The organism is Halomonas heilongjiangensis (genome assembly GCF_002879645.1).
Taxonomy (GTDB): Bacteria; Pseudomonadota; Gammaproteobacteria; order Pseudomonadales; family Halomonadaceae; genus Halomonas; species Halomonas heilongjiangensis.
On record NZ_PNRE01000100.1, the window covers coordinates 56,844 to 110,862 of the forward strand.

At 63.8% G+C, this 54,019-nt stretch carries 57 protein-coding genes and 1 pseudogene (2 of these 58 only partly in view); 37 read left to right on the forward strand and 21 right to left on the reverse strand.

Translation table 11 applies throughout. From position 1 onward, the window contains the following. Positions 1 to 640, reverse strand: partial view of a protein-L-isoaspartate(D-aspartate) O-methyltransferase gene (locus C1H66_RS20745; RefSeq protein WP_102629772.1) — the 5' portion only. The gene continues 146 nt to the left of window position 1, outside the view; 640 of the gene's 786 nt are visible here — the first part of the coding sequence; the start codon lies at positions 638 to 640; its stop codon lies off the left edge, out of view. Between the two features lie 206 nt (positions 641 to 846). Between C1H66_RS20745 and C1H66_RS20750 the strand changes: the two genes are divergently transcribed. From C1H66_RS20750 to C1H66_RS20780, 7 genes and pseudogenes are all read left to right on the forward strand, one after another. After that, positions 847 to 1,104, forward strand: coding sequence for a hypothetical protein (locus C1H66_RS20750; protein WP_102629773.1), 258 nt, complete (start codon positions 847 to 849; stop codon positions 1,102 to 1,104). Between the two features lie 513 nt (positions 1,105 to 1,617). Further along, positions 1,618 to 1,764: pseudogene (locus C1H66_RS23570) on the forward strand (DUF6194 family protein); the annotation flags it as partial. A 46-nt stretch (positions 1,765 to 1,810) separates the two neighbouring features. Next, positions 1,811 to 1,924 (forward strand): DUF6194 family protein, encoded by a 114-nt coding sequence (locus tag C1H66_RS23575; RefSeq protein WP_370741305.1) that lies wholly within the window; start codon positions 1,811 to 1,813, stop codon positions 1,922 to 1,924. Between the two features lie 202 nt (positions 1,925 to 2,126). Beyond that, a complete protein-coding gene (locus tag C1H66_RS20760; RefSeq protein WP_102629774.1) occupies positions 2,127 to 2,789 on the forward strand; it encodes a dihydrofolate reductase family protein in 663 nt (220 codons plus the stop codon). Between the two features lie 443 nt (positions 2,790 to 3,232). Beyond that, positions 3,233 to 3,817, forward strand: a complete 585-nt coding sequence (locus tag C1H66_RS20765) for an ion transporter (RefSeq protein WP_102629775.1) — start codon at positions 3,233 to 3,235, stop codon at positions 3,815 to 3,817. A gap of 656 nt (positions 3,818 to 4,473) precedes the next feature. Next, on the forward strand, positions 4,474 to 4,635 hold the full coding sequence (locus C1H66_RS20775; protein ID WP_102629777.1) for a DUF3309 family protein: 162 nt from the start codon (positions 4,474 to 4,476) through the stop codon (positions 4,633 to 4,635). Positions 4,636 to 4,775: 140 nt separating this feature from the next. Continuing rightward, positions 4,776 to 5,141: a GFA family protein gene (locus tag C1H66_RS20780; protein WP_442345976.1), complete on the forward strand. Its 366-nt coding sequence runs from the start codon at positions 4,776 to 4,778 to the stop codon at positions 5,139 to 5,141. Positions 5,142 to 5,345: 204 nt separating this feature from the next. On the opposite strand, the gene C1H66_RS20785 is transcribed toward C1H66_RS20780, so the two are convergent. Continuing rightward, complete coding sequence (locus tag C1H66_RS20785) at positions 5,346 to 5,795, reverse strand: YHS domain-containing (seleno)protein (RefSeq protein ID WP_102629778.1); 450 nt, start codon at positions 5,793 to 5,795, stop codon at positions 5,346 to 5,348. 236 nt (positions 5,796 to 6,031) lie between these two features. Between C1H66_RS20785 and C1H66_RS20790 the strand changes: the two genes are divergently transcribed. The 4 genes from C1H66_RS20790 to C1H66_RS20805 all read left to right on the forward strand — a co-directional run bounded on the left by C1H66_RS20790 (position 6,032) and on the right by C1H66_RS20805 (position 10,678). After that, the gene (locus tag C1H66_RS20790; protein ID WP_102629779.1) at positions 6,032 to 6,253 is read left to right on the forward strand and encodes an amphi-Trp domain-containing protein; all 222 of its coding nucleotides are present in this window, start codon (positions 6,032 to 6,034) and stop codon (positions 6,251 to 6,253) included. Positions 6,254 to 6,311: 58 nt separating this feature from the next. Beyond that, positions 6,312 to 7,604 carry a cation:proton antiporter gene (locus C1H66_RS20795; RefSeq protein ID WP_102629780.1) on the forward strand — a complete coding sequence of 431 codons (1,293 nt, stop codon included), beginning with the start codon at positions 6,312 to 6,314 and terminating at the stop codon, positions 7,602 to 7,604. Between the two features lie 160 nt (positions 7,605 to 7,764). Next, a complete protein-coding gene (locus C1H66_RS20800) occupies positions 7,765 to 9,141 on the forward strand; it encodes a dihydrolipoyl dehydrogenase family protein (protein WP_102629781.1) in 1,377 nt (458 codons plus the stop codon). Positions 9,142 to 9,262: 121 nt separating this feature from the next. Beyond that, entirely contained in the window at positions 9,263 to 10,678 is a 1,416-nt protein-coding gene (locus C1H66_RS20805) for an FAD-binding oxidoreductase (RefSeq protein ID WP_102629782.1), read from the forward strand. A 238-nt stretch (positions 10,679 to 10,916) separates the two neighbouring features. On the opposite strand, the gene C1H66_RS20810 is transcribed toward C1H66_RS20805, so the two are convergent. Next, a complete protein-coding gene (locus C1H66_RS20810) occupies positions 10,917 to 11,252 on the reverse strand; it encodes a hypothetical protein (RefSeq protein WP_102629783.1) in 336 nt (111 codons plus the stop codon). A gap of 88 nt (positions 11,253 to 11,340) precedes the next feature. On the opposite strand from C1H66_RS20810, the gene C1H66_RS22715 reads away from it, so the two are divergent. Then, a complete protein-coding gene (locus C1H66_RS22715; RefSeq protein ID WP_146010759.1) occupies positions 11,341 to 11,682 on the forward strand; it encodes a hypothetical protein in 342 nt (113 codons plus the stop codon). Positions 11,683 to 11,687: 5 nt separating this feature from the next. After that, positions 11,688 to 11,897, forward strand: a complete 210-nt coding sequence (locus C1H66_RS20815; RefSeq protein ID WP_146010760.1) for a hypothetical protein — start codon at positions 11,688 to 11,690, stop codon at positions 11,895 to 11,897. A 38-nt stretch (positions 11,898 to 11,935) separates the two neighbouring features. Here C1H66_RS20815 and C1H66_RS20820 read toward each other — a convergent pair whose 3' ends face one another. Continuing rightward, on the reverse strand, positions 11,936 to 13,126 hold the full coding sequence (locus C1H66_RS20820; protein WP_102629785.1) for a cystathionine gamma-synthase: 1,191 nt from the start codon (positions 13,124 to 13,126) through the stop codon (positions 11,936 to 11,938). Between the two features lie 23 nt (positions 13,127 to 13,149). Further along, the gene (locus C1H66_RS20825; protein WP_102629786.1) at positions 13,150 to 14,520 is read right to left on the reverse strand and encodes a pyridoxal-phosphate dependent enzyme; all 1,371 of its coding nucleotides are present in this window, start codon (positions 14,518 to 14,520) and stop codon (positions 13,150 to 13,152) included. Between the two features lie 181 nt (positions 14,521 to 14,701). Between C1H66_RS20825 and C1H66_RS20830 the strand changes: the two genes are divergently transcribed. After that, the gene (locus C1H66_RS20830) at positions 14,702 to 15,184 is read left to right on the forward strand and encodes a GNAT family N-acetyltransferase (protein ID WP_102629787.1); all 483 of its coding nucleotides are present in this window, start codon (positions 14,702 to 14,704) and stop codon (positions 15,182 to 15,184) included. 36 nt (positions 15,185 to 15,220) lie between these two features. Here C1H66_RS20830 and C1H66_RS20835 read toward each other — a convergent pair whose 3' ends face one another. Beyond that, the gene (locus C1H66_RS20835) at positions 15,221 to 15,613 is read right to left on the reverse strand and encodes a DoxX family protein (RefSeq protein WP_102629788.1); all 393 of its coding nucleotides are present in this window, start codon (positions 15,611 to 15,613) and stop codon (positions 15,221 to 15,223) included. A gap of 557 nt (positions 15,614 to 16,170) precedes the next feature. On the opposite strand from C1H66_RS20835, the gene C1H66_RS20840 reads away from it, so the two are divergent. After that, positions 16,171 to 16,800, forward strand: coding sequence for a hypothetical protein (locus tag C1H66_RS20840; RefSeq protein WP_146010761.1), 630 nt, complete (start codon positions 16,171 to 16,173; stop codon positions 16,798 to 16,800). A 55-nt stretch (positions 16,801 to 16,855) separates the two neighbouring features. Here C1H66_RS20840 and C1H66_RS20845 read toward each other — a convergent pair whose 3' ends face one another. Beyond that, a complete protein-coding gene (locus C1H66_RS20845) occupies positions 16,856 to 17,275 on the reverse strand; it encodes a VOC family protein (RefSeq protein WP_102629790.1) in 420 nt (139 codons plus the stop codon). Positions 17,276 to 17,538: 263 nt separating this feature from the next. Here C1H66_RS20845 and C1H66_RS20850 point away from each other — a divergent pair, with 263 nt between their 5' ends. Continuing rightward, on the forward strand, positions 17,539 to 18,351 hold the full coding sequence (locus C1H66_RS20850) for a class I SAM-dependent methyltransferase (protein ID WP_102629791.1): 813 nt from the start codon (positions 17,539 to 17,541) through the stop codon (positions 18,349 to 18,351). Between the two features lie 21 nt (positions 18,352 to 18,372). Here C1H66_RS20850 and C1H66_RS20855 read toward each other — a convergent pair whose 3' ends face one another. Both C1H66_RS20855 and C1H66_RS20860 read right to left on the reverse strand, forming a co-directional pair. Beyond that, entirely contained in the window at positions 18,373 to 19,266 is an 894-nt protein-coding gene (locus tag C1H66_RS20855) for an alpha/beta fold hydrolase (RefSeq protein ID WP_102629792.1), read from the reverse strand. Continuing rightward, positions 19,263 to 21,269, reverse strand: a complete 2,007-nt coding sequence (locus C1H66_RS20860) for a pyrroloquinoline quinone-dependent dehydrogenase (RefSeq protein ID WP_102629793.1) — start codon at positions 21,267 to 21,269, stop codon at positions 19,263 to 19,265. Before C1H66_RS20860 ends, C1H66_RS20855 begins: the two co-directional genes overlap by 4 nt. A 206-nt stretch (positions 21,270 to 21,475) precedes the next feature. On the opposite strand from C1H66_RS20860, the gene C1H66_RS20865 reads away from it, so the two are divergent. From C1H66_RS20865 to C1H66_RS20895, 7 genes are all read left to right on the forward strand, one after another. Continuing rightward, entirely contained in the window at positions 21,476 to 22,945 is a 1,470-nt protein-coding gene (locus C1H66_RS20865; protein WP_102629794.1) for an esterase/lipase family protein, read from the forward strand. 319 nt (positions 22,946 to 23,264) lie between these two features. Beyond that, positions 23,265 to 26,063, forward strand: coding sequence for a monovalent cation/H+ antiporter subunit A (locus C1H66_RS20870; protein WP_102629795.1), 2,799 nt, complete (start codon positions 23,265 to 23,267; stop codon positions 26,061 to 26,063). Next, positions 26,063 to 26,404: a Na+/H+ antiporter subunit C gene (locus tag C1H66_RS20875; protein ID WP_102629796.1), complete on the forward strand. Its 342-nt coding sequence runs from the start codon at positions 26,063 to 26,065 to the stop codon at positions 26,402 to 26,404. The genes C1H66_RS20870 and C1H66_RS20875 overlap by 1 nt, the downstream gene beginning before the upstream one ends. After that, positions 26,401 to 27,921 (forward strand): monovalent cation/H+ antiporter subunit D, encoded by a 1,521-nt coding sequence (locus tag C1H66_RS20880; protein WP_102629797.1) that lies wholly within the window; start codon positions 26,401 to 26,403, stop codon positions 27,919 to 27,921. Before C1H66_RS20875 ends, C1H66_RS20880 begins: the two co-directional genes overlap by 4 nt. Position 27,922: 1 nt before the next feature. Beyond that, positions 27,923 to 28,426 carry a Na+/H+ antiporter subunit E gene (locus tag C1H66_RS20885; RefSeq protein WP_102629798.1) on the forward strand — a complete coding sequence of 168 codons (504 nt, stop codon included), beginning with the start codon at positions 27,923 to 27,925 and terminating at the stop codon, positions 28,424 to 28,426. After that, positions 28,423 to 28,692: a K+/H+ antiporter subunit F gene (locus tag C1H66_RS20890; protein WP_102629799.1), complete on the forward strand. Its 270-nt coding sequence runs from the start codon at positions 28,423 to 28,425 to the stop codon at positions 28,690 to 28,692. Before C1H66_RS20885 ends, C1H66_RS20890 begins: the two co-directional genes overlap by 4 nt. A 16-nt stretch (positions 28,693 to 28,708) precedes the next feature. Further along, on the forward strand, positions 28,709 to 29,152 hold the full coding sequence (locus tag C1H66_RS20895; protein ID WP_181423461.1) for a Na+/H+ antiporter subunit G: 444 nt from the start codon (positions 28,709 to 28,711) through the stop codon (positions 29,150 to 29,152). 96 nt (positions 29,153 to 29,248) lie between these two features. On the opposite strand, the gene C1H66_RS23000 is transcribed toward C1H66_RS20895, so the two are convergent. The 6 genes from C1H66_RS23000 to aptA form a co-directional block, all read right to left on the reverse strand. Continuing rightward, complete coding sequence (locus C1H66_RS23000; protein ID WP_170064204.1) at positions 29,249 to 29,419, reverse strand: hypothetical protein; 171 nt, start codon at positions 29,417 to 29,419, stop codon at positions 29,249 to 29,251. After that, complete coding sequence (locus C1H66_RS23005) at positions 29,416 to 29,565, reverse strand: hypothetical protein (RefSeq protein WP_170064208.1); 150 nt, start codon at positions 29,563 to 29,565, stop codon at positions 29,416 to 29,418. Before C1H66_RS23005 ends, C1H66_RS23000 begins: the two co-directional genes overlap by 4 nt. Positions 29,566 to 29,579: 14 nt before the next feature. Beyond that, positions 29,580 to 30,704 (reverse strand): YncE family protein, encoded by a 1,125-nt coding sequence (locus tag C1H66_RS20900; RefSeq protein ID WP_205738715.1) that lies wholly within the window; start codon positions 30,702 to 30,704, stop codon positions 29,580 to 29,582. Positions 30,705 to 30,780: 76 nt separating this feature from the next. Continuing rightward, entirely contained in the window at positions 30,781 to 31,104 is a 324-nt protein-coding gene (locus C1H66_RS20905) for a hypothetical protein (protein WP_102629800.1), read from the reverse strand. A gap of 224 nt (positions 31,105 to 31,328) precedes the next feature. Next, a complete protein-coding gene (locus tag C1H66_RS20910) occupies positions 31,329 to 32,819 on the reverse strand; it encodes a CoA-acylating methylmalonate-semialdehyde dehydrogenase (RefSeq protein WP_102629801.1) in 1,491 nt (496 codons plus the stop codon). Positions 32,820 to 32,855: 36 nt separating this feature from the next. Further along, positions 32,856 to 34,199, reverse strand: coding sequence for an omega-aminotransferase AptA (gene aptA, locus C1H66_RS20915; protein WP_102629802.1), 1,344 nt, complete (start codon positions 34,197 to 34,199; stop codon positions 32,856 to 32,858). A 173-nt stretch (positions 34,200 to 34,372) separates the two neighbouring features. On the opposite strand from aptA, the gene C1H66_RS20920 reads away from it, so the two are divergent. Continuing rightward, positions 34,373 to 35,293, forward strand: coding sequence for a LysR family transcriptional regulator (locus C1H66_RS20920; RefSeq protein ID WP_102629803.1), 921 nt, complete (start codon positions 34,373 to 34,375; stop codon positions 35,291 to 35,293). Between the two features lie 98 nt (positions 35,294 to 35,391). Here the strand turns inward: C1H66_RS20920 and C1H66_RS20925 are convergent, their stop codons facing one another. The 3 genes from C1H66_RS20925 to C1H66_RS20935 all read right to left on the reverse strand — a co-directional run bounded on the left by C1H66_RS20925 (position 35,392) and on the right by C1H66_RS20935 (position 38,467). Further along, positions 35,392 to 36,900, reverse strand: coding sequence for an alanine/glycine:cation symporter family protein (locus tag C1H66_RS20925; RefSeq protein ID WP_205738716.1), 1,509 nt, complete (start codon positions 36,898 to 36,900; stop codon positions 35,392 to 35,394). Next, the gene (locus tag C1H66_RS20930) at positions 36,897 to 37,340 is read right to left on the reverse strand and encodes a universal stress protein (protein WP_102629804.1); all 444 of its coding nucleotides are present in this window, start codon (positions 37,338 to 37,340) and stop codon (positions 36,897 to 36,899) included. Before C1H66_RS20930 ends, C1H66_RS20925 begins: the two co-directional genes overlap by 4 nt. 299 nt (positions 37,341 to 37,639) lie before the next feature. Further along, positions 37,640 to 38,467, reverse strand: coding sequence for a substrate-binding periplasmic protein (locus tag C1H66_RS20935; protein WP_102629805.1), 828 nt, complete (start codon positions 38,465 to 38,467; stop codon positions 37,640 to 37,642). A 611-nt stretch (positions 38,468 to 39,078) separates the two neighbouring features. Here C1H66_RS20935 and C1H66_RS20940 point away from each other — a divergent pair. The 11 genes from C1H66_RS20940 (at position 39,079) to C1H66_RS20990 (ending at position 49,049) form a co-directional block, all read left to right on the forward strand. Next, entirely contained in the window at positions 39,079 to 39,903 is an 825-nt protein-coding gene (locus C1H66_RS20940) for an amino acid ABC transporter ATP-binding protein (RefSeq protein WP_240618420.1), read from the forward strand. An 11-nt stretch (positions 39,904 to 39,914) separates the two neighbouring features. Then, a complete protein-coding gene (locus C1H66_RS20945) occupies positions 39,915 to 40,586 on the forward strand; it encodes an amino acid ABC transporter permease (protein ID WP_102629806.1) in 672 nt (223 codons plus the stop codon). A 10-nt stretch (positions 40,587 to 40,596) separates the two neighbouring features. Then, positions 40,597 to 41,259, forward strand: a complete 663-nt coding sequence (locus tag C1H66_RS20950; RefSeq protein ID WP_102629807.1) for an amino acid ABC transporter permease — start codon at positions 40,597 to 40,599, stop codon at positions 41,257 to 41,259. Positions 41,260 to 41,300: 41 nt separating this feature from the next. Further along, the gene (gene dapA / locus C1H66_RS20955) at positions 41,301 to 42,173 is read left to right on the forward strand and encodes a 4-hydroxy-tetrahydrodipicolinate synthase (RefSeq protein ID WP_102629808.1); all 873 of its coding nucleotides are present in this window, start codon (positions 41,301 to 41,303) and stop codon (positions 42,171 to 42,173) included. A 66-nt stretch (positions 42,174 to 42,239) separates the two neighbouring features. Further along, positions 42,240 to 43,487 carry an NAD(P)/FAD-dependent oxidoreductase gene (locus C1H66_RS20960; RefSeq protein ID WP_102629809.1) on the forward strand — a complete coding sequence of 416 codons (1,248 nt, stop codon included), beginning with the start codon at positions 42,240 to 42,242 and terminating at the stop codon, positions 43,485 to 43,487. 23 nt (positions 43,488 to 43,510) lie between these two features. Then, a complete protein-coding gene (locus tag C1H66_RS20965; protein ID WP_102629810.1) occupies positions 43,511 to 44,992 on the forward strand; it encodes an aldehyde dehydrogenase family protein in 1,482 nt (493 codons plus the stop codon). Between the two features lie 38 nt (positions 44,993 to 45,030). Beyond that, the gene (locus tag C1H66_RS20970; RefSeq protein WP_102629811.1) at positions 45,031 to 46,050 is read left to right on the forward strand and encodes a proline racemase family protein; all 1,020 of its coding nucleotides are present in this window, start codon (positions 45,031 to 45,033) and stop codon (positions 46,048 to 46,050) included. Positions 46,051 to 46,103: 53 nt separating this feature from the next. After that, positions 46,104 to 46,817: a GntR family transcriptional regulator gene (locus C1H66_RS20975; RefSeq protein ID WP_102629812.1), complete on the forward strand. Its 714-nt coding sequence runs from the start codon at positions 46,104 to 46,106 to the stop codon at positions 46,815 to 46,817. Beyond that, positions 46,814 to 47,443, forward strand: coding sequence for a short chain dehydrogenase (locus C1H66_RS20980; protein WP_220018886.1), 630 nt, complete (start codon positions 46,814 to 46,816; stop codon positions 47,441 to 47,443). The genes C1H66_RS20975 and C1H66_RS20980 overlap by 4 nt, the downstream gene beginning before the upstream one ends. Before the next feature lie 60 nt (positions 47,444 to 47,503). Continuing rightward, the gene (locus C1H66_RS20985) at positions 47,504 to 48,262 is read left to right on the forward strand and encodes an SDR family NAD(P)-dependent oxidoreductase (RefSeq protein WP_102629813.1); all 759 of its coding nucleotides are present in this window, start codon (positions 47,504 to 47,506) and stop codon (positions 48,260 to 48,262) included. Positions 48,263 to 48,293: 31 nt separating this feature from the next. Next, entirely contained in the window at positions 48,294 to 49,049 is a 756-nt protein-coding gene (locus C1H66_RS20990) for an SDR family NAD(P)-dependent oxidoreductase (protein WP_102629814.1), read from the forward strand. A gap of 15 nt (positions 49,050 to 49,064) precedes the next feature. On the opposite strand, the gene C1H66_RS20995 is transcribed toward C1H66_RS20990, so the two are convergent. From C1H66_RS20995 to C1H66_RS21005, 3 genes are all read right to left on the reverse strand, one after another. Further along, entirely contained in the window at positions 49,065 to 51,347 is a 2,283-nt protein-coding gene (locus C1H66_RS20995; RefSeq protein ID WP_102629815.1) for a heavy metal translocating P-type ATPase, read from the reverse strand. 68 nt (positions 51,348 to 51,415) lie between these two features. After that, positions 51,416 to 52,063, reverse strand: coding sequence for a Spy/CpxP family protein refolding chaperone (locus C1H66_RS21000; RefSeq protein ID WP_102629816.1), 648 nt, complete (start codon positions 52,061 to 52,063; stop codon positions 51,416 to 51,418). A 137-nt stretch (positions 52,064 to 52,200) separates the two neighbouring features. Then, positions 52,201 to 52,599, reverse strand: a complete 399-nt coding sequence (locus C1H66_RS21005) for a hypothetical protein (RefSeq protein WP_102629817.1) — start codon at positions 52,597 to 52,599, stop codon at positions 52,201 to 52,203. 253 nt (positions 52,600 to 52,852) lie between these two features. Here C1H66_RS21005 and C1H66_RS21010 point away from each other — a divergent pair, with 253 nt between their 5' ends. Together C1H66_RS21010 and C1H66_RS21015 are read left to right on the forward strand one after the other, a co-directional pair. Then, complete coding sequence (locus tag C1H66_RS21010; RefSeq protein ID WP_102629818.1) at positions 52,853 to 53,188, forward strand: hypothetical protein; 336 nt, start codon at positions 52,853 to 52,855, stop codon at positions 53,186 to 53,188. Positions 53,189 to 53,260: 72 nt separating this feature from the next. After that, positions 53,261 to 54,019: the 5' portion of a multicopper oxidase family protein gene (locus C1H66_RS21015; RefSeq protein ID WP_170064209.1), read on the forward strand. 864 nt of this gene lie beyond the right edge of the window; 759 of the gene's 1,623 nt are visible here — the first part of the coding sequence; it begins with the start codon at positions 53,261 to 53,263; its stop codon lies beyond the right edge, outside the window.

The following is a 54,019-nucleotide window of genomic DNA, read 5'->3' on the forward strand; positions in this document are numbered from 1 at the left end:
GCTGGGCCACCAGCGGCGGAGGGGTGTGGGAGGCCGCGGCCGTGACGACGACGGCATCGAAGGGCGCACGTGCCGCGTGGCCGTGGTAACCGTCGCCGTGCAGCACGGTGATATTGCGATAGCCCATGCCCTGGAGACGTTCGGCGGCGCTGTCGGCCAACTCACGGATGATCTCGATCGTGACCACCTCACCGACGATCTCGGCAAGGATCGCCGCCTGGTAGCCGGAGCCCGTCCCCACCTCCAGCACGCGATCATCGGCGCCCAGTTCCAGCCGCTCGGTCATGTAGGCGACGGTGTAGGGCTGGGAGATCGTCTGGCCGTGGCCGATCGGCTGGGGCTCATCCTCATAGGCGCTGCGTGCCGACACCCTCGGCGCGAAGCGGTGCCGCGGTACGCGTCGCATGGCCGCGAGCACGGCCTCGTCCGCCACCCCGCGGTCCTCGATCTGGTCGCGTACCATCGTCGCCCTGAGCTCGACGAACTCATCGTCGTCGAAATCCGGACGGGGAGGGGCCTGCTCCGGAGGGGAAGCCTGCAGGAGCACCGTGACCTCCTGCGCGGCAGCCGGGGCACAGGCAACCAGGGCCGCCAGCAGCGCGGCGCGAATCCAGCCGGCTTGCGAAGATGCCTGGACCATCGCCGGCTCCCCTTTTCGGCCCCCGGATTCAAAGGATAGGCCACGATCGACGACGGCAACGGCAGCAGATCCCGCGCGATCTGCCCGCTGTCAGATTTTGACGACGGGATACTGTCGGCAATGGCTGACACGGAATGATGTGATGGCGCACCCCCAGACCGCACCGAAGCCGCTACCCTGCCAAGGTTGACCATAGAGGGTGTGCCATGAGCGTGAAGCGCTGCGTATTTACATTTCGCTCAACCGAGGTCGAGCTGTTACTCACGCGAGACCCTGACACGAGGGAGTGGCTCGCCACCATGAACTGGTATCTGGACGAGTCGCCAGAGCCGAAGGTTCACCCGATGGCGCCACTGGCCGCTACGCTCGACGAGGACGCGGCCTGGGGCTGCGCCCTGGACTGGGCGAGCCTGAAGATCGATGAAGCCTGGTTGTCCGTCATCGGTGCTCACGTCCACGTGTGACGAACAAGAAAAGCCCCGGCTCGTAGCCGGGGCAACCCATCCGCAAGACAGGAACCACCTACACTCGTATTAGCCATCCACCGGCACCAGGCAGCGATGTCGATATCGGCCGCGACCGCCTGAGAGGAGCCCTAGTGAGCGGTACCTTCCGGCGGTAGCGTGCCTGTTCGGAAATTTCACCCCGCGCTTGGCAGGGCAACGGTTTTCGTAGGAGCGCAGGGCTGCCGCGCGATTGACTACCCCAATACGGACCCAGTTCAGGTTGAAGCACTGGTTTTTGTAGGAGCCAGGCTCCGCCGGGCGATCGGCGTCGCAGGCGCCCGGCGCGGCCGTTCCGCAACATGCTGAACAGTTATGACTAAGGAAAGCAACGTGCAGAAAAAGGAAGTTTCGGAGTACATTCTTGACCAATGCCGGGGAGTAGTAGCGGTCGATGCTTGGGGAGAGTAGTCGTTCTTCTACAACCCTGGTCGGCGACTTCCTCGAGGTGTTTATTATGCAACACTCAAGGACAAGGATGGGGATAATGACAAGGGTTCGAATCTCAATCGTGAGGGCGTGTTACGCTTCAATTTCGGCATAAGTAAATCGTCCTACGAAGAAGCATTGGGGAAAAGGCCTGCCAGGGCCGCTGCAGGTGGGGGTGAATACGGGCCATAATTTCACCGAGTCAAATACGCTGTTACCGCACCCGGTATACGCATGGATGTCTTGGGTATGTGTTCTCAATCCCGACAAAGCCATGATCCAAGAGTTGGAACCTTTGCTGAATGAGTCCTATGATCTTGTGGTCAAGAAGTATGCTAAACGCATCAGTTAATAAACAAATTACTTTCAAGACCCGGAAGGTCATTGCTGGGAAGTTGCATACAACCCTTACCAGGACTTGACGTAATGGCGGAGCCATCAGCAGTTCCTAACAATGCCAGTCACGGAGACGGCTACTGCATTGCGGCTTCGCTCCATTCCGTAGCCGCGCGTGCTGAGCGGCGTTAGGCGTCGATCCAAATGGAGACATGAAAATGACACGGGTCCGAGTTGAGAGCTTTACCGTCTCGCTTGACGGATACGGCGCTGGTCCAAGTCAGGACATCAATAATCCGCTTGGCGTGGGCGGGACAGATTTGCACCAGTGGGCATTGCCGACGCGCACGTTCCAGCGGACCCTATTTGGCGCCGACGGCGGCACAACGGGGATCGATGACGACTTCGCCGCGCGGGGCTTCAAGAATGTTGGTGCCTGGATTCTCGGAAGGAACATGTTCGGACCGATTCGTGGTCCCTGGCCCGACATGAACTGGAAAGGCTGGTGGGGGGACAGCCCCCCCTATCACGTTCCAGTTTTCATCTTGACTCATCACGCGCGCCCGCCCATCCAGATGGAAGGCGGGACGACGTTTCACTTCGTTACAGGCGGCATTCACGAGGCGCTTGACCAGGCGCGCGAGGCAGCCAACGGACTAGACGTGCGCATTGGTGGTGGACCTAACACCATACAGCAGTATCTTTGTGCAGGCCTCATTGATGAGCTGCATGTGGCTATCGCGCCGATCGTGCTAGGTAGGGGAGAGCGGCTGTTCGAGGGGGTTGACTTGCGAACTCTGGGATACGAATGCGTTCAGTTTTTGGCGTCGGAGAAGGCCACCCATGTTGTACTCCGGTGCCAGGCGTGCAATAACGCCTAACAAGTCGATGCAGACGGACAAAATCAAGCTGATCTCGGTCGTTAGGCCTCAAAAATGCCATCTGTCGCGGTTCCTAAACTCGAAGTCGCGTGCGAGCTATTCGACCGCGCAATTGAACTGCACCTTCGCGGCGATTCGTATTTCGCAGCATTGCATCTTGGCGGTGCAGCAGAAGAAGTCCTTGCCGTATGCGCGTGCGAGGTGCCAGTCGCTGCAGGAGCCTTTATCAAGCCTGTTTTCGATCTGACCTGCTCCCCGAATCAAGGGCCTCAACCATTATGGTTGACACCGTACTGACGCCAGGCTGACATCGGCCTATTGTGGAAAACAGTCTGTCGTGATAACGAACGCACCATGCAAAGAAACAAAAATTCAAAACGTCACGCTATCCATCGCCATGCGCGCACCAGCAGGCGGCCATTCAGGGTGGCGGGAGGGAGCAGATGCGACTGAAGCTTGGATCGGCGCTTGAAGAGTCGCTCAGCAATTACCTGACCTTAGCGGTCATCATTGCCGCCATACTGACCGCACCGCTGACGATCGCTTACTGGTTAGAAGTGGAACACCCCCTGATCACTGTCGCCGATTGGCTGATCTGGGCAGTGTTCGTGGTCGAGTATGCTTTCTACATGGCCATCTCGCAAGACCGCTGGAAAACCACAAAAGACAACTGGCTGTCGGTATTGATTATCCTGTTGTCCTTTCCACTGCTTCACGAGATACTCAAGTTCACTCGGCTGATGAGACTTCTCCGCCCACTGCCGCTGCTGCGACAGTCGGCCCTGCTCCGACAGATTGATCTGTTCCGCCTGTCGAGCATCCGCAACGCCGGCAGCAATGCAGCGATAACAGCGGCCAAGGACAAGCTGGGGAAGGAACACTGGGCTGTCCGCTTCATCGTTCGCGTCGAGTACTATCGTTCACGCCTTGTTACGGCTCTGCTGAAACTCCTGCCATTCATAAAGTCCAGCACCATTCGCAAGCGGCGTCGGGAGGAGCGCTCAAAGCGCCAGGACATGAGCGAATAGCCGGCCAACTGTCCGGTGAGTCGATATCGCGTTCATGCTCATCCTGTCCTCCTGATGGCTGCACTATAGCCTGTGCAGCTCAGAAGGGAGTCACTTCAGCAGGCGAGAAGGGCGTGCTCTTTGTGTTCCCGCTCGCTGCTTGGGGTGTGCTTTATCTCGGGGCGCTAGACTTCCGGTGGAGGATGTTCGCCAAAGGGCCTCGGTGGGCTTGGGGTGGAGTGGCTATCGCGACCGTGGGCCTGGCAGTGCTTTGGATGGCCACTGCTGTGGTCCTCATCGTGCTCGGGTGGTAAACGTAATTACGTCGATGCTTGGGGCTTGATGCGGCGAAGCGAATGGAATCCAGCTAACATCAACTTATAGCCGACGGATTCGCCGCGGCTGAGCTTCGCATTAGGCGACGCGAAGGGTGAGTGGTTGTAGGGCAGGGCGACCGCCGGCCAGATGTCCCAGGGGCGAATGGCAGGCGTAAGCGGTCTGCTCACCAGCCCGCTACCTCGGCAGGGTATCCGGCCTAGGTGGCGGGGCCAATTGAAGCCCGTCCGATATCCCGAGAAATTGTGCCTTATCGGGACGGCCTCTGCAGCGAAGGAACGCCTTTCAAGACGGCAGGGGATGGAGGCCGGGTGTTCGTCTTTATTTGCGAGGAATAAACAATGGATCCTATCGTACTGATCCTTATCGTGATCTTGGTTCTCGCTCTGCTGGGTGGTGGCTACGGTTACCGCAGCGGCAACAACATCCTCGCCGGGGGCGGCGGCATAGTCGGGCTAATCCTGATCGTCCTCCTTGTTCTTTTCCTGATGGGCCGTTTATAACGGTGCTTGAATGCCCGTCCGGGGACGATTAAGCGCAGGCTGCTGAACCAGTCGTTGCAGCAGATGGGGTTCGTTGTAACCATTCCGATCGCTTGATTTTAGAGGAGACGCAGCATGGATCGGTTCACGGGCGGTTGCCTTTGCGGCAACGTCCGAATGGTGGCGTCGGGGCCCCATACCGGGTCGGCCTTTGCCACTGTCTCGACTGCCGCAAGCATCATGGGGCCCTGTTTTACGCTTCCGCGGTGTTCCCTCAGGATGCGGTGACGATCGCTGGCGAAACACGCGACTACGCCGGGCGGTTTTTCTGTCCCCGCTGCGGCTCGTCCGTTTTCGCACGCACCGCAGACGAAATCGAAGTGCACCTGGCATCCCTGGATGCCCCTGACCAACTGATGCCAACCTACGAGAGCTGGATCGTCCGTCGCGATTCCTGGTTGCCGCCGTTCCCGCTCACGAGACGCTACGAGCGCGATCGTGATGCCACGGGTCGCTTTGAGGAGTAGGTGGCACGCACGGGGCGAAGGCGCCGTTACGGCTTCACGCCGATGCTGCGCACCACCCAACAAAAGGGCCCGCGAGAGATTTTCGTGGGCCCTTTTGCTTGAGGCGGGGGAGTGGGCCAGGCGGCTCCCGACTCCTCCCGGAAGTGCTCCCCGCATGGTGATACAGCACACCGGCATGCCGTTGCTCATCCTGACACCGGGGGATCACTGCTGGAAGATATTCGGCCAGTGTTCATCGGCCGCGGCGATGTTGTCGGGAATGTTCCTTTCCCAGCGCCACTGGATCCACCTGCTGAAGTTCAGATAGAGCTTGCCGTCGACGATCTTCCACGCCTCGGGAATGGTCGCGGCGGCCTCACCGCGTGCCGCCGCCCAGGCGCACCAGCCGCCGTACTGGGGCGCATAGGCCTCGGGGTCCGCCTGGAACCGGTCGCGATGCTCGGCCGACACGAACTGCCAGGTGGCATTGCGCCACTCCAGCCGATAGTCGGGCGAGCCCTGTACCGGCTGACCCTGGGTGAAGTAGGCCACCGGGTCCGTGCCACCGATGGCCAGGCCATCGCGGGTAAAGATGCCCCCCTCGGCGAACGCCCCCATGGACCAAACCAGGCCGATCACCAGGGCGGCTGCCAGCCACCAACCCGTACGCTTCATGGTTCGCCTCCTCGCGACCCGTCGCTCACGAGGGTTCTGTCGAGAAATGGCCCTCCACCTTACAGGCGATGTGGGTTCCCTCCGCGGGCCCGGCGGCGCCGAGCCCCTGCCGACGCCACGGCGTTGGCCGGCTGGCCCGGTGATCACGCCGGCCGGCGGGGGAAGGGGAGACTTACCTGCTAGACTGAATTCGAGCCTGGTGGCGCATCGGGCCCAGGTCGGCGAGGAGAGCAGATATGGGGTCCAAGGCAGAGCGGGACGTGGAGAAGGGGTACCCGAAGGCCGACTTCGTGGCCAAGCTACGGCGCCTGGCAGATGCCATCGAGAAGGGGGAACGTTTCGAGATACAGATTGCGGGCGAGCGCATCTATGTGCCCGTCCGAGCCGAATTCACCATCGAACACGAACGCTCGGATGATGAGGAGGAGATAGAGTTCCAGCTCAAATGGCAACGCTGAAGACTTGACTCGGGTCGCGTGCGGCTGAGCGAATGAGTACTCACTTGACGAGTCACCTATGACAACCGCTACCTGGTTTATCTTGATCGGTTCACTGCTGCTGGTAGTGGGCTTTACCTTCTCCTACCTCAAGAGCGTGCCCGCCACCTCGGCCATCGTCTATCTTCTTATTGGATTCGTTGTGGGGCCCATGGGCTTCAACTTGTTTCATTTCAATCCGCTGGAAGAGTCGGCTTTGTTGGAGCTCCTGACCGAAATCGCCGTGCTCATTTCACTGTATTGCGCCGGCGTAAAAATGCCGGCACCGGTGACCCTGAAGCGATGGCGAACTCCCCTGCAACTGGCGGTGGTTTCGATGGCGCTCACCGTCGGGTTAGTGACGCTGTTCGGCTACTACTGGCTTGCTTTGCCCCTTGGGGCCGCCGTGCTGCTGGGTGCCGTGGTCGCACCGACCGACCCTGTACTGGCGACCGAGGTGCAGGTTCGTCACGCCGATGATACCGACGAACTACGTTTTTCATTGACCTGCGAGGCCGGAATGAACGACGGCAGTGCCTTCCCGTTCCTGATGCTCGGCCTGGGATTGCTGGGGCTGCACGATCTCGGCGACGCCGGTTGGCGGTGGCTGGCGGTGGATGTGTTGTGGGCAAGCGGTGCCGGTGTCGGCATCGGTATCTTGGCGGGCGTTGGCGTCGGTTGGCTGGTAAACAAGATCCGCACCCGCTTTGTGGACACGGCCTTTCTGGAAAGCTTTCTCGGCCTGGGGCTGATCGCGTTCGCCTACGGAATCAGCCTGTTGGTGGATGCCTGGGGCTTCTTGGCCGTTTTCAGCGCAGCGGTGGCTCTGCGCCATACCGAATTGAAACTGGCCGGCCTCGAACAGGGTTACTCGGTACCTGTCGAGACACCTCTGGAGGGTGAGCCGCAAGCCACTACGCACGAGCACGTGAGCGAAAGCTCTCTGGAATTCAACGAGCACCTCGAACGGCTGGCAGAAATCGTGCTGGTTCTACTGATCGGTGGCTCGCTCTACTGGGATTCCTGGAGTTGGCGAGCCGTGGGCTTCGCGGCGTTTGTGTTCTTTGTCGTCCGCCCCGTCAGCGTGCATCTCGGCGTGCTGGGCAGCGGGGCGGCCATGCGTATGCGCCACCTGGTGGGCTGGTTTGGCGTTCGTGGTATTGGCTCGCTGTACTATCTGATGTACGCCATCCAGCACGGGCTGCCCGAGGACATCGCGCTGGAACTGATACACCTGATCCTGGTGGTGGTTGCCTTGTCGATTCTGGTTCACGGGGTCAGCGTCAAGCCCACTATTGCGCGCTTTTGGCGTTCGCGGACGCCTCGGGAATAGCTGTGATGTCACCTTGTCGCGACCGGCTCCTGGCCTCCTGGTTCGAACTCCCTATGGCGGGCAGAGTGTGGACTACACTCGCAGAGAAGCACCTGATCGCCGACCTCGACAGGGCCGGCCGGAGGATATCGAGCACGGCGCGGTAAAGCGAGGAGGAACCATGGCGGCGATTGAGCGCTACGACGTGGTCTGCATCGGCGGCGGCTCCGGTCTGACGGCCGCCTATTACGCTCAGCGGGACGGCAAGTCGGTCGCGCTGGTCGATGACCGTCCCGATCAGCTCGGCGGCACCTGCGTGAACCGAGGTTGCATCCCGACGAAGGGCCTGATTCAGGCCGCCGAGGTGATGCAGACGATCCGGCACGCCGGGGACTTCGGTATCCACCTGGATCAGTCGTCGGTTCGCGTCGATTTCCAGGCCGTGCTCGGCACGGTCCGCCGGCGGCGCGAGAACGACGCCGCTGCCGTGCGCCGCTGGGTGGAGAGCGCCTTCACCCCCTATTATGGCCGGGGGCATTTCGTGGGCGACAAGCTGATCGAGATGGAGGACGGGCGCCGGCTGACCGGCGAGCGGATCTTCATCGCGGCGGGCGCGCGCCCCGCGATCCCGCCGATCCCCGGGCTGGCGGAGAGCGGGTTCCTCACCAACGAGTCTGTCATCTTCGACCTCACCGAGCAGCCCGAGCACCTGATCATCCTCGGCGGCGGCTACATCGGCTGCGAGTTCGCCCACTTCTTCTCCGCCCTGGGCACCCGCGTCACGGTGATCGACCACTCCGAATGCCTGCTGGCCGAAGACGACGACGTGCGGGCGCTGTTCACGCAGGAGCTCGCCAAGCGGGTGGAGCTGGTGCTGCAAGCCGAGGCTCGCCAGGCGCTGGTGCGCGACGGGCAGTGCGGCCTGGTCGTCGCCACCGGCGACGGCGAACGAACCGTGCTCGGCGATCGGCTCCTGCTGGCCACCGGTCGGCGTCCCAACACCGATGGGCTCGGGCTGGAACGGACAGGGGTCGAGCTTAACGACCGCGGCTTCGTGGTGGTCGACGACGGGCTTCGGACCACGCACCCCGACATCTATGCCTATGGCGACGTCATCGGGCAGGGGATGTTCAAGCACACCTCGAGCTACGAAGGTGAGCTTGCCTACCACAATGCGCACGGTGCCACCCTGGCGGTCGACTACACCGCCAACCCGCACGCCGTGTTCAGCAGTCCGCAGATCGGCTCGGTCGGGCTGACCGAGCGCGCCTGTCGCGACCAGGGCCTCGATTACGTGGTCGCCCGGAAGGACTACGCCGATTTTGCCAAGGGCAAGATCGTCGGTTCACCCCCGGGCTTTGCGAAACTCCTGGTCGAGAAGGGCAGCGACCGGATCCTCGGCTTCCATATGATCGGGCCCCAGGCAGCCGACCTGATTCACGAGGTGGTGGTCGCCATGAACACCCCGGGGGCCAAGGCGGAGCGGGTGCGCGACAGCATCCACGTGCACCCGACGCTCGCCGAGCTGGTCAGGCAGGTGTTCGACGACACGGCGTAGGTACCGGTCAGCCGGCGGCTCTACTAAGTTTAGCGTTACGCCTTCTTCCCCGCTTCGCATGGCAAGGTGACACAGGAGGCGGCGGATACCTCGACCTTTGGCGACGACAGGAGCCCTGGCCATGAGAGCGACAACACTCAAGGGTACCGAGATCGACTTGACGCCGGACGTGCTTGTTGGTTTGAAGATGCAACTCCAGGGGCCGCTGTTGACGCCGGACGACCCGGACTACGAGGCCTCGCGCCACCTGTGGAACGCCATGATCGACCGGCGGCCAGCGGTGGTGGTGCGTTGTCTGGGTGTCGCCGACGTGATGGCGGGCGTGCGCTTCGCCCGCGAGCACGATCTGCTGCTCTGCATCAAGGGGGGCGGCCACAACATCGCCGGGCTGGCGGTAGCCGACGGCGCGCTGATGCTCGACCTCTCGCTGATGCGCGGGGTCTGGGTCGACCGCGAACGCCGGGTGGCCCATGCCCAGGCGGGGTGTGTGCTCGGTGACGTGGATCGCGAGACCCAGGTGCATGGGCTGGCCACCGTGCTCGGGTTTATCTCGACCACCGGCATCGCCGGGCTCACCCTGGGGGGCGGCTTCGGCTACCTGAGCCGGCGCTGGGGCTATACCACCGACAATGTGCTGGGCATGGAGGTGGTGACCCCCGACGGCCAGCTGGTGCATGCCAGTGCCGACGAGCATGCCGACCTGTTCTGGGGCCTACGGGGCGGCGGCGGCAACTTCGGCGTGGTGACCGGCTTCGACTACCAGCTGTACCCCGTCGGCCCGGAGGTCGTGGGGGGCCTGGTGGCCTGGCCCGCCAGCGAGGCGCCGGCGGTGCTCGAGCTCTATCGCCGCCTGGCCGAGCAGGCGCCGCCCGAGCTGACCCTGGTCGCCTTGCTGCGTCCGGCGCCGCCGGCGCCCTGGTTGCCCAAGGAGTACCATGGCGAGCCGATCGTGGCGCTGCTCGCCTGCTACAGCGGCCAGCCGGAGGAGGGCGAGGCGGTGGTCGCGCCGATCAAGGCGTTCGGCCAGCCCATCGGCGACGTGCTGGTGCGTCGGCCCTATGTGCAACTACAGAAGCTGCTCGATGCCACCCAGCCCAAGGGGCGGCGCTACTACTGGAAGAGCGAGTACCTGCCGGGCATCGAGCCCGCGCTGTGCGACAAGGTCATCGAGCATGCCGGGCGCATCCGCTCGCCGCACTCGGCGGTGATCCTGTTCCAGCTCGGCGGCGCCCTGAACCGGTTCGACGACGACCACTCGGCCGTGGGTAACCGCGATGCGCGCTACGTGTTCAACGTGGGCGGCGCCTGGGAGCCACCGGAGGACGACGCCGCGAACATCGCCTGGGCACGCGAGGCCTGGCACGACCTGAAGGCCTTCTCCACCGGCGGCACCTACATCAACTTCCTGACCGAGGACGAAGGCCCGGAACGCATCGAAGCGGCCCTCGGCCCGGCCTTGGGGCGGCTCGCCGAGGTCAAGCGCCGCTGGGATCCGGACAACCGCTTCCGCGTCAATCGCAACATCGCCCCCGGCTGAGCCGGCGACCGGGTCATCGAGGGCTTCGATGCGCTATTGGGTGCCTACGACGGGTGCAAGGGGTGCTGGTGCATGCACTGGCGCCTGTCATTTGCCGACTGGAAGCAGCAGCAAGGCGAGGGTAATCGCCGCGCAATAAGTGGCTGGCCGGAAGAAGGATCGGCCAGTCATGCGTAAGGATATTTAGGGCCCGCGAGAGATTTTCGCGGGCCCTTTTGCTTGAGGTGGGGAAGGGGGCCTAGGCGGCTCCCGACTCCCGGAAGTGCTCCCACGCATGGTGATACAGCACACCGGCATAGCCGTTGCGCTGCATGATCTTGAGGATCTTCGCGGGATCGCGGTTATCCAGGGCCTTGTGCAATTTCGCCCGCTGCTCGTCATCGAGGGCTTCGTACCAGTGGTAGGGCTCGCCCTGTGCGTCGCCGTCCTCGGCTTTGCGCATCAGGTCCATTTCGATGCGTCCGCCATGTCGATACAGGATGTCGTAGCCCTCCTGCAGGTGGATCGTCGGCACATCGCACGGTTTTTCAAGGCCTTCCAGCACGTTGTAGTAGTAATAGCTCAGCGGTTGCATATGGCTCCTCCAGCGGTATGCCGTTGCTCATCCCTACTAGCCTGCTTTCCTGTTCTCCATCCTGCCTGAGGCAGGGCGGCGAGCTCAAATGAAAAATGCGCGCCATCCGCGAACCCGCTTCACCCTGGGCGCGCCGCCGCGCTGGCAGCGAGGAGCAGTGCCGATACACCGCGCCACGCCAGGCCTGGAGCGCGACGACGGGCTTCAGGCCAAGCCGGGAAATGACCGCGAAATCGCCGGCTGTTCTTGCCCTTGGGGTGACGGCAGGGTGGTTATTCTTCAGTCTCAGCTCCCTCCTCCTTCGCCACCAGTCGATGAGGCGCTCCGGAGCGAGGTGCTGTGGGGCCGCGTGAAGCTCGCCGAGCAAGCCGAGCGCAAGCGCGCCGTCGTGAACTGGAGCATCCTGGCGCTGATGCGCCGGGGGAGGTGATCGTCATGCACTGGACCAAGATCCCCGCCGACTGGTGGCGCAACGAATTCGGCGACGAGATCCACCGCTACGAGATCCTGGACGATGAGGGCCGATGCCAGGTCGAGTACCACATCTACCACGCAGGCGAGCGTCTGCCCTGGAGCGGCAAGACCCACACGCTGGCCGAGGCCCAGCGTCAGCTGGAGCACAGCCACAGGGCGTTGATGGCATGAGCCCGAATCACGCAGCGATCCTGTGACTCCCCGCCGACTCAATCGGCCTGTGCCTCGCCGTCGCTACCGAGGGCCTGATTCAGGTCGGCGATCAGGTCCTCGATCGCCTCGATGCCCACCGAGAGTCGGATCAGCCCGCCTTCGATGCCGAGCCGCTCGCGGGTCTCGGCGGGCACGGAGGCGTGGGTCATGATGCCGGGATGCTCGATCAGGCTCTCCACCCCGCCCAGGCTCTCGGCCAGGGAGAACAGCCGGCAGCGCTCCAGCATGCGCCGGGCCGCCGGTTCGCCGCCGCGTACCACCATCGAGAGCATGCCGCCGAAGTCGCTCATCTGGCGCTTGGCCAGGGCGTGCTGGGGGTGGCTGGCGAGGCCCGGGTAGATGACCCGCTCCACGGCGGGGTGGGCCTCCAGCCAGGCGGCCAGCGTCCGGGCGTTCTCGCAGTGCTGGCGCATGCGCAGCACTAGGGTCTTCAGCCCGCGCAGGGCGAGAAAGCTGTCGAAGGGCCCGGCGATGCCGCCCACGGCGTTGTGGAGGAAGGCCAGGCGCTCGGCGAGTTCCTCATCGGCCACCACGGCGACGCCGCCGACGATATCGGAGTGGCCGCCCAGGTACTTGGTGGTGGAGTGCACCACGATGTCGAAGCCGAGCTCCAGGGGGCGCTGCAGTACCGGGCTGGCGAAGGTGTTGTCCATCACGCTGATCAGGCCGTGGTCGCGGGCGAAGGCGGCGACCCGCTCCAGGTCGACGAGCTTGAGCAGCGGGTTGGTGGGCGATTCCACCCAGAGCATGCGGCTGTTGTCGTGCAGGGCGATGTCCAGCGCATTCTCGAGGCTCAGGTCGACGAAGCCGAAGTCGAGCCCGGCGGAGCGCCGGCGGACGTTCTGGAACAGCCGGTAGGAGCCGCCGTAGAGGTCGTCCATGGCGATCACATGGCTGCCGTGGTCGAGCAGTTCCAGCACGCATGCCGTGGCCGCCATGCCCGAGGCGAAGGCGAAGCCCGCCGTGCCGCCTTCCAGGTCCGCCACGCAGCGCTCGAACGCCAGGCGGGTGGGGTTGCCGCTGCGCGAGTACTCGAAGCCCTGGTGGTGGCCGGGGCTCGCCTGCACATAGGTGGAAGTGGCATAGATCGGCGTCATGATGGCCCCGGTGCTCGGGTCCGGCGCCTGGCCGGCATGGATGGCCCGGGTCGCCAGCCGATGCTGGCCGTTGCGTGTGTCGTCGCTCATCGCCATCTCCCGTTCAGTTCCGTTCAGTCGATCCGGCGCCGCAGATAGTTGAGCAGGTCGATCCGCGTGATCAGGCCATGGAAGCAGTCGCCCTCGGTGACGATGGCGACGTGGTCCTCCTGGAACACCGCCACCAGGTCGTCCAGGCTGGCGCCGGGGGTGAGTTCCTGCAGCTGGGTGATCATCGCCTCGCGTACCGGCGCCGTGAAATGGTCCACGTGGCCATACACCGCCATCAGCACGTCCGATTCGTCGATGATGCCGACCACCCGGTCGCCCTCCATCACCGGTAGCTGGGAGACATCGTAGAGCTTCATGCGCGCGTAGGCGGTGGTCAGCGGCTCGTCGGGTGCCACCACGATGGTGTCGTGCTCGGCATAGGGGTGGCGGATCAGGTCGCGCAGGTCGCCGTAGTGGTGGCGCTCGATGAAGCCCTGGTCCTCCATCCAGTGCTCGTTGTACATCTTGGAGAGGTACTTGTTGCCGGTGTCGCAGACGAAGGTCACCACCCGCTTGGGGTGGGTCTGGGCACGACAGTAGCGCAGCGCCGCGGCCAGGCAGGTGCCGGTGGAGGTGCCGCCCAGGATGCCCTCGCGATGCAGCAGTTCGCGGCCGCACAGCAGGCTCTCCTTGTCGGAGATGGTGATCGCCTGGCTCACCCGGGAGAGGTCGGCGATGGGGGGCACGAAGTCCTCGCCGATCCCCTCGATCAGCCAGCTGCCGCTCTCGGTGCTGAGCCGGCCGGTGCGCACGAACTCGGCCAGCACCGAGCCCTCGGGGTCGGCGAGGATCAGCTCCACCTCGGGGGCGGCCCGGGCGAAGCAGCGCGACAGGCCGGTGATGGTGCCGCTCGAGCCGACGCCGCACACCACGGCGTCGAGGCGATTGTCCATCTGGCTGAGGATCTCCGGGCCGGTGCCCCGTTCGTGGGCCAGGGGGTTGGCGGGGTTGCCGAACTGGTTGACGAACACCGCGCCGGGCGTCTCCCGGGCGATGGCCGCCGCCTTGTCCTGGTAGTACTCCGGGTGGCCCTTGGCCACGTCCGAGCGCGTCAGCACCACCTCGGCACCCATGGCCTTGAGGTTGAAGATCTTCTCGCGGCTCATCTTGTCGGGGATCACCAGGATCACGCGGTAGCCCTTCTGCTGGGCCACCAGCGCCAGGGCCAGGCCGGTATTGCCGGCGGTGCCTTCGACCAGGGTACCGCCCGGCTGGAGCTCGCCGGAGGCCTCGGCGGCCTCGACCATCGACAGCCCGATGCGGTCCTTGATCGAGCCGGTCGGGTTCAGGTGTTCCAGCTTCAGGTAGAGCTCGCAGGGGCCGGTGTCCAGGGTGGCGACCCGCACCATCGGCGTGTTGCCGATCAGGGCCATGGCATTCGCTAGCGGTTGCATCACTGCCTCCGAATCAGGCGCCTTCCCTCCCTCAGTGTAGGAGGGAAGGCGGCGTCGGGAGTGCCGCACCTTGGCAGGAGAGGGCCGGGATGCCCTGGGCGCGACGAAACGGCGCTGCCTATGGTGTCTATAGCGGTGGTGGCCATCAAGGGGATGCCGCCGGTTGCCGAGGGTTTCGCTCATGCTCATACGTCCGGCGGCGGCTCATGATTGGCCCTCCGTCCTGGAGATCAATGCCGAGGGGCGTCCGGGCGTCGCTGAGCTCGATGCCCGGGAACTGACGTGGTTCGCCCACTATGCGGCGCATTTCCTGGTGGCTGCGTCAGGCACCCGGATCAGCGGCTATCTGCTGGCGCTGGCGCCAGAGGCGGCCTACCCGGGCGAGGAGTTCGCCTGGTTCCAGGCGCGCTATGCCGACTTCCTCTACGTCGACCAGGTGGCCGTGGCCTCGGCCATGCGCGGCGGTGGCGTCGGCAAGGCGCTCTATGCGGAGTTGATGAACCTGGCCCGCCACGAGAGCAGAGGCCGCCTGCTGTGCGAGGTGAATCTCGAGCCCGCGAACCCCGACTCCTTGCGCTTTCACGCCCGGCTTGGCTTTCGCGAGCAGAACACCCTGGCACTGGCCGATGGTCGTGTGGTGAGCCTGCAGGAGAGGAAGCTGTGACCCGAGGCGTGTCAGCGGGGATAAGGGACGCTCACATCACTTCCCCCGCATGGCGTCGAGGCTCCAGGGGCCGGGGCCGGCGAACACCAGGTAGAGGAACACGAAGCAGTAGAGGATGGCCGCGTCGCCGCCGTTGTTGACCGGGAAGAGATCCTGCGGGGCGTGGGCGAGCCAGTAGGCGAAGGCCATGGTGCCGGAGGCCAGGAAGGCCGCGGCCCGGGTCTGGAAGCCGATCAGCAGCAGGACCCCGCAGATGATCTCGATGAAGCCGGAGATCCCCGACAGCGAGAAGGCATCGACCACGCGGTCGGAGGGCGGGAAGCCGAGATGCTTCTGGGTACCGTGCAAGAGGAAGATGAAGGCCGAGACGATCCGCAGCACGCTGAGCACGCGCGGTGCCCATACCTTCTGTAGGTCTAGGGTGTTCATCGGAGCGTTCCTTGTCCATGGAGGGGTGAGCTGAGCGTGGCCCGCTTCGGTGCATCGGGCAAGGCGGCGCAGGTGATGATGGCGACGATCCGCCGGGTGATCGAGGAGCAGGGCACTGCCTGAGCCGGTTGCGCCGGCTCAGGCAGGAACAGGGGAGCATCCTAGGGAGATCAGCGTCTTGGTTCTGTGATCGGCTGTTTGCATCGTTCAGCTGATGGCTGCGGCCCTTGCCAGCAGAGCCGCGATGAAGCATCCGCAAGCGGCCGTCGAGGCGACCGTCCATCTGGCGCAGGATTTCCGGGCCGGTATTCAGATGGATTCCTTCCCTAAGGATCAATATACGAGCTCAAACGTATCAAGTTTCACCTGGGCAAGCCGAAGGTGTTTTTACTAGACTGAATGTTACTGGTTGTATCAAGGCGGTGTCGCGATATGCCACAAGGCGTCCTTGGCATTCGACACTCAGCAGAACACGACGCAGCAATCACCATCGAAGGGGAGGCGGTTATCGAGCTTGGCTATTCTATATCGATGAACTGAAGCCAGGAGATAATTCCATGCAAGGAGCACAACATGGTCGATCAAGTTTAAGGCGAATTCTGCGAAAAGTAGGAGAGTTTTTCTTTCTTTCCCTGGCTGTAATGCTGATTCCAGCGTTCGCTTATGTTGATGCCATTGTGTATGCCCCAGACCGTGCAGAACTGAGCCTGACACAGACGACGCAACATTTGCTGATCCTGATCACGGCTGCGATTATCTGGTTCCATGCTTGGAAATCTCCCGCGCAGCGCGGTTTTTTGGTACTGATGGCGGGTTTTTTCACCTGCATGTTGGTGCGCGAGCTGGATGGGTTCCTGGATGCCGTCTTCCACGGATTCTGGCTTTATCCTGCCTTGGTAGTGGCGTTTTCGTCCATTGCCTATGCTGCCATTTTCTGCCGCGGTACGGTTCTTCAGCCGATGGCGGAGTTTTCGGAAACAAAAGCTGCAATATACATCTTTTTTGGATTGATCACTCTGCTCGTGTTCAGTCGGGGATTCGGCAGTGGAAGCCTGATTTGGAGGGACATCATGGGAGAGTACTATCGGCACGAGTTCAAGCGCACCCTGCAGGAGGGGCTGGAACTGTACGGTTATATCTTTCTCTTCTATGGCAGTTTCTTGGCCATTCGGACAGTTCGTAGGTAGAGGAAGTTGCAGCAGTAGCGGATGGCGGCGTCGCCATCCGCTGCCTTGATTGTGGCTAGTCCGTCGAATCGTTCGAGGGGATGGCCGCCGGGTCCATCCACATCGCCTCCCATACGTGACCGTCGGGATCCGCCAGGGCGCGGCTGTACATGAAGCCGAGATCCTGAGGGGGATTGATATCGGCGGTGCCGCCCTTGGTGGCGGCCGCCTCGTTCATGGCGTCGACCGCTTCGCGGCTGTCGCACGACAGCGCGAGCATCACCTCGCTGGAGGTGGTTGGCGGGATCGGGCGGTTGGTGAAGGTGCGCCACTTGGCGTGGGTGAGCAGCATGACGTTGATCGCCTCGCTGCAGACCATGCAGGCCGCCGTCGCGTCGGTGAAGTGCGGGTTGTTCTCGAAGCCAAGGGCCTCGTAGAACGCCATCGAGGCGGCGAGGTCGGCAACGGGCAGGTTCACGAAGATCATGCGCGACATGGTGAGTCTCCATTGGTTGGTGCCATAGGGATAGTTGCTGGTGCTGTCTCCTGCCAGTCGAACGGGGCGTCGCGATTTCGACAGGGAGCCGGCGCGGGTGGCGGGTAGTGGCGATACCGTGCCTTGGGGCCTAGGGTCTTAGGGAGGGGCAGTCATCACCCTGGCTGCATGGGCACCGTATCGGGAAGGCGCGTTGCAAAGGGGGCTCGGGCCATGGGCACTCCGTGCATCGGCAGTTCCCGTATGCAAGGGAGGCCAACCCAATGAAGAACGTGGGCCAGTCCGCTGATTACGCGGCCATTACGGCACGACAGAAGGAGACCTGGGCCGCAGGGGACTTCAACCAGGTCGCTCGGCAGAACGTGTGCATGGCCGAGGCACTCTGCGATGCCGTCGATCTTCATGCCGGGGAGCGCGTGCTGGACGTGGCGTGCGGCAGCGGCACTGCGGCATTGGTCGCGTCGCGAAGGTATTGCGACGTCGTCGGGATCGACTATGTGGCCGCGTTGATCGAGCGTGCCAGGCACCGGGCGGTTGCCGACGACCTGGACGCCGAATTCCAGGTGGGCGATGCGCAGGACCTGCCGTTTCCCGATGCGAGCTTCGACGCGGTGCTTTCGGTATATGGCGTGCAGTTCGCGCCTGACCAGGAGCAGGCGGCCAACGAGATGCTGCGGGTCTGCCGGCCGGGCGGGAGGATCGCGCTCGCCAGCCCGATCCCGGAGGGCTGGAGTGGCGACTTCTTCGCCACCAACGCCAAGTACATCCCCCCGCCGGCCGGGATCAAGCCGCCACTGCGCTGGGGGACGGAGGCCGGCTTGGAGGAGCTCCTCGGTGCCGGTACCCGCTCGATCAGCAGCGAGAAGCGAACGGCGCTGCAGTATTACCGCTCCATCGAGCATGCCGGGGATGTGTTCCTGCGGTACTTCGGTCCTGCCATCCGTGCCTCCCAGGCCGACTCGGGAAGGGCGCTGCGTGGCGACCTGGAGGCGGTGTTCGATAGGTACAATCGGGCGACCGATGGCACCGCGGTCATCGAAAACACCTATCTCCTGACCGTGGCGATCCGCGCCTGACGGCTCTCCTCCGCACCTTCATCATGGGGCGGAGATCGTCAGAAACGTCCGCAGCAGGGCGATGACCTCGTCGGGGTGGCTGCGGGTCACCCAGTGGGAACCGGGCAGGCGGGCGGTGCGCAGGTCGGTGGCGTAGTCGGCCAGGTTGGCGTAGCCGGCCTCGGAGACGAAGGGGTCGCGCTCGGCGATGATCAACTGCACCGGGCAGGTCACGCTGCCCCGGGGCGGCAGCGGCGGCGGGTGGAGGACGTTCTGGCGGTACAGCGCCATGGGGCCGAGCGCCATGGCCATCACCTGGTCGCGGGGTTCCTCGAGCAGGGGGTCGTCCCTGGGCACCCCGGCCAGGCGCAGCACCCACTGCCAGCCGCGCACGCCACCCAGGCGCCACAGCGCTTCGCCCAGCGGCCAGACGAGCAGCGGCACGGTGTAGCTGGCGCGCAGCAGCTGCGCGACCACCGGCCAGAGTCGTCGCGGGCTCAGGCTCTTCAGGCCCTCCAGCCCCCATTGGCGCCAGATCGCCAGATGCGGCCCGGAGATGAAGCTCCAGCTGAGCACCCGCTGGCCGTAGTCGGGGTGGGTGACATAGGACCAGCCGATCGTGGCGCCCCAGTCGTGGCCGACCAGATGCAGCCGGTCGGCGCCCAGCTCCTGCACCACGGCCTCGATGTCCGCGAGCAGCCGGTCGATGCGGTAGTGCCGTGCCGGCTGGCGGGGCTCGTCGGCCGGGATGCCGGGCCAGTCCAGGCTGGCGACCCGATGGTCGTCGGCCAGCGCCGTCATGATCTCCTGCCACATGCGCTGGCTGTCCGGGTAGCCGTGCAGGAAGAGCACCAGGGGGCGCCCGGGGTCGCCGCCGTGGTGCACGCGCAGCCGGTACCCGGGGCGCTCGATCCAGGTCTCGGCGAGCCCGCTCATTCCGGCTCCGGCAGGGCGAAGGCGACGATGGCGTCGCCGGGGTCGGAGAACACGTGCCCGCCGGCGGCCACCACCAGGAACTGGCGCCGCTCGGGGCCGAGCCGGTAGGTCAGGGGCGTGGCGTGGGCGGCGTAGGGTAGGTCGGCGCGCCACAGCGTCTCGCCGCTGGCCAGGTCGAAGGCACGCAGGTAGCGGTCCGGGGTGGCGGCGATGAAGGCCAGGCCGCCGGCGGTGACGATGGGGCCACCGACATTGGGCACGCCCCATTCGAGCCAGAACGGCCAGGGAGCCAGGCCGCGGGTGGAGCCCAGCGGTACCTCCCAGCGGATCTCGCCGGCGTCCAGGTCGACGGCGGTCAGCGTGCCCCAGGGCGGGGCGCTGCACGGCATGCCCAGCGGCGAGCTCAAGAGCTCCACGCTGACCGCGTAGGGGGTGCCCCCCATCTCGCCGTAGAGCCGGTTCGACCCGGCCAGCCCGCCGGCGTCGGTGCGGGTCTCCTCCTCGGGCAGGGCGTCGTACTCGTCGCGGGGGATCAGCCGCACCCCGGTGGGCACCCGCGACTGGTTGACCACCATCAGGTTGCGGTGCGGGTCGACGGCGCCGCTGCCCCAGTTGATGCCGCCCGTGGCGGCGGGGAAGACCACCGTGCCCTGCAGGCTCGGCGGGGTGTAGAGGCCTTCGGAACGCCGCGACTCGATCTCGCGGCGGCAGCGGCCGCGGTCCCAGAAGGTCAGGCCCCAGGCGTCGTCGGGGGTCAGTTGCGGCGGGAAGAGCGTCGGCGGGGTGACCGGGAAGGGCTGGGTGGGGGCGAGCCAGTCGCCCGGCGCCGGGTCCTGGGGCACCGGGCGCTCCTCGATGGGGTGCAGCGGTTCGCCGCTCTCGCGGTCGAGCACGAAGACATGGCCGGTCTTGGTCGAGACGACCACCGCCGGCACCGGGCCGGCGGCGGTGTTCAGCTCGATCAGCGAGGGCTGGGCGCCGACGTCGTAGTCCCAGAGGTCGTGGTGGACGGTCTGGAAGTGCCAGGCGACCTCGCCGGCGCGCTCGCCGCGGGTGTGCAGGGCGATCACCGACGAGGCGTAGTGATCGAGCCCGTTGCGCTGGCCCCCGAAGTAGTCCGGCGGGGCATTGCCTGTGGGCACGAACAGCAGGCCGCGCTCGGCGTCGGCGGCCATCGGCGCCCAGACGTTGGCGGTGGCACGGCGGTAGGGGCCCTCCGGAGAGGTGGTGGGCTGGTCCGGGGGGATCGGGTCCCAGGCCCAGGCGAGTTCGCCGCTGCGGGCGTCGAAGGCGCGCACCACCCCGGGCGGGGCGTCGGCGCGCACGTTGTCGGCGACCAGGGCGCCGACGATGACCAGGTCGTCGACCACCAGCGGCGAGGAGGTGACGTAGTACTCCCAGGGCGGCACGTCGTCGCCGAGGTCGTCACGCAGCGCCAGGCGACCGGCCTCGCCGAACCCGGCGCAGGGGCGGCCGGTGGCGGCGTCCAGGGCGATCAGCTCGGCGTCCTGGGTGCCGGTGAAGATCCGCTCCCGGCACTCGTCCACGCCGTCGCTGGCGCTCTCATCGCGCCAGTAGGCCACGCCACGGCAGATCATCGGGTAGGCACCGTGCAGCCGGCGCAACTGCAGCTCGGGGTCGAACTGCCAGAGTTCCTCGCCGGTTTCCGGGGCCAGGGCGATGACGCGGTTGTAGGGGGTGCAGAAGATCAGCCGCTCGCCCACCACGATGGGCGTGACCTGCAGCGAGGTGCGGGTCTGGGTCTCGTCGCCGAGGGCGACGTCGCCGCTCTCGTAGCGCCATACCTCCTCGAGGCGGGCGACGTTGTCGGGGCGGATCTGGTCGAGGGGCGAGTAGCGCAGGCCATCGAGGCCTTGACCGTAGTGGGGCCAGCCGGCCGTCGGGCCGCTCGTGTCGAGGGGCGGGGGTGGTCCCTCGCAGCCGGCCACGAACAGCAGCGTGGTGAAAAGCAGTCCCCCCTGGATCGCGCCTTGCCGTCGCATCCTGCCGCTCCTCCCTGAAGCCCCGGCATGCCTGGCCGAAAACCCCCTTGCTCGACTTGAAGCTAGTTCATAAGCCGCCCCCGGGCGAGGCATGACCCCATTCCCCGTCATCGGGAGCCGCCGGGAGCGGTGAGCGAAAAGTGGCGTCGGGCACGATCCCGTGCCGTACTGAGGAGGCACCGAACAACAATAACCGGGGCTCCTCCATGAGCAAGTCGTTCCTCCATCCGATCATCTATGTGCGCGGCTTCGCCAGGCTCGATGCCGAGATAGAAGACACCATCAACACGCCCTACATGGGCTTCAACCTGGGCGCTACCCGGGTGCGCCAGGGGCCGGGGGGCGAGCTCCACACCTTCATCTTCGAGTCGCCGGTGATCCGCCTGATGAAGGACTACGGCTACCGGGACGTCTACCAGGACGGTGCGGTCCACGAGGGCCGGCTGCCCCGCACGAGCCTGCTGATCCACCGCTATTACGAGGACGCCGAGGGCGGCGGGCGGCGCCCGTCGATCGTCGAGGCGGCCGCCGAGCTGTCGGCGCGGATCCTGTGGCTGCGCGAGCGGGTCTGTGGCGCCGATGACGAGGCGCGGGCGGCCTTCAAGGTCTACCTGGTGGCCCACTCCATGGGCGGGCTGATCTGCCGCTGCCTGCTGCAGAACGACGCGGTGGGCGACCCCGAGGCCAAGGCCTGCGTCGACAAGGTGTTCACCTACGGCACGCCGCACAACGGCATCGAGATCGCCGGCATCAACGTACCGCGCTTCCTGGGCATGTGGGACGTCAACAACTTCAACCGCGAGAGCATCGCCGACTTCCTGCGGCTCAGGCCCCGCAACGGGCGCGTCAACCACCTGGACGGGGATTTTCCGCCCGAGCGCTTCTTCTGCCTGGTGGGCACCAATCACCGGGACTACGAGGCCGTTCGCTTCGCGGTCGGGGCGTCGAGCGACGGCCTGGTGAAGATCGACAACGCCTGGATCGAGGGGGCGCCCCGCGTGCATGCCTACCTCAGCCACAGCGGCCACTGCGGGATGGTCAACTCCGAGACGGGCTACCAGAACCTGACGCGCTTCCTGTTCGGCGATGCGCTGATGACGGCGCGGATGGTGGTGGAGCACCTGCCGCTGCCGCCCTCCGTGGAACAGGCGAAGGAGGACGGCGACGCGATCGAGGGCAGCTACCTGTTCGAGTGCACGGTGACGCCACGGCTGTTTCCGCCGGTGGCGCTGTCGGACCGCCGCATCGAGCACGGTTCGGCGATCTTCCGCCGCTACGACGAGATGTGTCACCCGGAGCGCGCCGGCCACGAACATGCCCGGCATCCGGTGCTGTTCTCGGTCTACCTCGATAGCTCGAAGATCACGGTGAGCCAGGGCCGGACCATGCTGCTGGTGGCCGACATCGCCGTGCGCAGCACCGAGTTCAAGGTGGCCGGACGCTGGTTCGTCAACCGCCGCGTGCCCGACGAGAACCTGTTCCGCGACAAGGTGGTGATCCTGGCCACCGCCGACGGCGATGGCTGGCGGCTGCGCTACATCATGGGCGACGAGGACTGGGGCGAGGGGCGTGGACGCGCGGTCAAGGTGGACGACGATGGCGCTACCTATGTGCCCCTGCGCAGCCGCAAGGGCTTCCGGGCGCGGCTCTGCCTGGAGATCGCCGCCTGGCAGTGAGCCAGCTCGTCGGCCGGGTAACGAAGAAGCGCCGCCCCAGTGGCGGCGCTTCGCGTTGCAGACCCGGTGAGGTCACGGCGCCGGGACTACCCCTTCGCGGTCGTTGCCGGCATCACGAGCGTTGACACACGCGCCTGACCTGCCTCGGGAAACCGCGGGGCGCGTGAACCATACTGACAGGGCCGCGATACCTCCTTACTTCCGGACTCAGGAGCTCACATGGCGTGTCATGACAAGGTGGTCATCCCCGATGAGCTGGCAGTGATGGCATGCAGCGACGGGGCCTGCGGATGATGAGGGGGAGGGAGCTCGCGGTTTCATGACGCTGCTGCTGATCGTCACGCTGCCCTTGCTCGGTGCCCTGCTGACCTGGGCGACGGCCCGCGCCGGAGACCTGCGGTTCTCGGCCATCGTCGCGGCGCTGGCTCCAGTGGTGGTGCTGGCCCTGGTGCTGTCCCTGTTGCCCGCGATCCTGGCGGGTGAGGTCATCGCTGCCGAGTGGCGCTGGATCGATGCCATCGGCCTCACGATCGCCTTCCGCATGGATGGGCTGGCCATGCTGTTCGCCCTGCTGATCGTCGGCATGGGCCTGCTGGTGATGCTGTATGCGCGCTATTACTTTGCCGGCAAGCATGGGGGTTGCCGTTTCTATGTCCTGACGCTGGTGTTCATGGCGTCCATGCTCGGCATCGTCACCTCGGGCAACCTGCTGTTCATGCTGGTGTTCTGGGAAATGACGAGCCTGGTCTCGTTCCTGCTGATCGGCTTTCACTCGGAACAGCGCCCGGCCCGTCGTGGTGCCCGTCTGACCCTGGTGATCACCGGCGGCGGGGGGCTGGCGCTGATGGCCGGTGTCATCCTGATCGGCCAGGCGGTGGGCAGCTATCACCTGAGCGATGTGCTGGCGGCCGGCGATACCCTGCGTGAGCACCGCCAATATCCGTTGATCCTGTCCCTGGTGTTGCTGGGGGCCATGACCAAGTCCGCCCAGTTCCCTTTCCACCTGTGGCTGCCGCATGCCATGACCGCGCCCACGCCGGTGTCCGTCTATCTGCACTCGGCGACCATGGTCAAGGCGGGGATCTTTCTGCTGGCCCGGCTGCATCCGGTGCTGGCGGAAACGCCTCTCTGGCTGTACAGCGTCTCCAGCGTGGGCATGGCGACCCTGCTCACCGGCGCCTTCGTGGCGATGTTCAAGCACGACACCAAGGGGCTGCTGGCCTACTCCACCGTCAGCCATCTGGGGTTGATCACCCTGCTGCTGGGCATGGGCACCAGGATGGGGTTGATCGTGGGCCTGTTCCACCTGCTGAATCATGCCCTGTTCAAGGCGCCGCTGTTCATGATGGCGGGCATCGTCGAGCAGTCGACCGGCACGCGGGACATGCGCCGCATCAACGGCATGTGGCACTTCATGCCCTATCTCGGCGTGCTCACCGGGGTGGCCGCCGCCTCCATGGCCGGGCTGCCGCTGCTCAACGGCTTCCTGAGCAAGAAGATGTTCTTTGCCGAGACCATGGTATCGCCGTTCACCGGCGTGCTGGCCTGGCTCACTCCCTCCCTGGCGGCCGTGGCCGGCCTGCTGTCGGTCGCCTACTCGGCACGCATCTTCCATAACGTCTTCTTCAACGGAGCGCCGCGGGACCTGCCCATCTGGCCCCCGAAGTTGCCGGGAGTGGGCATCCTGATACCCGTGACGCTGCTCTCCGCCGCCTGCATCGTGGTCGGCATCGTGCCGCAATACGTGGTGCATACGCTGCTGAAGCTTGCCGCCGAGGCGGCGCTGGGTGGGGAATTGCCGCAGTACAATCTCGGCCTGTTGCACCGCTTCAACCTGCCGTTCCTGATGAGTGCCCTGGCGCTGACGGGCGGCCTCGCCATGTACGTGGCAAGACGGCAGCTTTTCGCCATCTATGACCGGCTGCCCGAGGTCGATGCCAAGGAAAATTTCGAGTGGTTGATGCTGCAGGCGGGGACCTTCGCCGAACGGCTGGTGCACCGGCTGGAGAACGGCTCGGTCCAGCGCTATATCGCGCTCGTGCTGCTCAGTGCCCTGATCACGATGGGCACGGCCCTCGCTGGCATGACGGAGTGGCGCGGTGCCGAGGTGCTGACTCCCCTCGATCCCATGACCGTCTTCGGTACCGTGCTGTTGATGGCCTGCGCCCTGGGGGTGGCCGTCGGCCACCGCAACCGTTTCCTCGCCCTGTTGCTCACGGGGGCCGCCGGACTCTTCGTCACCCTCACCTTTGCCCGTTTCTCGGCGCCGGACCTGGCCCTGACGCAGCTGTCCGTGGAGGTGATGGCGGTGATCATCATGATGCTGGCCCTCTCCTTCCTGCCGCAGACGACGCCACCGGAGTCCTCCGTCCCGCGTCGCGTGCGCGACCTCTCGCTCGCCGGCCTGAGCGGCCTGGGCATGGCCATCGTGGCCTACGCGGTCATGACCCGCCCGGCGCAGAGCATCTCCGGGTTCTTCCTGGCCCGTAGCGTCCCGGAGGGCGGCGGCAGCAATGTGGTCAATGTGATCCTGGTGGACTTCCGGGGCTTCGATACCCTCGGCGAAATCACGGTGCTGGGGATTGCCGCCGTGGCCGTCTTCGCGCTCACCCGCAACCTGCAACTCAAGGACCGGGTGCCGCAGGAGCGGGGGCAGTACTGGGCGTCCGAGCCCCATCCCATGATTCTCAGGATGATCGCCCGCCCCATCCTGCCGGTCACGCTCATGGTGTCGGCCTACATCTTCCTGCGGGGGCATAACATGCCCGGAGGCGGATTCATCGCCGGACTGGTCACGGCCGTGGCCCTGTCGCTGCAATACATGGCGGGCAGCCTGGCCTGGGCCCATTCGTGCATGCTGACTCCCTTCCGCCCCCTGGTCGGTGGCGGCATCCTGCTGGCCGCACTCACCGGCCTGGGCAGCCTGGCAGCCGGCGCGCCTTTCCTGACCAGCTGGTTCGGGCACTACCGGCTGCCGGGGCTGGGTGACGTCGAGCTTGCCACCGCGCTGCTGTTCGACCTCGGCGTCTTCATCACGGTGGTGGGGGCGACCCTGCTGATCCTGGCCAACATGGGCAAGCTCATGACCCTGCAAGGGCCAGGGAAGGAGATCGGCTGATGGAAGTGCTGTTTGCCGCCGCCCTGGGGGTGCTGACGTTCTGCGGCGTCTACCTGATCCTGCGTGCCCGCACCTTTCCGGTGGTGTTGGGCCTGACCCTGCTGTCCCACGCCGTGAACCTGTTTCTCTTCGGCATGGGCCGCCTGACCCTGGAGGCGCCCCCGGTCATCGGCGAGAGCAGCCATCAGGCCGACCCGCTCCCCCAGGCCCTGGTGCTGACCGCCATCGTGATCGGTTTTGCCATGACCGCCTTCGTGGTCGTGCTGGCCCTGCGTGCCGCGGTGGAACTGCGCAGCGACCATGTGGATGGGGTGGACCCGGACGAGGACTGGCGCCCATGAACCACCTGATCATCCTGCCGGTGCTGATTCCGCTGTTGGCCGGCGCCTTCCTGGTGGTCGCGTTCGCCGTCCCGCTGGCGCTTCAGCGCCTGATCAGCCTGCTCAGCACCGCGCTGCTCGTGCTGATCGCGTGGCTGCTGTTCGAGCGGGTCATGGCGGGGAATCATGTGCTGTATACGTTGGGAAACTGGTCGCCGCCGTTCGGGATTCTGCTGGTGGCGGATCGCCTCAGTGTCCTGATGCTGCTGATCACCGCCGTGCTGGCGGCGTTCTGCGCCCTGTACGCGGGCCGCGGGGACGACAGCCGAGGTGCCCACTTCCACGCGCTGCTGCAGTTCCAGCTGGCGGGCATCAACGGCGCCTTCCTCACCGGTGACCTGTTCAACCTGTTCGTCTGCTTCGAGATCCTGCTGATCGCGTCCTACGCCCTGCTGTTGCACGGCGGCGGCATCGCGCGCTGCCGGGCCAGCCTGCACTACGTGATTCTGAACCTGGTCGGCTCGGCGATGTTCATCATCGGGGTCGGCATCCTCTATGGGGTGACCGGTACCCTGAACATGGCGGACCTGGCGGTACGCGTGGCCAATGCCCCCGCCGCAGACCTGCCGTTGCTGACCGCGGCCTCGCTGCTGTTGCTGGTGGTGTTCGGCATCAAGGCGGCCCTCTTGCCCCTGCTGTTCTGGCTGCCCCGAGCCTACACCGCCGCCAGCGCCCCCGTCGCGGCGCTGTTCGCCATCATGACCAAGGTCGGCGTCTACGCCATGCTGCGTGTCTTCAGCCTGATCTTCGGCCTGGAAACGGGCCTGGTCGGTACCATCGCCTGGCAGTGGCTATGGCCGCTGGCGCTTGCCACCCTGGCGCTCGGTGGCATCGGCGTACTCGGGGCGATCAACCTGCGCAACCTGACCGCCTACATGGTCATCGTCTCGGTCGGGACCCTGCTGGCGACCCTGGCGCTGGGCAGCCGGGACGCCCTCGCCGCGGGGCTCTTCTACCTGATTCATTCCACCCTGATGACGGCGGCCTTCTTCCTGCTGGCCGACCTGATCGCCCGGCAACGCGGGGAAGCCGCCGACCATATGGTGATTGCGGCGGCCATGGCGCATAAGCGCACCCTGGGGGTCGTGTATTTCGTCGGCGCCATCGCGCTTGCTGGCCTGCCGCCTTTCAGCGGCTTTGTCAGCAAGGTGTGGATCCTGCAGGTGGCCGGAGGCACGGACCGTCAGGCCTGGTTATGGCCGTTGCTGCTGATCGCCGCCTTCATGATCCTGATCGCCCTGAGCCGGGCCGGCAGCAAGTTCTTCTGGCGGCAGTCCGGTGAGCCCCCGCTGCGCTTCCGGATGGACCCGGCAAGGCTTGGCGTCGTGATCACGATGCTGCTGGGCAGTGTGGTGCTGTCGGTGGCCGCCACCCCCGTCATGTCGCTCATGCTGGATACCGCCGACGCCGTCCTGTCGCCCGGTGCCTATGTGGAGGCGGTCGAGGCGGCGGCTCGACAGACAGGGGAGGAACGCTGACATGGCAGCCCATCGACAGTTGCGTCACTGGTGGCCCCGGCCCCAGTTTTCCCTGTTTCTGCTGGTGCTGTGGCTATTGCTGATGAACACCCTGAGCCTGGCCCAGCTAGTGATCGGCGCCTTCCTGGGCTGGTCGATTCCTTATCTGACCCAGCCGTTCTGGCCGGAGAATCCTCGCCTGCACCAGGCGTGGCGGCTGGTGCCATACTTCGCCCACCTGCTGTGGGACATCCTCAAGTCGAACGTCACGGTGGCCCGGCTGATTCTGCTGCCGCCGGGGCGACTCCGGCCCGCCTTCATTCGTTACCCCGTCATCCTGACGGATGAGTTCGCCCTCGCCATGCTGGCCAGCACCATTTCGCTGACGCCGGGCACGGTGTCGGCCGGACTCAGCCCGGACCAGAAAACCCTGCTGATTCATGCCCTGCACGTGGTGGATGAAGAGGCCCTGATCCGCCATATCCACACCCGTTACGAGCAACCCCTGAAGGAGATCCTGGAATGATCGCCGCCGTCCTGCCGTTGGCCCTGCTGCTGTTCAGCGTCAGCCTGTTGCTGAATCTCTATCGACTGCTGCGCGGACCGGACCTGACCGACCGCATCCTGGGACTGGATACGCTCAGCATCAATGCCATCGCCGTGATCGTGCTGGCGGGCATCTACATGGACACCACCATCATCTTCGAGGCGGCTTTGCTCATCGCCCTCATGGGCTTCGTGGGCACCGTGGCCATGACCAAGTACCTGGTGCGTGGCGACGTCATCGAATGACCGCGAGGAGGGGCTCATGAACATCCCGCTCTGGCTGGACGCGTTGATCGCGGCGCTGTTGTTGATCGGCGCCATTGTGGCCACCCTGGGCTCGGTGGGGCTGGCCCGCATGCCGGATTTCTACATGCGCCTGCACGGGCCGACCAAGGCCTGCACCCTGGGGGTGGGCTGCACGATGCTGGGCTCGCTGCTGTACTTCAGTGTCGCCGGCCAGGGCATCAGCGTGCAGGAGGTGTTGATCACGGTCTTCCTCTTCGTCACGGCACCGGTGAGCGCCCATGTGATGGCCCGTGCGGCACTGCATCGTCGGGTGGCGTGCAGTGCCAATACCCGCCATCCCCCCTGGCCCGAGATGGACCATCCCCCGGCGCCCCCCTCGCTTGCGAACCCGGGGGAGGCCCGCCAGGGACCCTCGTCGATCCCCGGGGAGGGCTCCGACACTCGGACCCGGGGCAGCTGATGAGGCTGGAGATCGCCGCCTGGCAGTGAGCCCGCCCGAATCCCCGCCACGAAGCGCCGCCCCCGGGCGGCGCTTCGCGTTGGTGACCCGGCGAGGTCACAGCGTCATGAAGGGCGAGGGCTCCTGGTCGGTGAACCGGTAGACGTCCCAGTCGTCCCGCTTGGGCCCCGGCATGCCCGAGGTGCCGATGGGCAGGGCGGCCTGGGCCGCGGCGGACCCCAGCAGCAGGGCGCCGGTGAGCAGCACGGGCGTGGCATGACGGTTCATGAGCGATCTCCCGGGTGCGGGGTGGGGCGGGGCGAGGTGAAGAGGTACTTGATCAGCGAGGCGATGCCGAGACCCAGCAGCAGCAGAAGGGCAACCGGCATCACCCAACCCATGGGCCCCATCAGGGCGGTGCATTCGGTGAACATGGTGCGGCTCCTTCTCAGTTGGCGATCCAGGTCACGCCGTTGGGCCCCTGCCCGGTGCCATGGGTGGCGACCACCTCGCCGGCCTCCAGATCGATGACCGAGAGGCTGTCGCCGTAGAGGTTGGTGACGAAGACGAAGCGGCCGCCGTCATCGACGCTGACACCGTGGGCGCCCGGGCCCACCTCGTGGGTGGCCACTACCTCCAGGCTGGCGGTGTCGATGATCGAGACGCGGTTGTCCGGGGCTTCCCGGCTGCCCTCGTTGGCGACATGCACCAGGCGGCCGTCGGGACTGGCGTGGACCTGGATCGGCAGGCGGCCGACTTCGACCCGGGCGATGACCTCGCGGCTGGCGGTGTCGATCACCGCCACGCGGTTCTCGTCGCGCAGCGAGACGAACACGCGCTCGCCGTTCGGGGTGAAGCCGACCTGCACCGGGGCCTTGCCCACCGGGATGCGGGCGAGTTCCTCTCGGGCTTCGAGGCCGATCACCGAGACGCTGCCGTCGAGCACGTTGGCGACGTAGAGCTCGGTGCCGTCGGGGCTCAGGCGCAGCCCGTGGGGGTAACGGCCGGTGGCGATGGTGGCAATCTCCTCCCGGGTGGTCAGGTCGACAACGGAGACGCTGTCGTCGCCGGCATTGGTGACGAAGGCGTAGCGCCCGTCCAGGTCGCTGACCACATGGGCGGGGTGGCTGCCCACGGCGATGCTGGCCAGCGGCCCGTCGGCGAAGTCGTCGACCCCGAACAGCTGCAGCTCGCCGGGCTCGTCGCCTTGGGCGTGGCCATTGCCGTTCCCGTGAGCGTGCCCGTCTGCCACCGGTTCGCCGACCGCCATCAGCAGGCGGCCAGTGGCGCTGACCTGGGCATTGTGGGGGGCGATGGACAGCGGCAGGGTGGTCGACTGGCCGGCGGCCAGGTCGATGCGGGTGAGTGAGGCACCGCGTTCGTTGGCGGTGAAGACCTGGCCGGTGGGCGTGGCCTGGGCCGAGGCGGTGCCCTGGGCGAGGCCGAGTGCCAGGCCGGCGGCGAGCAGCCAGCCGAGCGATCGGAACATCGCCGGGCGGGAGGCAACGTGGGCGGAAGCGGCACGCGGGGCGGCGGGACGCACGGTGGCGGCCTGTAGCAGGAAACGGATCATGGCATGACTCCTGACGAACATGAAGGTGAAGGGAAAGCGGTCGCTTTCCGTGGCGGACGAGCCGCCTGGCGTTCGTTCAGGCTCTGGGAGGGCGGCGTGGGGGCAGCGGCGAGTGGGCGACGACCGCCGACGCCGGGCCGATGGTCGGGAGCTCCGGCGCGGCGTGGGCAGGAAGGAGGTCGAAGGCCAGTGCGGTACAGGCGGAGCAGCGTGGCTCGTCGCGGTCGCTGGTGCCGGCGTCGAGATGTTCGAGCTGTGGGGTGATCCCGCAGTCGAGGGCGTGGCTGTCCATGGCGCCGTGGCTCGACAGGCTGCCCATCGCCAGCAGCAGCACGAGCAGCAGCGCCAGCAGGCGGCCCCCTCGCGTGCGATGCAGTGATGTCCCGGCAAGCCTCGTCATGGTGCGCCCCTCAACCGATGTCTCTGCATTGAACCTCGATTACCCCGGCGTCGCATTGATCCAGGGCAAGGGAGCAAGCAGCCCCACGAACGCTTCAGGGGCATCCAGGGGCGGAGCCGGGTGGAGCAAAGCATCCGCCGGCCGAACGAAACCAGCCGGAGCGGGGGACGATCCGGCTGAGGGTATGCGCCAAGACGCTGTCTCACCCCGTCATGCCGGGGGCGTCATGAGGGGAAGGAGAACTGCGCGCCCTCGCGTACCCCGGCCGACGGCCAGCGCTGGGTGATGGTCTTGCGCTTGGTGTAGAAGCGCACGGCGTCCGGGCCGTAGGCGGCCAGGTCGCCGAACAGCGAGCGCTTCCAGCCACCGAAGCTGTGGTAGGACACCGGCACCGGCAGCGGCACGTTGATGCCGACCATGCCGACCTGGATATGGTCGCTGAAGTAGCGGGCCGCCTCGCCGTCGCGGGTGTAGATGCAGGTGCCGTTGCCATACTCGTGATCGTCGATCAGCTGCATGGCTTCCTGCATGGAGCCGGCGCGCACCACCAGCAGCACCGGCCCGAAGATCTCCTCGAGGTAGCAGGTCATCTCGGGGGTCACGCGGTCGATCAGGGTGCCACCGACATAGAAGCCGTTTTCAAAGCCCGGGACCTGGACGCCGCGGCCGTCGACCACGATCTCGGCGCCCTGGGCCTCGGCGCTGTCGATGTGGCCGCAGACCTTCTCCTGGTGGGCCTTGGTGATCACCGGGCCGAAGTCGTTCTCGGCATCATGGAAGGGGCCGACCTTGAGGGTCTGCATCTGCTCCTGCATCTTGGCGATCAGGGCGTCGGCGGCCGCATCGCCCACGGCCACGGCCACGGACAGCGCCATGCAGCGCTCGCCGGAGGAGCCGAAGGCGGCCCCGGTCAGGGAGTTGACCACGTTGTCCATGTCGGCATCGGGCATGACGATGGCATGGTTCTTGGCGCCGCCCAGGGCCTGGCAGCGCTTGCCATTGGCGCTGGCACGGTTGTAGATGTACTCGGCGATCGGCGTGGAGCCGACGAAGCTGACGGCCTGCACGCGGGAATCGTCGAGCAGGGTGTCGACGGCTTCCTTGTCGCCGTTGACGACGTTCAGCACGCCGGCGGGCAGGCCCGCCTCCAGCGCCAGCTCGGCGATGTAGAGCGTCGAGGTCGGGTCGCGCTCGGAGGGCTTGAGCACGAAGGTGTTGCCGCAGGCGATGGCCATCGGGTACATCCACAGCGGGACCATGGCCGGGAAGTTGAAGGGCGTGATACCGGCGACTACGCCCAGCGGCTGGAACTCGCTCCAGGAATCGATGCCGGGGCCGACGTTCTTGCTGTGCTCGCCCTTGAGCAGCTCCGGCACGCCGCAGGCATACTCGACGTTCTCGATGCCACGCTGCAGTTCGCCCTTGGCATCGTGCACGATCTTGCCGTGCTCCTGGCCGATCAGCCGGCAGATCTCGTCGGCATGCTCTTCCAGCAACTGCTTGAAGCGGAACATGACGCGGGCCCGCTTGGCGGGCGGCGTGTCGCGCCAGGCCGGATAGGCGGCCTGGGCGGCGGCGATGGCGTCCTCGACGGTGGCCTTGCTGGCCAGGCTCACCTGGCCGCCGACCTCGCCGGTGGAGGGGTTGAAGATGTCCTGGGTGCGCGCGTTGTCGTCGACGCGGGTGCCGTTGATCAGGTGGCCAAGAGTGGTCATTGCAATACCTCTAGAAGAAACGAGTACAAGTTGTGTTCAGTCCAGTTCGCCGATGGTCTCGCCGAGCACGTTGACGAGGCGGTCGATTTCGTCGCGCTCGACGATGAAAGGCAGGCCGAGCTGGATGGTGTCGCCGCCGTAGCGCACGTAGACGCCCTTCTCCCAGCACTTCATGGCGATTTCAAAGGGGCGCCGTGCCGGCTCGCCGGGGTAGGACTCGATCTGCAGGGCGCCGGCGAGTCCATAGTTGCGAATGTCGCTGATATAGCGGCTGCCCTTGAGGCCGTGCAGCGATTCCTCGAAGATCGGCCCCATCTCGCGCACGCGCTCGATCAGGCGATCGTTCTCGAGCACGTCCAGGGTGGCCAGCGCCGCGGCACAGGCCACCGGATGGCCGGAGTAGGTATAGCCGTGGGGCAGCTCGAGCATGTAGTCGGGCCCGCCCTGTTCCATGAAGGTCTGGTAGATCTCGCCCTGCACGATCACCGCGCCCATGGGCACCGCGCCGTTGGTCAGCTGCTTGGCCACGTTCATGATGTCCGGCACCACGCCGAACTCCTCGGCGCCGGTCATGGAGCCCATGCGGCCGAAGCCGGTGATGACTTCATCGAAGATCAGCAGGATGTCGTGCGCATCGCAGATCTCGCGCAGCCGCTGCAGGTAGCCCCTGGGTGGCGGGATCACGCCGGCCGAGCCGGCCAGGGGCTCGACGATCACCGCGGCGATGTTGGAGGCATCGTGCAGGGCGATCAGCTCCAGCAGCTCCTCGGCCCGCTCGGCGCCACGCTCGGGCATGCCCCTGGTGAAGGCATTTTCCGGGAGCAGGGTATGGGGTAGGTGGTCGGCATCGACGCCCTGGCCGAAGATGGTGCGGTTGGCGCCGATGCCGCCCAGGCTGAAGCCACCGAAGTTGACGCCGTGATAGCCCTTGGAGCGACCGATCAGCTTGGTCTTGGTCGGCTTGCCCTTCTTGCGCCAGTAGGCACGAGCGATCTTCAGCGAGGTGTCGGCGCTCTCGGAGCCGGAGCCGGTGAAGAACACGTAGTCGAGGCCCTGCGGGGTCAGCCCGCGAATGCGGTGGGCCAGCTCGAAGGCCTTGGGGTGGCCATACTGGAAGGCCGGGGCATAGTCCAGCGTGGCGAGCTGCCGAGCCACGGCCTCGGTGATCTCGGGGCGGCCGTGACCCGCACCGCAGGTCCACAGGCCGGAGAGGCCGTCGAAGACTTGCCGGCCCTGGGCATCGGTCAGGTAGCTGCCCTCGGCACCGACGATGATTCGTGGGTCGCGCTTGAACTGGCGGTTACCGGTGTAGGGCATCCAATAGGCATCCAGCTGCTCTGGGCTCAGCCCCGCGGTCTGGGAGAAGTCACGCTCGGACATGGCAGCACCCTCTGTTGATATCGCCGTTGTCGATGGTTCTGTAGCAGTAGGCTAGCTCCGGCTGTCAATAAGTTAAATCCAGATGTATTTAATTTCATGCAAGTCATTGCTTAACTTTCTGTCTTGGCAGCGATACCCTCGAAGCCGAACGTCGTCGAGAGGAGGGCATGCCGATGTCGCGCCGCAAGGAGGCCTTGACGGGCCAGCTGAGCGATGCCGATCTGCGCCTGCTGAGGATCTACCGCAAGGTGGTGGAGTGCGGTGGTTTTTCCGCCGCCGAGGTGGAGCTGAACATCAGTCGGGCCGCCATCAGCATGGCGATGAACGATCTGGAGACGCGGCTCGGCCTGCGCCTGTGCCAGCGAGGCCGCAGTGGCTTTTCGCTGACCGAGGAGGGGGCCGAGGTCTACGAGGCCATACTGCAGCTGCTGGCCGCGGTGGAGGGGTTTCGCACCCGGGTCAACGGCCTGCATGCCTGGCTCAAGGGCGAGCTCAACATCGGCATCACCGACAACCTGGTGACCATGCCCGAGATGCATATCACCAACGCCCTCAGCGCACTCAAGGAGCGCGGTCCGGATGTGCGCATCAACATCCGCATGATTCCGCCCAGCGATATCGAGCTGGCCGTGCTCGATGGTCGCCTGCATACCGGCGTGATTCCGGCGCTCAAGACCTTGCCCGGGCTGCATTACCTCTCGCTGTACGAGGAGACCTCGCAGCTCTACTGCGCCTCAGGCCATTCGCTGTTCGACGCCGAGCCGGTCACAGAGGAACAGTTGGCGAACTGCGACGCCGTGGTACCCGCCTATGCCCAGACGCCGGAGGTCAAGGCGTTGCATGAGCCCCTCAGGGCCGCCGCCTCGGCGACGGACCGGGAGGGCATCGCCTTCCTGATCCTGTCCGGTCGCTACATCGGTTACCTGCCCACCCACTACGCCGAGCAATGGGTGCGGGATGGCAGGATGCGCGCCCTGAACCCTGACAGGTGGCACTATCTCACCCATTACAGCGCCATCACCCGCAAGGGTGCCCCGCCCAACCTGGTGCTGGAAAGCTATCTCGAGGAGCTGGATCGTCTGATGAAGGCCTGACAGCGGCTCGCCGTCGGGTGCCCCGCCCGGCAAGGCCGGGCGGGGGAGGAATCGCAGATCACGACTTTCTAGTCAGTATGGAGCTATGATCAGGATCTTCATGGGTTTTTGCTTCCATACATATGTGGACGGCGATCATTTTTCACTATTTTAAACTCGCCAGCCTTGAGCTTCGTCCAGTAGGAGTGAAACTCTCGTCGGACCACTTTCGCGAGGAAATAAAGACCGATGATGTTGCATAGGGCCAAGAGGAAGAAGACCGAATCTGCGAACAAGATGACAGGGGCGAGGGTAGAAGCGGCACCGATGACGGTGAAGCAAAGGAAGATGGCCTTGTACACTACCTCGGCTCGGGGGTTGTCGCCGAGGAGGAAGCCGAAGCCTTTCATGCCATAGTACGAGTTGCTGAGAATCGTCGAGTACGCGAAGAGCAATACGGCGAGCGCGAGGACATAGGGGAACCAGGGGGACACGGTTTCGAACGCGCGCGACGTCAGGGTGACCCCGCTGACCTCGAGCACATCCGACCCCTGCCACGTACCCGTCAGGACGATGGTCAGGGCTGTCATCGAACATACGATGATCGTGTCGATGAAGGGTTCGAGAGAAGCGACGAACCCTTCGCTGGCAGGACGGTTGGTTTTGACCGCCGAGTGTGCGACGGCGGCATCGCCGACGCCTGCCGAGTTTGAGAACGTCGCACGCTGGAGACCCACGACGAGTGAGCCGACAACACCACCTGCGACGCCTTCGGGTGAGAAGGCTCCGGTGATGATTTCGCCGAGTGCCGCGGGGACACCACCGATGTTGGTGAAGATGACGATCAGGCAAGCGGTCACGTAGAGCACTGCCATGAACGGCACAAGCACCCCCGTGACACGTGCGATTGACTTGATGCCACCCAGAATCACGAGGGCGGTAAGAGCCGCCATGGCAACGCCAATGGCCCACTTGTTGTCGGCTAGCCAGGCAACGTCAGCAACATCGACCAGTTGCTGAGTGGCCTGGTTTGCCTGAAACGCGTTGGTGCCAAGCGCAGCAATCATCATGAACAGCGCCCAGGCTATGGCGAGAAACTTACCGAGTCTGGCGAAGCCGACTTCCGCCAGTCCGTCGCGGAGGTAATACATCGGCCCCCCGGAAGTCGTTCCATCGGCATGAACGTGCCGGTACTTTACGGCTAGAGTACACTCGACCATCTTCGTCGACATGCCAAAGAAGCCCGCCACCACCATCCAGAACGCCGCGCCAGGTCCGCCCAGGGTGATGGCGACGGCGACGCCGGCGATGTTGCCGAGGCCAACTGTGCTGGACACGGCGGTTGCCAGTGCCTGGAAGTGGCTCACTTCTCCGACCGCTTCGGCAGGGGTGTACTTGCCCCGAATCAGGTTCACTGCATGTTTCATACCGCGAACATTGAGAAACTTGAGCCACAGTGTAAAGAAGGTGCCGGCCACGATGAGCCACAACACGATGATGGGAGCCTCAGTGCCAAACATAGGCAGTGGATAGAAAACGATCGAGGCCAGCCATTCAGCGAAAGGACTAAAGTACTGGTCCAGAACGGCATCGAAAGCGCTACCATTAAACAGGGACGACATGTTCATGGGACCACCACTACGGCTACGGGTGAATGTTGCGCGAGCCGGCTGGCGGTGCTGCCGAAAATCGCGTTGCGCAGATTCGATTCGCCGGTACGACCGACGATGATGAGATCGTGCTCATCGCCCCTTGCCATGTCTGCCAGCACCTCAGAAGGGCGACCATGCCTGATATCTGTGGAGATGTCGATGTTGGTGAAACGTCCTTCTGCAGCGATCCAGTCAAGGAGCGGCTGGATGATTTTAGCGTGAGCCTGCTCGACTTCCTGCTTCCGGCGCAGAGGGCGTCGCTCGTTGTCCTCCTTAGTGGAAAACTTGTATGGAGACCAGTTTATGACGTGCGCAATCGTGATGTGCCAGGAGTTTAACAGGGCTCTTTCCAAGGTGAACTGTACTGCTCGTCTTGAGCTTTGACTGTGATCTACTCCAACGAGTACGGATTTCATGGTTGTTCTCCTTATTGGAACCGTTGCTGCTGGGTAGCGATCAAGCGGCGGCGCTGTCGCTACGGAAGATACTCTTTTCGAACTGTTTCCAACTGTAACCCAGACGGGTTCCGACCAGACTGGTGACTGCCGTGCCGAAATGAAAACCGATAAATTCGATGCGGGCTATTTGCTGGCAATAATGGACAAGACGAGAGAAGTTGCCTTGGGTCGGCTCACTGTGACCATGTGTCTGTAGGACTGCTATAAAGAGGCCCGGCACCGGGGTGGCTGGGCCTCGTTCAATAGGTGGAAACCTGTCACTCCATTTGCTGGACGGCAAGTTGAGCGGCTTCTTCGATCATGCCTTCGATTTCACCGGCTTCTTTCTTTTCGATGATGAATTCATTCAGCTCCTGAATATCTGCCTCGGGAGTCGACTGGTTCATGCCGAAGGCCACTCCCTGAGGGGCGATTGGCGGGTTGGGCGTCATGACAACCGACCAGTCAGGATTGGCATGGTGGAAGAGGAGATTGGTGTCATTGGCGTCAGCCAGGACATCGGCGCGCCGCGACATGACGGCCAGCCGAGTTTCGTCCATGCCGGGCAAACGCATGATATTGGCATTCTCGGTGCGCTCAGTCACGGCCTTGTCCTGCACGGTGCCTGACATGACCGCGATAGTGATGTCTGCCTTGTCGATATCGGCCAGATCGTTCACACCCTCGGAAAGTTTCGGATTGTCCTTGTTATAGAGGAAGGAAACCTGGTAGTAGGATACGGGTTCAGAGAACGCTACGGCTCTAGCACGCTCCGGCGTTTCATTGAGCGCCATCGACAGGTCCCAGCGGCCACTCTGAGCCCCTGCCACGATATTGTCCCAGTTGGTGTCGACGAACGTTGCTTCAACTCCGAGGTGTTCGGCGAACTCGCGGCACATCTCTACGAAGAAGCCGTTATAGGTGTTGGTTCTCGGGTCCTTCATGACATAAGGGGTCGCAATGGCCGCACCACACCGAAGGGCACCGGCATCCTTGACCCTTTCCCATGTTGTCTCAGCGGCGACTGCCGATGAGGCATAGGTCAACCCGAGTGTCGCTGCGCAGCAAACAGCGGCAAAGGAATGCAGTCTGTTGAGTTTGTTCATTTCATAAGCCCTTGTTTTTAAAATGATATGAAGTCCAACACAGCATCATGTCATGTCGAGGAGCAGGCTTGTCTCTGTCTGTGCTCGCCGACGGACAGGCCTCACACTAAGTATGCAGACCTGCATACAAGGTAGGGTCAGGATTTCGGGAAGTCAACCAGCGACCTTCAGATGGAGGGGCGGCTCGCCATCTGGAGGAACGCATCGTCGCACCCCTACGTCCGTGCTCATGCGCACTCGGACGACACGGCCCCACAGGCCAACGGCCAGGAGACGGATTTGTTTGACAGTCGTCATCGTCATATTTTCATAGTTAATTCAATGATATATCGACGTCTCGTCGAGCCCTGCTGGGGCAGAAGGGGGCTCGCATTACTTTTCCTGAAAAACCCTTGACAGGGGAGAAAGGTGCTGTATAGAGTTGTATGCAGATCTGCACACAAAGAATTGCAGGCATTTTTACAAACCAGACAACAATAAGAGGAGGGCCCATGTTTTCTCGAACAGCTTGCAGCGTGACCAGAGCTCCAGCCATCGCCGCCTAGTCGATGCCGGGTGTCATAACATCGCATTGACTAAACATGAGAACATGATGTGGTTCGGAGATGATGATGAATATGGTAGACAATATTAATAAGCAACAAGAAGAAGAGACTGCCAAATATCAAGGCGCCGAAGACAATAGTCCCTTGATAGAGTTCAAGGGAGTCACCAAGCGCTTTGGTGATACTTGCGTCATGGATGAGATGGACCTGAAGATGAAGGCCGGAGATCGACTGGTAATCATCGGTCCGAGTGGTAGCGGAAAAAGCACCTTGCTGAGGGTGTTGATGGGGTTGGAAAAGATTGACAAGGGCGAGATCTTTTTTGGCTCTAACCCCTATATCACCGTTGACAGGAAAGGACGAACGCGCACGGACATGTCCGTGAGAAGCAAGATTGGAATGGTTTTTCAGCATTACACCCTTTTTCCTCACCTGTCGGTAATGAGTAACTTGACGTTGTCGCCCGTCAAGGTCCGTGGCATGGCCAGGTCAGAGGCAGAGGATCGTGCTCGAGAATATCTCGCTCGGCTCGGGATGGAGGACAAGCTATATAGCTATCCGGGCAAGCTGTCAGGCGGACAAAAGCAGCGTGTCGCGATTGCCCGTGCGCTAATGCTTGAGCCGAAGCTGATGCTGTTTGATGAGGTGACATCTGCGCTGGATCCAGAGATGGTGGCAGAGATAGAAAAGGTCATGCTGGACCTTGCCAAGCAGAAAATGGCCATGATGATCGTCACGCATGATATGTACTTTGCCAAGAAGATTGCTACTGAGTCGGTTTTCATCGCTGGCGGGAAAGTAATAGAGAAATGCGACCCTGAGATCATGTTCAATGAGCCGAAGCAGGAGCGCACCAGGGACTTCCTCGACAAGGTCCTTCATCTCAAGTGAGGTAATCAGCGATGAATTATACCTTTGACTTTAGCGTGCTTGTTGGAAACTTTGGTCCGCTCATTGAAGGGTTGCAAACAACTCTGCTGCTGGCTTTAGGTGCCAATGTTCTCGGGCTGACCGTCGGTTTTGTCGTCTGCCTTCTGGCAATGGCTCCATTCTGGATCTTGCGGCTCCCGGCAAAAATGTTTATCGAGTTTTTCCGGTGCACTCCAGTGCTGATACAGATAGTCTGGTTCTTCTACTGTGTGCCGATACTCTTCAATGTGTTCCTTGATCCCATCACTATGGGCATCATGGCGCTAGGGCTTAACCTGATTGCCTTCAATGCCGAGGCATACCGTGCCGGCATACAAGCCGTGCCCAAGGAGCACCATGATGCCTGCGTTGCCCTGGGGCTCGGAGCTTGGCATAAAACCGTGTATGTGATTTTTCCTCAAGCATTGCGGAACGCGATACCGGTACTCATGACGAATGGCATCACTATTCTGCAGCAAAGTGCTCTCGTTGCTATTGTGGCGGTGGCCGATCTGATGTACGCAGGGAAAATGTTGGCGACCAATACCTATCGACCTCTTGAGGTCTTTACGGCAGTTGCCTTGATCTACTTCTTCATGTCGTTGCCAATTTCTCAAGTCGTAACGTTTCTCGAGCGTCGGCAAGATGCGTCGGTAGAGCGTTGAGGGGGTCATCATGAATTTCGATTTCTTTCGTGTGCTCAGCTATTGGGATGTTTTGCTGAATGGCCTTGGTATTACACTGCTGTTTACGGTAAGTGCCGTCATTATCGGCACCTTGTTGGGGTTTATTATCAGCCTCATGAGGGTGTCGCCATTCCGCGTGCTAAAGTGGCCTGCCAGGTTGTATGTCGAGTTTTTCCGCGGCACACCGATGCTGATACAGCTGTTCTGGATCTTCTTCTGTCTGCCCCTGGTAATTGGCAGGGATATACCACCCTATGTATCGGTATTGTTGGCCATGGTGCTGTTCATGGCGGCGATAACCAGTGAAACATTCCGTGGGTCGCTCAAGTCCATTTCCGGTGAGCAGCATGATGCCTGTGTCGCACTGGGTCTTAACTTCAGGGTGAAGGCGATAAATGTCATCTTCCCGCAGGCGTTGTTGCGGTCCATACCGCCCTTGATGTCAAATAACGTTGCTCTCTTCAAGGAGAGTGCCCTGATCTCTTCTGTAGGTATTGCGGACTTGATGTTTGTAAGTTCCAATATTTCATCCAGTACTGCCCGTCCTGTTGAGTTTCTGACGGCAGCGGCGATTATCTACTTCGTCGTTGCTTTCCCGGCAACTCGCCTGGTCGATCTTGTCGAAAAGCGGTTGCTGCTCCGCTTTACATGAACCCTGTGTAGTAAAAGTGAATTGAATAACCGGAGGTTATAATGAAGCTTGAAGGTATTCTCCCTGCCCTCGTCACTCCTTTTGACAACAATGATCGTGTGAACCACCAGGTGCTGGCAGACCTGGTAGAGCACCAGTTGAAGCTGGGGGCAACGGGTTTCGTTCCCCTTGGCTCTACCGGTGAATCCTATGCCCTGACCAATGAAGAGCGCCGCGAGGTGCTGAAGACTGTCAGAGAGGTGGTTGGCAACCGCGGCCTGCTGATCGCGGGGGCCAATGCTCCCTCAACTCGTGAAGTCATCGAACAGGTCAAGCAGAACCGTGATGCTGGCTATGATGCCGTTCTGATTGCTCCGCCTTTCTACTCGGTGCCTTCGGAAGAGGAGCTGCTTGGACATTACCGTGCCATTCTCGAAGCGGTGCCCGATGTTGATGTCGTGCTCTACAACTATCCGATGCGTGTCGCCATCGAGCTTGGCTATAGTGTGATGGATGGTCTTCAAGACGAGCCGCGTGTCATTGCCATCAAGGAAAGCAGCGGTGAGCTGATGCGTGCCATCGATATCGGCACGAAGTATAAGGGCAAGATCGATCTGTGCTGCGGCTCGGATGACATCGCACTCGACTTCTTCGTCTGGGGTGCCACCAGCTGGATCAGTGCGCCGGCCAATATCATGCCCGAGAACATCATCAAGTTTTATGATGAGTTTAAGGCAGGGAATATCGAGGGTGCCAAGGGCATTTCCGAGAAGATTTTCCCGGTCATGAACAGCCTGGAGACAAGCAAGTTCATTCAAAAGATCAAGTATGGCTGTGAACTCAATGGGTTCCCGGTGGGCAACGCCAGGATGCCGCTTCAGCCGCTCAGCGAAGCTGAAAAGGCAGAGTTCAGGAAGGCTTACGAGCTCGTTTGATAAATTGGCTCGGCAGGAGTGATCGAACGGTTCGGTTACTCCTGCCCTGACTTGAGAGGTCATCTGATGAACGTCGCTCCGTCCACTGTTGTGATTGGTGGTGGCATCGTTGGAGTGTGTTGTGCCCTTTATCTCCAGAGGGAAGGCAAGAACGTCACATTGGTAGATCCTGCTGCGCCGGGTGACAGCACTGCCAAGTGGAGCTGTGGTCAGATGGCAGTCAGTGAGATCATTCCGCTTTCCAAGCCGGGAATCCTGAAGAAGGTACCCGGGTGGATGCTGGATCAGAACGGTCCTTTGGCATTGCGGCCAGCTGCGGTGCCTAGGCTTTTGCCGTGGATGTTCCGGTTCATGGCCAATGCCAGCCGTTCCAGAATCGAAATGATTGCGAGAGAGCTGTCAACACTGACGAGCAAGGTCTATCTTGATTACCAACCGCTGTTTGACAAGTGTGATGATAAGGACCTGATCGGCAGCCGGCCGACGCTGGAGGTGTTTGACAGGCGTTCCGGCCTGGAAGGTGAGCAGGCCTATATTGCGCTTCGTCAAGAACTCGGGTTCAAGGTAGAGTCTCTTGGAGCCAGAGAGATTGGCGATCTCGAGCCGGCCTTGGCGGGAAAGTTCTCCCATGGGCTTTTGCTTTCTGACTGGCGGACGGTCCGCGATACGGAAGGCTTCATTGCGGAATTAACGAAGAGCTTCATCAGCCAGGGTGGCGTGAGAGTTCAGGATGCTGTCCAGAGTATTCAGACGGGCCAAGGTAAGGCAACGGGCATCACACTGGACAGTGGGCGATCGATTCCGGTCGAGCAGTTGGTCGTCGCTGCTGGTAATGAAAGCAAGAAATTCTTCGGGACCCTGGGTGTCAAGGTGCCCTTGATGGGTATCGGTGGCTATCAGGTTCTAGTGCGAAATGGTGGCGTCGATATGAAACATGCCACGGTTTACGCCGATGGTGGGTTTGGCCTCGTCCCCATGACAAGGGGCTTGCAGATCGGTGGCACCATCGAGTTTGCCGGAGACAATGCCTCGCCCAATTATGATCGCGCCAGGATCATCCTGGAAAAGGCCAAGCGCATCATTCCGTCTCTCGACACTTCCGATGTCGAATTTGGCATCGGATGGAGGCCTTTCTTGCCAGACACCAAGCCTGTCATTGACAAGTCTCCCAAGCTCAGCAATGTTGCCATGACATTCGGTCATGGCCAACTTGGGCTTACCCTTGGGGCTACCACGGGGCGCCTGATTGCAGACCTGGTGCAGGGGCGGAAAAGCGCTGAGGATATCACCCCATTCCGGGCATCAAGATTTTAAGTTCCAACAGAGGGAGTGGATGAATGAAATCCTATAACCATCTTTATATCAACGGTCGGTGGACCCAGCCTGTCAAGGGGCAGACATTTCCCGCTATCGATCCCAGTGACGAGACAGTGATTGCCGAAGTGGGCGCGGCCACTGCGGAAGATGTCGACGCCGCCGTCAAGGCGGCTAGAGAAGCTTTCGATCATGGTCCCTGGCCCAGAATGAGTGGCAAGGAGCGAGCCGGTTACCTTCGTCGCATCGCTGGGGGAATTCGCGCACGCCTGAACGACCTGGCCGAGTTGGAAGTCAGGGACAACGGTAAACCACTTCCGGAAGCGGTCTGGGACATCGAGGATACGGCCGGCTGCTTCGACTTCTATGCCGACCTGGCTGAGCGCAGTGATGCACAGCCGGAAAGAGCCGTTGAACTTTCCATGGAGGGCTTCGTCTCCAAGGCCGTCAAGGAGCCGGTGGGTGTAGTGGCCGCCATCACGCCGTGGAACTTCCCGATGCTGATGGCCTCCTGGAAGGTGGCGCCGGCGATCGCCGCGGGCTGCACCGTGGTGCTCAAGCCCTCCGAGGTCACTTCGCTGACCGCGCTGGAGATGGCGGCCATCTGCGAGGAGGCGGAGATCCCGCCCGGCGTGGTCAACATCCTGCCCGGCATCGGGATCGAGGCGGGGGCGCCGCTCACCGAGCATCCGCTGGTGGACAAGATCGCCTTCACCGGCAGCGTGCCGACCGGCAGCAAGCTCATGAAGGTGGCCGCCCAGGACATCAAGAACGTCAGCCTGGAGCTGGGCGGCAAGTCGCCGCTGATCATCTTCGACGATTGCGACCTCGAGGACGCCGTCGAATGGCTGATGTTCGGCATTTTCTGGAACAAGGGCGAGGTGTGCTCCGCGACCTCCCGGGTCCTGGTGCAGGAGAACCTCTATCCGAAGCTGATGGAACGCCTGGTCGAGGAAGCCCGCAAGCTCAAGATCGGCAACGGCATGCAGGATGGCGTCCTGCTCGGGCCACTGGTCAATGCCGCCCAGTACGAGAAGGTGACCGGGGCCATCGAGGCAGGCAAGCGTGACGGCGCTACCCTGGTGTACGGCGGCGAGCGTCCGGCCGGCCTTGAGAAGGGCTACTACCTGGAGCCCGCCATCTTCGTCGACGTGCCCGAGGACTGCGACCTGTGGAAGGAAGAGGTCTTCGGCCCGGTGGTGGCGATCCGCCGCTTCGCGACCGAGGAAGAGGCCGTGCGCGTGGCCAACGACTCGGAGTACGGCCTGGCCGGCGCCGTCATGTCCAAGGACCTCGAGCGCTGCGAGCGAGTCGCCCGCGACCTGCAGGCCGGCATCATCTGGATCAACTGCTCGCAGCCCACCTTCGTCGAGGCACCCTGGGGCGGCTACAAGAAGAGCGGCATCGGCCGCGAGCTCGGCGAGTGGGGCTACGAGAACTACTTCGAGACCAAGCAGATCACCAGCTACGTCAGCGACAAGCCCTGGGGCTGGTTCATCAAGTAAGCTGTCGATCACGAGTATCGCTGAGCTGAGGACACCATATGCGTTGGCAAAAGACACTACAGCTGGTCGACGTTCACTGTGAAGGTGAGGTCGGGAAGGTCATTACGGGCGGCGTCCTGGACCTGCCTGGCTCGACGATGCTCGACAAGATGCATTACATCAACGACGTCGATGACTCCTTGCGGCGCCTCGTCACCCAGGAACCCCGTGGTTGCCTGCAGATGTCGGTCAATCTCCTGCTGCCAAGCCGATTGCCGGAGGCGGACGCGGGAATGATCGTCCTCCAGGCCGACAAGGCACACCCCATGTCCGGCAGCAACTGCATCTGTGTGGTGACGGCCCTGCTCGAACTGGGGATGGTAAAGATGCAGGAGCCGGTGACCACGGTAACCATCGACACCCCGGCAGGGCTCATCAAGGCACAGGCCCATTGCTCGGCGGGCCGTTGCACGAGTGTCAAGCTGGATATGGTACCGGCCTTCGTCGATGCCCTGGATCGAACCGTCGAGGTACCGGGCCTGGGCAGCATCAAGCTCGATATCGCCTTCGGCGGTGTCTTCTATGCGCTCGTCGATGTCGACCAGGTCGGACTCGAGATCAAGCCGGAGAATGCGCGCCGGCTTGCCGAACTGGGAGCGTCCATCAAGAAGATCGTGAATCACCAGATCGACGTGCAGCACCCGGTGCTGAGCTCGTTAAGCGGCGTGGCCTATGTCATGTTCCGCAATCGACTGGAGGATGGGCTCTACCAGACCTGTACCACCCTTCCCCCTGGACGGGTGGACCGCTCTCCTTGCGGGACGGGAAGCTCGGCCAATCTCGCGACGCTCATCGAGAGAGGGCTCGTCAAGAAGGGCGATCGGCTCGTGTCGCGCTCCATCATCGGGGGAGAGTTCCAGGTCGAGGCACGGGATATAGCGACCATTGCCGACAAGCAGGCGGTATTGCCCAGCGTGACGGGGCGTGCCTGGGTCTATGGTTTCCACCAGTTGGGAGTCGATCCGGACGATCCCCTGGCCGATGGCTTTACGCTGTCCGATACCTGGGGGCAGGGTTGATGGGCCTGCTATGATGATCGTTGCAATCCTTCCATCCTGATAGGGAAAAACCTATGGCTAGCACAACAAAAAGGCATGGTGGCCGCTACGTCTACGAAACGCTTCGGCGCAAGATCCTGACGCTTGATCTCAAGCCGGGGAGCCCGCTTGATGAAGTGTCATTGGCCGAAAGTTTCAACCTGTCCAGGTCGCCCATCCGTGATGCCCTGGCGCGCCTGCATAGCGAAGGGCTGGTGACGGTGCTCAGCAATAGAAGCGTCATCGTCAAGCCCATCGACTTCGAAGGCTTGCCTCGCTACCTGGATGCCCTCGACCTCGTTCAGCGTGCCGTCACGCGCCTTGCGGCAGGCCTCCGGAGTGACGCCGAGCTCGACGAGATCCGCCGCAAGAACCAGGAGTACATGGCGGCGGTGGAAGCCTCGGATTTCGGCATGATGTCGGAGAAGAACAAGGAGTTCCACCTGTGCGTTTCCCGGGCGGGGGGAAACCCCTATCTGACGCAATACTACGAGAATCTCCTCGATGAGGGACAACGGCTGATTCACCTGCAACTGAACTTCATCATCAGCGACCTTTCCCGGACGATTGGCAACGATCACGAAGACATCATAACGGCTATTGCCGACAGGGACATGAGCAAAGCCGAAGAGGCTGCCCATGAACACACGGAACTGTTTCGGAAGCGCTTCATCGATTACCTGAACAAGAGTCACGTCACTGAACTGAAACTGGACTGGATTGGCAAAAGAGAGGAGTTGGAAGCATGAGCGACAAGCGATTGAAGGTGCTCATTATCGGTGCTAGCGGCACCATCGGTGCCGCCGTGAAGGAACACCTTTCCGAACGCCACGATATTATTACGGCCGGTACCCAGAGTGGTGATATCAAGCTGGACATCACCGATCCGGCATCCATCAAGCGAGCCTTCGAGGAACTGAGCCCGCTGGATGCGGTGGTCATGACCCTGGGCAAGGCGACCTTCGCACCCTTCAGCGAGCTCGAGCCGGCCAAGCTTGGCGAGTCCAAGCACCTGCTGGGCATCGAAAACAAGCTGATGGGCCAGATCAACGTCGCCCAGGTGGCACGGGACCACCTCACCGATGGCGGCTCCATCACCCTGACCACCGGGATTCTCAACGAGCATCCGGTGCCCGGCAGCGTGTCGCCGAGCATGGTCAACGGTGCCCTCGATGCCTTCGTCAAGGCGGCCGCCATGGAGATGCCGCGCGGCATCCGCATCAACAGCGTGAGCCCCAGTGTCTTGCGTCAGTCGCTGGGCAAGTATGGCCCCTTCTTCCGCGGCTTCAAGCCCGTGGAGGCCGCCGATGTGGCGCTGGCCTACAGCCGCAGCGTGGAATCCCTGGTCACTGGTCAGGTCCTGAAGGTCTGGTGAAGCCAGAGCCATCAAGCAATTCGCATCTTTTTTTCATCACGTTGGTTAGAGGAGGGGGCCATGGGGACCAGTCTCGAAGGCATCAATGTGCTCGTTACCGGCGCATCGGGCGGCATCGGCGGCGCCATCGTCGAGGAAGTCGTCCGCCAGGGCGGCTTCCCCCTTATCCATTTCGGTGGCAATCCGGACGCTGCCGAGGACCTGCTCGAGCGCATCGGGGGCCGGGGGGCACTGGTCCAGGCGGATCTCTCTTCCCGTGAGGGCCCCAGGGCCTTGTGGGAGCGCTGCTTGCAGCAAGTCTCCAGGATGGATGCCGTCGTGCATAATGCCGGCGTGCGCACGGAGATATCCATCGAGTCGGACTGGGACGAGTGGCATGCCGCCTGGGGGCGAGAGTTCCAGATCAACGTGCAGGCGGCGGCCGATCTGAATCGACTCGCTATCGCCCACTTCTCTCGACGTGGGGCCGGCAAGATCATCAGCATGGCCAGCCGCGCGGCACAGCGCGGCTACAGCGCCGACGCGCTGCCCTATGGGGTCACCAAGGCGGCGCTGATCAACATGACGAAATCCATCGCGCGTTCCTTCGGCGCTCAAGGGATCGTGGCCGCCTGTATCGCACCCGGATGGGTCAGAACGGAGATGGCCGAGGAGTTTATCTCCAAGCATGGTCTCGAGGCCGCCGTGCAGGACATTCCCCTTGGGGATATCGCCACTCCCAAGGAAGTCGCGGAGCTCGTCGCATTCTGTTTGCAGCCATCGCAGCGCTCCATCAATGGTGCCACCCTTGACATCAATGGCGGCAGCTATATTCGCTGACCGTTCTGCGTCGGCCATGGGGAGATTATTCATGACACGTTTTCACGACAAGGTCGCGGTCGTGACCGGCGGTGGCGGCGGCATCGGTAGTGCCATCTGTCGCCGTTTGGCCGAGGAAGGTGCCGCTATCGTCGTGGTGGATCGGGATGAAGCGTCCGCCATGACCGTCAAGAGTGATATCGAGGCCTCCGGTGGTCGTGCCGTGGTGATGGTAGCCGATATCGCCGATGAGGCCGCCTGCCGCCGGCTGGTCGACAACGTCATGGAGCGTTGCGGGCGACTGGACGTGCTGGTGAACAATGCTGGCATCAATCGCCGGGGCGACATCTCGGAGGTCTCGACCGCCGACTGGCATCTCAGCTTCGACGTGAACATCCACTCGATGTTCTACCTCTGCAGGGCGGCCGTGCCCCATATGCAGCGCGCGGGGCGTGGTGTCATCGTCAACACGGCGTCGCAGTGGGGCCTCTATCCGGCCCCTGGACATATTGCCTACAACGTGACCAAGGCGGCTGTCGTGGCTTTCTCGAAGAGCCTTGCCCGTGACCTGGCGTGTCACAACATTCGCGTCAATGCGGTCTGTCCGGGGGAGATCCATACTCCCATGCTCGCGACGGGGCTCGAGAAGGCCGGCAAGACAGTGCGGGATCTCGACAGGCTCGTTCCTTTCGGAAGGATCGGAACACCCGAAGAGGTGGCCGCGCTGGTGGCCTTCCTGGGCTACGATGAGGCACCATTCTTATGCGGATCTGCTGTCGAGATTACCGGTGCGCAAGCTGTCTCGTAGCGCCGGGATGCCGAGTCATACGCCGTCTCCCTTGGGCTGCTCGCGGGCGAAGCGCCGCTTGAGCAACAACGAATTGCCGATCACCGACAGCGAGCTGGTGGTCATGGCGATGACACCGATCATCGGGTGCAGCAGGCCGGCGGCGGCGATGGGGATGGCCGCCACGTTGTAGCCGCTGGCCCAGATCAGGTTCTGGACGATCTTGCCGAAGGTGGCGCGGGAGAGGTGCATGGCGTCGACCACGCCGGTCAGCTCGCCGCGCACCAGGGTCACGTCGGCGGCCTCGATGGCCACGTCGGCACCGGCGCCGATGGCGATGCCCACATTGGCCTGCTTGAGGGCCGCGGCGTCGTTGATGCCGTCACCGACCATGGCCACGTGATTGCCGTGCTTCTCCTGCAGGGCGCGGATGGCGTCGACCTTGCCCTCGGGCAGCACCCCGGCCTGGACCTCGTCGATGCCCACCTCGTCGGCCACCGCCCGGGCGGCGCGCTCGTTGTCGCCGGTGATCATCACCACATGCATGCCCAGCGCGTGCATGCCGCGAATGGCCTCCACCGATTCCGCCTTGAGGGTATCGGCCACGGCGACGATGCCGCATGCCTGGCCATCGGCGGCGACGATCACCACGGTGCGGCCCTTGCCCTCGAGCGCCTGCATGTCGTCGTCCAGGGCATCGAGGCCGGTCACGCCTTCCTCTTCCAGCAGTCGGCGGTTGCCGATCAGCACGGTCTCGTCGCCGACCTTGCCGGAGACGCCGCGCGCGCCGGTGGAGCGGAACTCCGTCACCTCCTGCGGTGGCACGCCCCGTTCCCGGGCGCCGTCGACGATGGCCCGGGCGATGGGGTGCTCCGAGGCATTCTCGACGCTGGTGGCGAGCCGCAACAGTTCGCTTTCATCGACGCCTTCGGCGGTGACTACTTCGGTGAGCTTCGGTTCGCCGCGGGTGATGGTGCCGGTCTTGTCGAGCACCATCACCTTGACGTCCTTGAAGGTCTGGATCGCCTCGCCGGAACGGATCAGGATGCCGCGCTCGGCGCCGATGCCGGAGCCGACCATCAGCGCCGTGGGCGTGGCCAGGCCCAGGGCGCAGGGGCAGGCGATGACCAGCACGGCGATGGCGGCCAGTATCGCCAGCACCGGCGTGGTGGCCTCGGGATTCACCCAGGGCAGGAAGGTGGCGCCCCAGTCGAGGATCGGGCGCAGGGCCTCCGGGAACAGGGCCCAGGCGATCAGGCTGACCAGGGCGATGAGCAGCACCGCCGGCACGAAGCGCCCGGTCATGCGGTCGGCGAACTCCTGGATCGGCACCCGCGAGCCCTGGGCCTGGTCGATCAGGCGCACCACCTGGGCGAGGAAGGTGTCGCCGCCGACCCGGGTCGCCTTGACCCGCAGCCGTCCCTCCTTGTTGATGGTGGCGCCGATCACGCCGTCGCCGACACTCTTGTAGACCGGGATCGATTCGCCGGTGGCGATGGACTCGTCGAGATGGCTCTCACCCTCGACCACCTCGCCGTCGGTGGGGATCTTGTCGCCGGGGCGCACCACCATGATGTCGCCGGGCGCGAGCTCCTTCACCGGGACCTCGACCTCCTCGCCGTCACGCTCCACCCGGGCCGTCTTGGCGCCCAGGGTCAGCAGGCGGCGGATCGCCTGGGAGGCGCGCCCCTTGGCCAGCGCCTCCAGGTAACGCCCGAGTAGATGAAAGGTCATGATGGTCGCCGCCATCTCGATGAACGAGGTCATCGGGTAGACGAAGCCGATCAGGCCGATCAGGTAGGGTGGCAGGCTGCCCATGGAGATCAGCACGTCCATGTTGAAGGTGCCGTTCTTCAGCGAGCGCCATGACGACTTGTGGGTGGCGGCGCCGCCGTAGAGGAACACCACCGGGAAGGCCAGCAGCGCGATGATCGCGAGATACCCCGGGATCGGCTGCCAGAACATGTGCGGCATCATCAGGATCATGATCAGGGTGGTGGGTATCCCCGCAATGATCAGTCGCTTTCGGGCCAGGGAGAGGTAGGCCGCCTCGATCCCGGCCTCGTCGGCACTCTCCTCTTCGCTTTCGTCATGGACCGCCGCCACATCGTAGCCGGCGCCCTCCACGGCGACTTTGAGTGCCTCGCCGTCGGGGCCGTTCTCGCCGGTGGCCACCCTCACATGGTGGTTGGCGATATTGGTCTGGATCTCGCCGACGCCGTCCAGGCGCTCGAGTGTCTTGCGCACGATGCCGGCGCAGTGGTCGCTGCCCATGCCGGGGACGGTCAGGGTGATGCTTCTCGTCGGGGTCTCGGTCATCGCTTGCCTCCTGGCGACGGGGCCGAGCGGGTGGCCAGTCGGAGGCCCCCGCCGGGCCGAGCTTCTGCTCAGTGGTGGGCGTCGTGGTCGTCAGGGTCCACCGTGGGAGGCGCGGCCTCCTGCAGCTGCTGACGTTGCTCCTCGGTGAGCAGGTCGTGCATGGCGTTGTGCAGGCGGACTCGCTCGGCGAGCATCTCACCGTGCAGCTCGGCCATGCGGCCGTGGAGTTCCTGGACGGTTTCGGGATCGGGGCGCGAGTCATGCATCGCGGCCATCAGGTCCTCGCGCAGGTTCATCAGCTGCCCCATACGCTCGAACTGGATGGGGCGGTGCTCCTGCATCAGTTCGCGCATCTCGCGGTACTGCTCGGGCTCGAGCATCTGCTGCATCATGCCCATGCCGGGGCCACTCATCATCGGGCAGGGCATCATGCCGCCCTGGCCGCCGCCCATCATTCCGCCCATCATGCCGGGGCCCATGCCGCCCCCCATCATTCCGCCCATCATGCCGGGGCCCATGCCGCCCCCCATCATTCCTCCCATCATGCCGGGGCCCATACCGCCCCCCATCATTCCTCCCTTCATGCCGGGGCCCATACCGCCCTGGCCGCCGTCCATCATGCCGCCCGCCATGCCCTGGGCAAGGGCGAAACCGGCGCCGCCGGCACCAAGGGCCAGGGCCAGGCCGAGGGCGAGGGTGCGCTTGGAAGTGTTCATGGTCTTTCTCCTTGGTAGCCACGAGTCGTTGACAAAAGGACTCGTCGGGTGATCATCGTCTGGTCGCTGTGGCGCATTGCCGCGGCGCGCGCACGGGCCGGTGACGCGCCGGGCGCGGGGCGAGGCGGGTGACGATCTCAGGATCTGAGGCGTCGCGTCAGCAGATAGACGGGAACCGGAGAAGGATCGGGGCGGGCCCGCGGCAGGCCGCTGACGGCGGCGACCCGGGGTGCCGTGACCATGTCGGCCACGGAGACGGGGGAGGGTTCGGGCTCGAGGTCCGGGCGCTCCATGCGCAGCAGGGCGCTGCCGACCGGGTGGTTGCCATGCCCGTGGTGGCAGTGCTGGTCGTGATCGGTCGCCATGCCCGCGACGCCGGCGCCCGGGAATGCCGTGGCGTCGATCGCGATAGTGTGCGCCATGGTCAGGGAAGCGGCCAACAGCATCGCCAGCCCCAGCAGGGCGGCCAGCCAGCCTCGACCCCGTGCGGAGCCGGGAGCCTTGCGAGGCCGGGATACTGCAGACGGCGGGCCCATGGAGAGGCGCTCCCTGTTGGTTGATGCCACTTCAGCGTAGTCGAATTCGGCGTGACACTACTTGACGTGTATCAACCCGGGTGTCGATCATCAAGCCGTGCGCGGGGTACAGGCCGCTGGTTTTCTTGCGGCTTTTTCCGTGAACCAACATCCGGGCCGTTGGTCCTACTGTGCGACTTGCGCCCCGAAGGGGGGCGTGGAAGACTAGCGTTTCGGTGCCTCGACACACTCTGGACTGGTTGACACATCGCCCATGCCTTATCGTCCTCTCCACTGGCTGCTCTGTCTGCTGTTCGGCATCGCCCTGGCGCTGCCGCAGGCGGCGGCGAGTGCCTGGGTATACGAGGGGGAGGGCTGCATGGATTCTCATGCCGCGGTGATGGATTCGACCGAGCGGGCCCAACACGACGACGGCCTGACCGAGTCCCCCATGGAGACCATGACCTGTGGGGCTCCCTGTTCCGTCTGCAACGGTAGCCTGCAGGCCTTCGCCTCCGGCCCGGCGCCGTCCCACGAACCGCGCTGGGCGGTGGCCGAGTCCCTTCCCCTTCGCGTGCCCGACCGCCTCGAGCGGCCTCCTCGCGTTTGAACACCCGTCCCTGACGATGCCGCTCGTCGTGTGCGAGCGGTGATGGCTGTTCGAGCAACGAGGAAGATTCCCATGCAACGCCGTGATTTCCTGCGCTATTCCACCCTGGGCGGGGTGGCGCTCTCCGCATCGGGGCTGCTGGCCTATGCCATCGCCGGTCGGCATGCCGACCATGCCCCCGTTTCCCTGTTGGATGCCACGACCCTGCCCGAGGGGCAGCCCCTGCAGCCCCTGCAGCCGCTGCCTCGCATCGCCAACCTGTCCGACCGACCGGGCCTGTTCCGCAGTGCCCTCACCCCGGCGCCGCACGCGGTCGCCCTGGGCGACGACCGTCATGCTCGGCTGTGGCTCTACAACCGCAAGGTGGCGCCGCTGATCGAGGTCACCGAAGGCGACGAGTTCGACGTCACCCTGGTCAACGAGCTGGAGCAGGAGACCACCGTGCACTGGCATGGCGTGGCCGTGGCCAACGAGCACGATGGCGGGCCCGGCGATGCCGTGGCGCCGGGCGAGGCGCGCCGCTATCGGCACACCTTCGCCGACGGCAGCGCGGCGCTGCACTGGTTCCATCCGCATCCTCACGGCGTGCTGGCTGGCCAGATCGCCCATGGCCTGGCCGGGGCACTGCTGGTTCGCCCGCGGCAGGAGGTGGTGCCGGCCGAGGTGGAGGAGCACCTGCTGGTGGTCAACGACCTGCGCCTGAGCGGTGCCGGCGAGGTGGCGCCGCATACCGACGAGGACTGGATGAACGGCCGCGAGGGCGAGCTGCTGCTGGTCAACGGCCAGCGATGGCCGCGCCTGGACGTGGCACCGGGCACCACCCTGAGGCTG

Bases quoted from the DNA above. Each gene is read 5' to 3' on its own strand.
- C1H66_RS20750 (WP_102629773.1), top strand. From the start codon at position 847: ATGAGCGTGAAGCGCTGCGTATTTACATTTCGCTCAACCGAGGTCGAG.
- C1H66_RS23575 (WP_370741305.1), top strand. From the start codon at position 1,811: ATGTCTTGGGTATGTGTTCTCAATCCCGACAAAGCCATGATCCAAGAG.
- C1H66_RS20760 (WP_102629774.1), top strand. From the start codon at position 2,127: ATGACACGGGTCCGAGTTGAGAGCTTTACCGTCTCGCTTGACGGATAC.
- C1H66_RS20765 (WP_102629775.1), top strand. From the start codon at position 3,233: ATGCGACTGAAGCTTGGATCGGCGCTTGAAGAGTCGCTCAGCAATTAC.
- C1H66_RS20775 (WP_102629777.1), top strand. From the start codon at position 4,474: ATGGATCCTATCGTACTGATCCTTATCGTGATCTTGGTTCTCGCTCTG.
- C1H66_RS20785 (WP_102629778.1), bottom strand. From the start codon at position 5,795: ATGAAGCGTACGGGTTGGTGGCTGGCAGCCGCCCTGGTGATCGGCCTG.
- C1H66_RS20790 (WP_102629779.1), top strand. From the start codon at position 6,032: ATGGGGTCCAAGGCAGAGCGGGACGTGGAGAAGGGGTACCCGAAGGCC.
- C1H66_RS20795 (WP_102629780.1), top strand. From the start codon at position 6,312: ATGACAACCGCTACCTGGTTTATCTTGATCGGTTCACTGCTGCTGGTA.
- C1H66_RS20800 (WP_102629781.1), top strand. From the start codon at position 7,765: ATGGCGGCGATTGAGCGCTACGACGTGGTCTGCATCGGCGGCGGCTCC.
- C1H66_RS20805 (WP_102629782.1), top strand. From the start codon at position 9,263: ATGAGAGCGACAACACTCAAGGGTACCGAGATCGACTTGACGCCGGAC.
- C1H66_RS20810 (WP_102629783.1), bottom strand. From the start codon at position 11,252: ATGCAACCGCTGAGCTATTACTACTACAACGTGCTGGAAGGCCTTGAA.
- C1H66_RS22715 (WP_146010759.1), top strand. From the start codon at position 11,341: ATGAAAAATGCGCGCCATCCGCGAACCCGCTTCACCCTGGGCGCGCCG.
- C1H66_RS20815 (WP_146010760.1), top strand. From the start codon at position 11,688: ATGCACTGGACCAAGATCCCCGCCGACTGGTGGCGCAACGAATTCGGC.
- C1H66_RS20820 (WP_102629785.1), bottom strand. From the start codon at position 13,126: ATGAGCGACGACACACGCAACGGCCAGCATCGGCTGGCGACCCGGGCC.
- C1H66_RS20825 (WP_102629786.1), bottom strand. From the start codon at position 14,520: ATGCAACCGCTAGCGAATGCCATGGCCCTGATCGGCAACACGCCGATG.
- C1H66_RS20830 (WP_102629787.1), top strand. From the start codon at position 14,702: ATGCTCATACGTCCGGCGGCGGCTCATGATTGGCCCTCCGTCCTGGAG.
- C1H66_RS20835 (WP_102629788.1), bottom strand. From the start codon at position 15,613: ATGAACACCCTAGACCTACAGAAGGTATGGGCACCGCGCGTGCTCAGC.
- C1H66_RS20840 (WP_146010761.1), top strand. From the start codon at position 16,171: ATGCAAGGAGCACAACATGGTCGATCAAGTTTAAGGCGAATTCTGCGA.
- C1H66_RS20845 (WP_102629790.1), bottom strand. From the start codon at position 17,275: ATGTCGCGCATGATCTTCGTGAACCTGCCCGTTGCCGACCTCGCCGCC.
- C1H66_RS20850 (WP_102629791.1), top strand. From the start codon at position 17,539: ATGAAGAACGTGGGCCAGTCCGCTGATTACGCGGCCATTACGGCACGA.
- C1H66_RS20855 (WP_102629792.1), bottom strand. From the start codon at position 19,266: ATGAGCGGGCTCGCCGAGACCTGGATCGAGCGCCCCGGGTACCGGCTG.
- C1H66_RS20860 (WP_102629793.1), bottom strand. From the start codon at position 21,269: ATGCGACGGCAAGGCGCGATCCAGGGGGGACTGCTTTTCACCACGCTG.
- C1H66_RS20865 (WP_102629794.1), top strand. From the start codon at position 21,476: ATGAGCAAGTCGTTCCTCCATCCGATCATCTATGTGCGCGGCTTCGCC.
- C1H66_RS20870 (WP_102629795.1), top strand. From the start codon at position 23,265: ATGACGCTGCTGCTGATCGTCACGCTGCCCTTGCTCGGTGCCCTGCTG.
- C1H66_RS20875 (WP_102629796.1), top strand. From the start codon at position 26,063: ATGGAAGTGCTGTTTGCCGCCGCCCTGGGGGTGCTGACGTTCTGCGGC.
- C1H66_RS20880 (WP_102629797.1), top strand. From the start codon at position 26,401: ATGAACCACCTGATCATCCTGCCGGTGCTGATTCCGCTGTTGGCCGGC.
- C1H66_RS20885 (WP_102629798.1), top strand. From the start codon at position 27,923: ATGGCAGCCCATCGACAGTTGCGTCACTGGTGGCCCCGGCCCCAGTTT.
- C1H66_RS20890 (WP_102629799.1), top strand. From the start codon at position 28,423: ATGATCGCCGCCGTCCTGCCGTTGGCCCTGCTGCTGTTCAGCGTCAGC.
- C1H66_RS20895 (WP_181423461.1), top strand. From the start codon at position 28,709: ATGAACATCCCGCTCTGGCTGGACGCGTTGATCGCGGCGCTGTTGTTG.
- C1H66_RS23000 (WP_170064204.1), bottom strand. From the start codon at position 29,419: ATGAACCGTCATGCCACGCCCGTGCTGCTCACCGGCGCCCTGCTGCTG.
- C1H66_RS23005 (WP_170064208.1), bottom strand. From the start codon at position 29,565: ATGTTCACCGAATGCACCGCCCTGATGGGGCCCATGGGTTGGGTGATG.
- C1H66_RS20900 (WP_205738715.1), bottom strand. From the start codon at position 30,704: ATGATCCGTTTCCTGCTACAGGCCGCCACCGTGCGTCCCGCCGCCCCG.
- C1H66_RS20905 (WP_102629800.1), bottom strand. From the start codon at position 31,104: ATGACGAGGCTTGCCGGGACATCACTGCATCGCACGCGAGGGGGCCGC.
- C1H66_RS20910 (WP_102629801.1), bottom strand. From the start codon at position 32,819: ATGACCACTCTTGGCCACCTGATCAACGGCACCCGCGTCGACGACAAC.
- aptA (WP_102629802.1), bottom strand. From the start codon at position 34,199: ATGTCCGAGCGTGACTTCTCCCAGACCGCGGGGCTGAGCCCAGAGCAG.
- C1H66_RS20920 (WP_102629803.1), top strand. From the start codon at position 34,373: ATGTCGCGCCGCAAGGAGGCCTTGACGGGCCAGCTGAGCGATGCCGAT.
- C1H66_RS20925 (WP_205738716.1), bottom strand. From the start codon at position 36,900: ATGAACATGTCGTCCCTGTTTAATGGTAGCGCTTTCGATGCCGTTCTG.
- C1H66_RS20930 (WP_102629804.1), bottom strand. From the start codon at position 37,340: ATGAAATCCGTACTCGTTGGAGTAGATCACAGTCAAAGCTCAAGACGA.
- C1H66_RS20935 (WP_102629805.1), bottom strand. From the start codon at position 38,467: ATGAACAAACTCAACAGACTGCATTCCTTTGCCGCTGTTTGCTGCGCA.
- C1H66_RS20940 (WP_240618420.1), top strand. From the start codon at position 39,079: ATGAATATGGTAGACAATATTAATAAGCAACAAGAAGAAGAGACTGCC.
- C1H66_RS20945 (WP_102629806.1), top strand. From the start codon at position 39,915: ATGAATTATACCTTTGACTTTAGCGTGCTTGTTGGAAACTTTGGTCCG.
- C1H66_RS20950 (WP_102629807.1), top strand. From the start codon at position 40,597: ATGAATTTCGATTTCTTTCGTGTGCTCAGCTATTGGGATGTTTTGCTG.
- dapA (WP_102629808.1), top strand. From the start codon at position 41,301: ATGAAGCTTGAAGGTATTCTCCCTGCCCTCGTCACTCCTTTTGACAAC.
- C1H66_RS20960 (WP_102629809.1), top strand. From the start codon at position 42,240: ATGAACGTCGCTCCGTCCACTGTTGTGATTGGTGGTGGCATCGTTGGA.
- C1H66_RS20965 (WP_102629810.1), top strand. From the start codon at position 43,511: ATGAAATCCTATAACCATCTTTATATCAACGGTCGGTGGACCCAGCCT.
- C1H66_RS20970 (WP_102629811.1), top strand. From the start codon at position 45,031: ATGCGTTGGCAAAAGACACTACAGCTGGTCGACGTTCACTGTGAAGGT.
- C1H66_RS20975 (WP_102629812.1), top strand. From the start codon at position 46,104: ATGGCTAGCACAACAAAAAGGCATGGTGGCCGCTACGTCTACGAAACG.
- C1H66_RS20980 (WP_220018886.1), top strand. From the start codon at position 46,814: ATGAGCGACAAGCGATTGAAGGTGCTCATTATCGGTGCTAGCGGCACC.
- C1H66_RS20985 (WP_102629813.1), top strand. From the start codon at position 47,504: ATGGGGACCAGTCTCGAAGGCATCAATGTGCTCGTTACCGGCGCATCG.
- C1H66_RS20990 (WP_102629814.1), top strand. From the start codon at position 48,294: ATGACACGTTTTCACGACAAGGTCGCGGTCGTGACCGGCGGTGGCGGC.
- C1H66_RS20995 (WP_102629815.1), bottom strand. From the start codon at position 51,347: ATGACCGAGACCCCGACGAGAAGCATCACCCTGACCGTCCCCGGCATG.
- C1H66_RS21000 (WP_102629816.1), bottom strand. From the start codon at position 52,063: ATGAACACTTCCAAGCGCACCCTCGCCCTCGGCCTGGCCCTGGCCCTT.
- C1H66_RS21005 (WP_102629817.1), bottom strand. From the start codon at position 52,599: ATGGGCCCGCCGTCTGCAGTATCCCGGCCTCGCAAGGCTCCCGGCTCC.
- C1H66_RS21010 (WP_102629818.1), top strand. From the start codon at position 52,853: ATGCCTTATCGTCCTCTCCACTGGCTGCTCTGTCTGCTGTTCGGCATC.